Origin of the sequence: Exiguobacterium sp. s57, from assembly GCF_018617685.1 — a bacterium.
Classification (GTDB): domain Bacteria; phylum Bacillota; class Bacilli; order Exiguobacteriales; family Exiguobacteriaceae; genus Exiguobacterium; species Exiguobacterium marinum.
The window spans coordinates 57,672-114,831 of the sequence record NZ_JACSKR010000005.1; the positions used below are offsets into that span (position 1 = coordinate 57,672).

59 protein-coding genes, 3 tRNA genes and 1 other annotated feature (2 of these 63 only partly in view) are annotated in these 57,160 nt (G+C 45.1%); of the genes, 36 read left to right on the forward strand and 26 right to left on the reverse strand.

Features of this window, described 5'->3' with window-relative positions; genetic code table 11:
* Positions 1-74, forward strand: the end of a protein-coding gene (locus KNO98_RS12000; RefSeq protein WP_026826844.1) for a Na+/H+ antiporter NhaC family protein. It extends 1,519 nt beyond the left edge of the window; the window shows 74 of its 1,593 coding nt (coding positions 1,520-1,593); the start codon falls outside the window, past its left edge; it ends in the stop codon at positions 72-74.
* Between the two features lie 279 nt (positions 75-353).
* Here KNO98_RS12000 and KNO98_RS12005 read toward each other — a convergent pair whose 3' ends face one another.
* The gene (locus KNO98_RS12005; RefSeq protein ID WP_214701042.1) at positions 354-1,979 is read right to left on the reverse strand and encodes a peptide ABC transporter substrate-binding protein; all 1,626 of its coding nucleotides are present in this window, start codon (positions 1,977-1,979) and stop codon (positions 354-356) included.
* Positions 1,980-2,202: 223 nt separating this feature from the next.
* Here KNO98_RS12005 and KNO98_RS12010 point away from each other — a divergent pair, with 223 nt between their 5' ends.
* Positions 2,203-3,606, forward strand: coding sequence for a basic amino acid/polyamine antiporter (locus KNO98_RS12010; RefSeq protein ID WP_214701044.1), 1,404 nt, complete (start codon positions 2,203-2,205; stop codon positions 3,604-3,606).
* 17 nt (positions 3,607-3,623) lie between these two features.
* Here the strand turns inward: KNO98_RS12010 and KNO98_RS12015 are convergent, their stop codons facing one another.
* The gene (locus KNO98_RS12015; protein ID WP_214701045.1) at positions 3,624-5,678 is read right to left on the reverse strand and encodes a sensor domain-containing protein; all 2,055 of its coding nucleotides are present in this window, start codon (positions 5,676-5,678) and stop codon (positions 3,624-3,626) included.
* Between the two features lie 155 nt (positions 5,679-5,833).
* Between KNO98_RS12015 and KNO98_RS12020 the strand changes: the two genes are divergently transcribed.
* The 3 genes from KNO98_RS12020 to KNO98_RS12030 all read left to right on the forward strand — a co-directional run bounded on the left by KNO98_RS12020 (position 5,834) and on the right by KNO98_RS12030 (position 7,846).
* A complete protein-coding gene (locus KNO98_RS12020; protein ID WP_214701046.1) occupies positions 5,834-7,036 on the forward strand; it encodes an ornithine--oxo-acid transaminase in 1,203 nt (400 codons plus the stop codon).
* 79 nt (positions 7,037-7,115) lie between these two features.
* The gene (crcB, locus tag KNO98_RS12025) at positions 7,116-7,508 is read left to right on the forward strand and encodes a fluoride efflux transporter CrcB (RefSeq protein WP_214701047.1); all 393 of its coding nucleotides are present in this window, start codon (positions 7,116-7,118) and stop codon (positions 7,506-7,508) included.
* Positions 7,505-7,846, forward strand: a complete 342-nt coding sequence (locus KNO98_RS12030; protein ID WP_214701048.1) for a fluoride efflux transporter FluC — start codon at positions 7,505-7,507, stop codon at positions 7,844-7,846. The genes crcB and KNO98_RS12030 overlap by 4 nt, the downstream gene beginning before the upstream one ends.
* A gap of 37 nt (positions 7,847-7,883) precedes the next feature.
* On the opposite strand, the gene yhfH is transcribed toward KNO98_RS12030, so the two are convergent.
* Positions 7,884-8,042, reverse strand: a complete 159-nt coding sequence (gene yhfH, locus KNO98_RS12035; RefSeq protein WP_074032998.1) for a protein YhfH — start codon at positions 8,040-8,042, stop codon at positions 7,884-7,886.
* Positions 8,043-8,193: 151 nt separating this feature from the next.
* Here yhfH and KNO98_RS12040 point away from each other — a divergent pair, with 151 nt between their 5' ends.
* The gene (locus tag KNO98_RS12040) at positions 8,194-8,556 is read left to right on the forward strand and encodes an ArsR/SmtB family transcription factor (RefSeq protein WP_214701049.1); all 363 of its coding nucleotides are present in this window, start codon (positions 8,194-8,196) and stop codon (positions 8,554-8,556) included.
* 111 nt (positions 8,557-8,667) lie between these two features.
* The gene (locus KNO98_RS12045) at positions 8,668-10,710 is read left to right on the forward strand and encodes a heavy metal translocating P-type ATPase (RefSeq protein ID WP_214701051.1); all 2,043 of its coding nucleotides are present in this window, start codon (positions 8,668-8,670) and stop codon (positions 10,708-10,710) included.
* A 45-nt stretch (positions 10,711-10,755) separates the two neighbouring features.
* Here the strand turns inward: KNO98_RS12045 and KNO98_RS12050 are convergent, their stop codons facing one another.
* Positions 10,756-11,379, reverse strand: coding sequence for a hypothetical protein (locus tag KNO98_RS12050; protein ID WP_214701053.1), 624 nt, complete (start codon positions 11,377-11,379; stop codon positions 10,756-10,758).
* A gap of 159 nt (positions 11,380-11,538) precedes the next feature.
* On the opposite strand from KNO98_RS12050, the gene KNO98_RS12055 reads away from it, so the two are divergent.
* Positions 11,539-13,608 carry an alpha-amylase family protein gene (locus KNO98_RS12055; protein WP_214701055.1) on the forward strand — a complete coding sequence of 690 codons (2,070 nt, stop codon included), beginning with the start codon at positions 11,539-11,541 and terminating at the stop codon, positions 13,606-13,608.
* 25 nt (positions 13,609-13,633) lie between these two features.
* Here the strand turns inward: KNO98_RS12055 and KNO98_RS12060 are convergent, their stop codons facing one another.
* From KNO98_RS12060 to KNO98_RS12070, 3 genes are all read right to left on the reverse strand, one after another.
* Entirely contained in the window at positions 13,634-16,240 is a 2,607-nt protein-coding gene (locus tag KNO98_RS12060; RefSeq protein WP_214701056.1) for a putative bifunctional diguanylate cyclase/phosphodiesterase, read from the reverse strand.
* Positions 16,241-16,354: 114 nt separating this feature from the next.
* Complete coding sequence (locus KNO98_RS12065) at positions 16,355-17,221, reverse strand: YitT family protein (RefSeq protein WP_214701057.1); 867 nt, start codon at positions 17,219-17,221, stop codon at positions 16,355-16,357.
* 75 nt (positions 17,222-17,296) lie between these two features.
* On the reverse strand, positions 17,297-17,704 hold the full coding sequence (locus tag KNO98_RS12070; protein WP_214701058.1) for a YkvA family protein: 408 nt from the start codon (positions 17,702-17,704) through the stop codon (positions 17,297-17,299).
* 113 nt (positions 17,705-17,817) lie between these two features.
* Here KNO98_RS12070 and KNO98_RS12075 point away from each other — a divergent pair, with 113 nt between their 5' ends.
* Positions 17,818-19,056: an aminopeptidase gene (locus KNO98_RS12075; RefSeq protein WP_214701059.1), complete on the forward strand. Its 1,239-nt coding sequence runs from the start codon at positions 17,818-17,820 to the stop codon at positions 19,054-19,056.
* Between the two features lie 38 nt (positions 19,057-19,094).
* Here the strand turns inward: KNO98_RS12075 and KNO98_RS12080 are convergent, their stop codons facing one another.
* Entirely contained in the window at positions 19,095-19,877 is a 783-nt protein-coding gene (locus KNO98_RS12080; RefSeq protein WP_214701060.1) for an alpha/beta hydrolase, read from the reverse strand.
* Positions 19,878-19,992: 115 nt separating this feature from the next.
* On the opposite strand from KNO98_RS12080, the gene KNO98_RS12085 reads away from it, so the two are divergent.
* From KNO98_RS12085 to KNO98_RS12110, 6 genes are all read left to right on the forward strand, one after another.
* Positions 19,993-20,574 (forward strand): TetR/AcrR family transcriptional regulator, encoded by a 582-nt coding sequence (locus KNO98_RS12085; protein WP_214701061.1) that lies wholly within the window; start codon positions 19,993-19,995, stop codon positions 20,572-20,574.
* Entirely contained in the window at positions 20,567-20,911 is a 345-nt protein-coding gene (locus KNO98_RS12090) for a DMT family transporter (RefSeq protein WP_214701063.1), read from the forward strand. The genes KNO98_RS12085 and KNO98_RS12090 overlap by 8 nt, the downstream gene beginning before the upstream one ends.
* Positions 20,908-21,222 carry a DMT family transporter gene (locus tag KNO98_RS12095; RefSeq protein WP_026826826.1) on the forward strand — a complete coding sequence of 105 codons (315 nt, stop codon included), beginning with the start codon at positions 20,908-20,910 and terminating at the stop codon, positions 21,220-21,222. The genes KNO98_RS12090 and KNO98_RS12095 overlap by 4 nt, the downstream gene beginning before the upstream one ends.
* A gap of 71 nt (positions 21,223-21,293) precedes the next feature.
* A complete protein-coding gene (locus tag KNO98_RS12100; RefSeq protein WP_084483617.1) occupies positions 21,294-21,851 on the forward strand; it encodes a GNAT family N-acetyltransferase in 558 nt (185 codons plus the stop codon).
* Between the two features lie 84 nt (positions 21,852-21,935).
* Positions 21,936-22,008 (forward strand) — tRNA-Val (locus KNO98_RS12105).
* 148 nt (positions 22,009-22,156) lie between these two features.
* Positions 22,157-22,852, forward strand: coding sequence for a DUF554 domain-containing protein (locus KNO98_RS12110; RefSeq protein WP_026826824.1), 696 nt, complete (start codon positions 22,157-22,159; stop codon positions 22,850-22,852).
* Between the two features lie 23 nt (positions 22,853-22,875).
* Here KNO98_RS12110 and KNO98_RS12115 read toward each other — a convergent pair whose 3' ends face one another.
* The 4 genes from KNO98_RS12115 to KNO98_RS12130 form a co-directional block, all read right to left on the reverse strand.
* Positions 22,876-23,094, reverse strand: coding sequence for a FeoB-associated Cys-rich membrane protein (locus tag KNO98_RS12115; protein ID WP_026826823.1), 219 nt, complete (start codon positions 23,092-23,094; stop codon positions 22,876-22,878).
* Between the two features lie 11 nt (positions 23,095-23,105).
* Positions 23,106-25,082, reverse strand: coding sequence for a ferrous iron transport protein B (gene feoB, locus KNO98_RS12120; RefSeq protein WP_214701065.1), 1,977 nt, complete (start codon positions 25,080-25,082; stop codon positions 23,106-23,108).
* On the reverse strand, positions 25,079-25,315 hold the full coding sequence (locus KNO98_RS12125; RefSeq protein WP_214701067.1) for a FeoA family protein: 237 nt from the start codon (positions 25,313-25,315) through the stop codon (positions 25,079-25,081). The genes feoB and KNO98_RS12125 overlap by 4 nt, the downstream gene beginning before the upstream one ends.
* 145 nt (positions 25,316-25,460) lie before the next feature.
* A complete protein-coding gene (locus tag KNO98_RS12130) occupies positions 25,461-26,249 on the reverse strand; it encodes a pyrroline-5-carboxylate reductase family protein (RefSeq protein WP_214701069.1) in 789 nt (262 codons plus the stop codon).
* A 192-nt stretch (positions 26,250-26,441) separates the two neighbouring features.
* Here KNO98_RS12130 and yidD point away from each other — a divergent pair, with 192 nt between their 5' ends.
* Together yidD and KNO98_RS12140 are read left to right on the forward strand one after the other, a co-directional pair.
* Positions 26,442-26,711 carry a membrane protein insertion efficiency factor YidD gene (gene yidD / locus KNO98_RS12135; protein WP_015880777.1) on the forward strand — a complete coding sequence of 90 codons (270 nt, stop codon included), beginning with the start codon at positions 26,442-26,444 and terminating at the stop codon, positions 26,709-26,711.
* 130 nt (positions 26,712-26,841) lie between these two features.
* Positions 26,842-28,194, forward strand: coding sequence for an alanine/glycine:cation symporter family protein (locus KNO98_RS12140; protein ID WP_214701070.1), 1,353 nt, complete (start codon positions 26,842-26,844; stop codon positions 28,192-28,194).
* Between the two features lie 17 nt (positions 28,195-28,211).
* Here KNO98_RS12140 and KNO98_RS12145 read toward each other — a convergent pair whose 3' ends face one another.
* Complete coding sequence (locus KNO98_RS12145; RefSeq protein WP_214701071.1) at positions 28,212-28,577, reverse strand: potassium channel family protein; 366 nt, start codon at positions 28,575-28,577, stop codon at positions 28,212-28,214.
* 87 nt (positions 28,578-28,664) lie between these two features.
* On the opposite strand from KNO98_RS12145, the gene KNO98_RS12150 reads away from it, so the two are divergent.
* On the forward strand, positions 28,665-29,903 hold the full coding sequence (locus KNO98_RS12150) for a cytochrome P450 (RefSeq protein ID WP_214701072.1): 1,239 nt from the start codon (positions 28,665-28,667) through the stop codon (positions 29,901-29,903).
* 54 nt (positions 29,904-29,957) lie between these two features.
* Here the strand turns inward: KNO98_RS12150 and KNO98_RS12155 are convergent, their stop codons facing one another.
* Complete coding sequence (locus KNO98_RS12155; RefSeq protein WP_026826817.1) at positions 29,958-30,707, reverse strand: sugar nucleotide-binding protein; 750 nt, start codon at positions 30,705-30,707, stop codon at positions 29,958-29,960.
* Between the two features lie 100 nt (positions 30,708-30,807).
* Here KNO98_RS12155 and KNO98_RS12160 point away from each other — a divergent pair, with 100 nt between their 5' ends.
* Positions 30,808-31,383 carry a GNAT family N-acetyltransferase gene (locus KNO98_RS12160; protein ID WP_214701073.1) on the forward strand — a complete coding sequence of 192 codons (576 nt, stop codon included), beginning with the start codon at positions 30,808-30,810 and terminating at the stop codon, positions 31,381-31,383.
* A 73-nt stretch (positions 31,384-31,456) separates the two neighbouring features.
* Positions 31,457-32,266, forward strand: coding sequence for a DUF368 domain-containing protein (locus KNO98_RS12165; RefSeq protein WP_214701074.1), 810 nt, complete (start codon positions 31,457-31,459; stop codon positions 32,264-32,266).
* Positions 32,267-32,304: 38 nt separating this feature from the next.
* Here the strand turns inward: KNO98_RS12165 and KNO98_RS12170 are convergent, their stop codons facing one another.
* Positions 32,305-32,859, reverse strand: a complete 555-nt coding sequence (locus KNO98_RS12170) for a methyltransferase family protein (protein ID WP_214701075.1) — start codon at positions 32,857-32,859, stop codon at positions 32,305-32,307.
* 169 nt (positions 32,860-33,028) lie between these two features.
* On the opposite strand from KNO98_RS12170, the gene KNO98_RS12175 reads away from it, so the two are divergent.
* Positions 33,029-34,075 carry an NAD(P)/FAD-dependent oxidoreductase gene (locus KNO98_RS12175; RefSeq protein ID WP_214701077.1) on the forward strand — a complete coding sequence of 349 codons (1,047 nt, stop codon included), beginning with the start codon at positions 33,029-33,031 and terminating at the stop codon, positions 34,073-34,075.
* Positions 34,076-34,086: 11 nt separating this feature from the next.
* Here the strand turns inward: KNO98_RS12175 and KNO98_RS12180 are convergent, their stop codons facing one another.
* Positions 34,087-34,500 carry a VOC family protein gene (locus tag KNO98_RS12180; RefSeq protein ID WP_371742806.1) on the reverse strand — a complete coding sequence of 138 codons (414 nt, stop codon included), beginning with the start codon at positions 34,498-34,500 and terminating at the stop codon, positions 34,087-34,089.
* A 102-nt stretch (positions 34,501-34,602) separates the two neighbouring features.
* Here KNO98_RS12180 and KNO98_RS12185 point away from each other — a divergent pair, with 102 nt between their 5' ends.
* Positions 34,603-34,974, forward strand: a complete 372-nt coding sequence (locus KNO98_RS12185; RefSeq protein WP_026826811.1) for a hypothetical protein — start codon at positions 34,603-34,605, stop codon at positions 34,972-34,974.
* Positions 34,975-35,039: 65 nt separating this feature from the next.
* Here KNO98_RS12185 and KNO98_RS12190 read toward each other — a convergent pair whose 3' ends face one another.
* Positions 35,040-35,912 (reverse strand): hypothetical protein, encoded by an 873-nt coding sequence (locus KNO98_RS12190; RefSeq protein WP_214701080.1) that lies wholly within the window; start codon positions 35,910-35,912, stop codon positions 35,040-35,042.
* A gap of 272 nt (positions 35,913-36,184) precedes the next feature.
* Here KNO98_RS12190 and KNO98_RS12195 point away from each other — a divergent pair, with 272 nt between their 5' ends.
* Positions 36,185-36,412: a hypothetical protein gene (locus KNO98_RS12195; RefSeq protein ID WP_026826809.1), complete on the forward strand. Its 228-nt coding sequence runs from the start codon at positions 36,185-36,187 to the stop codon at positions 36,410-36,412.
* Between the two features lie 177 nt (positions 36,413-36,589).
* On the opposite strand, the gene KNO98_RS12200 is transcribed toward KNO98_RS12195, so the two are convergent.
* Entirely contained in the window at positions 36,590-37,504 is a 915-nt protein-coding gene (locus tag KNO98_RS12200) for a hypothetical protein (protein ID WP_214701082.1), read from the reverse strand.
* A gap of 197 nt (positions 37,505-37,701) precedes the next feature.
* Between KNO98_RS12200 and KNO98_RS12205 the strand changes: the two genes are divergently transcribed.
* From KNO98_RS12205 to KNO98_RS12215, 3 genes are all read left to right on the forward strand, one after another.
* Positions 37,702-38,889: an LCP family protein gene (locus KNO98_RS12205; RefSeq protein ID WP_251125179.1), complete on the forward strand. Its 1,188-nt coding sequence runs from the start codon at positions 37,702-37,704 to the stop codon at positions 38,887-38,889.
* Positions 38,890-38,968: 79 nt separating this feature from the next.
* Positions 38,969-39,676, forward strand: coding sequence for an SDR family oxidoreductase (locus tag KNO98_RS12210; protein WP_026826806.1), 708 nt, complete (start codon positions 38,969-38,971; stop codon positions 39,674-39,676).
* 20 nt (positions 39,677-39,696) lie between these two features.
* Positions 39,697-39,915 (forward strand): PspC domain-containing protein, encoded by a 219-nt coding sequence (locus KNO98_RS12215; RefSeq protein ID WP_214701085.1) that lies wholly within the window; start codon positions 39,697-39,699, stop codon positions 39,913-39,915.
* 36 nt (positions 39,916-39,951) lie between these two features.
* Here the strand turns inward: KNO98_RS12215 and KNO98_RS12220 are convergent, their stop codons facing one another.
* Entirely contained in the window at positions 39,952-40,806 is an 855-nt protein-coding gene (locus KNO98_RS12220) for an aldose 1-epimerase family protein (RefSeq protein ID WP_214701086.1), read from the reverse strand.
* A gap of 74 nt (positions 40,807-40,880) precedes the next feature.
* Here KNO98_RS12220 and KNO98_RS12225 point away from each other — a divergent pair, with 74 nt between their 5' ends.
* Positions 40,881-41,447: a TlpA family protein disulfide reductase gene (locus tag KNO98_RS12225; protein ID WP_251125180.1), complete on the forward strand. Its 567-nt coding sequence runs from the start codon at positions 40,881-40,883 to the stop codon at positions 41,445-41,447.
* 50 nt (positions 41,448-41,497) lie between these two features.
* Here the strand turns inward: KNO98_RS12225 and KNO98_RS12230 are convergent, their stop codons facing one another.
* The 4 genes from KNO98_RS12230 to KNO98_RS12245 all read right to left on the reverse strand — a co-directional run bounded on the left by KNO98_RS12230 (position 41,498) and on the right by KNO98_RS12245 (position 43,229).
* Positions 41,498-41,704, reverse strand: a complete 207-nt coding sequence (locus tag KNO98_RS12230; RefSeq protein ID WP_015880796.1) for a DUF3006 domain-containing protein — start codon at positions 41,702-41,704, stop codon at positions 41,498-41,500.
* A gap of 406 nt (positions 41,705-42,110) precedes the next feature.
* Entirely contained in the window at positions 42,111-42,911 is an 801-nt protein-coding gene (locus KNO98_RS12235) for an MBL fold metallo-hydrolase (RefSeq protein ID WP_214701088.1), read from the reverse strand.
* Between the two features lie 155 nt (positions 42,912-43,066).
* Positions 43,067-43,140: transfer RNA gene (locus tag KNO98_RS12240), tRNA-Gly, on the reverse strand.
* A gap of 15 nt (positions 43,141-43,155) precedes the next feature.
* Positions 43,156-43,229 (reverse strand) — tRNA-Gly (locus KNO98_RS12245).
* A gap of 130 nt (positions 43,230-43,359) precedes the next feature.
* On the opposite strand from KNO98_RS12245, the gene KNO98_RS12250 reads away from it, so the two are divergent.
* The 3 genes from KNO98_RS12250 to KNO98_RS12260 are packed head-to-tail and all read left to right on the forward strand — an operon-like array spanning position 43,360 to position 44,686.
* The gene (locus KNO98_RS12250; protein WP_214701089.1) at positions 43,360-43,719 is read left to right on the forward strand and encodes a hypothetical protein; all 360 of its coding nucleotides are present in this window, start codon (positions 43,360-43,362) and stop codon (positions 43,717-43,719) included.
* Positions 43,720-43,721: 2 nt separating this feature from the next.
* A complete protein-coding gene (locus tag KNO98_RS12255) occupies positions 43,722-44,276 on the forward strand; it encodes a hypothetical protein (protein WP_353047763.1) in 555 nt (184 codons plus the stop codon).
* A complete protein-coding gene (locus KNO98_RS12260) occupies positions 44,273-44,686 on the forward strand; it encodes a DUF3805 domain-containing protein (RefSeq protein WP_214701091.1) in 414 nt (137 codons plus the stop codon). Before KNO98_RS12255 ends, KNO98_RS12260 begins: the two co-directional genes overlap by 4 nt.
* Before the next feature lie 41 nt (positions 44,687-44,727).
* On the opposite strand, the gene KNO98_RS12265 is transcribed toward KNO98_RS12260, so the two are convergent.
* The 3 genes from KNO98_RS12265 to KNO98_RS12275 all read right to left on the reverse strand — a co-directional run bounded on the left by KNO98_RS12265 (position 44,728) and on the right by KNO98_RS12275 (position 50,476).
* Positions 44,728-47,697, reverse strand: coding sequence for an SH3 domain-containing protein (locus KNO98_RS12265; RefSeq protein ID WP_214701093.1), 2,970 nt, complete (start codon positions 47,695-47,697; stop codon positions 44,728-44,730).
* A 170-nt stretch (positions 47,698-47,867) separates the two neighbouring features.
* Positions 47,868-48,776 carry an alpha/beta fold hydrolase gene (locus KNO98_RS12270; RefSeq protein ID WP_214701094.1) on the reverse strand — a complete coding sequence of 303 codons (909 nt, stop codon included), beginning with the start codon at positions 48,774-48,776 and terminating at the stop codon, positions 47,868-47,870.
* 14 nt (positions 48,777-48,790) lie between these two features.
* Positions 48,791-50,476: a formate--tetrahydrofolate ligase gene (locus KNO98_RS12275; RefSeq protein WP_026826796.1), complete on the reverse strand. Its 1,686-nt coding sequence runs from the start codon at positions 50,474-50,476 to the stop codon at positions 48,791-48,793.
* A gap of 243 nt (positions 50,477-50,719) precedes the next feature.
* Between KNO98_RS12275 and KNO98_RS12280 the strand changes: the two genes are divergently transcribed.
* The 6 genes from KNO98_RS12280 to KNO98_RS12305 form a co-directional block, all read left to right on the forward strand.
* Positions 50,720-51,625: a carbohydrate ABC transporter permease gene (locus KNO98_RS12280; protein ID WP_026826795.1), complete on the forward strand. Its 906-nt coding sequence runs from the start codon at positions 50,720-50,722 to the stop codon at positions 51,623-51,625.
* Positions 51,622-52,524 (forward strand): carbohydrate ABC transporter permease, encoded by a 903-nt coding sequence (locus KNO98_RS12285; RefSeq protein WP_251129548.1) that lies wholly within the window; start codon positions 51,622-51,624, stop codon positions 52,522-52,524. The genes KNO98_RS12280 and KNO98_RS12285 overlap by 4 nt, the downstream gene beginning before the upstream one ends.
* A gap of 104 nt (positions 52,525-52,628) precedes the next feature.
* Positions 52,629-52,869 (forward strand) — a binding site (T-box leader).
* Between the two features lie 69 nt (positions 52,870-52,938).
* Complete coding sequence (gene asnA / locus KNO98_RS12290; protein ID WP_214701095.1) at positions 52,939-53,919, forward strand: aspartate--ammonia ligase; 981 nt, start codon at positions 52,939-52,941, stop codon at positions 53,917-53,919.
* 164 nt (positions 53,920-54,083) lie between these two features.
* A complete protein-coding gene (locus tag KNO98_RS12295; RefSeq protein WP_026826792.1) occupies positions 54,084-55,376 on the forward strand; it encodes an ABC transporter substrate-binding protein in 1,293 nt (430 codons plus the stop codon).
* 146 nt (positions 55,377-55,522) lie between these two features.
* Entirely contained in the window at positions 55,523-56,707 is a 1,185-nt protein-coding gene (locus KNO98_RS12300; RefSeq protein WP_214701096.1) for a NosD domain-containing protein, read from the forward strand.
* Positions 56,694-57,160 carry the 5' portion of a nitrous oxide reductase accessory protein NosL gene (locus KNO98_RS12305; RefSeq protein ID WP_214701097.1) on the forward strand. It continues 91 nt past the right edge of the window, so 467 of the gene's 558 nt are visible here — the first part of the coding sequence; the start codon lies at positions 56,694-56,696; its stop codon lies off the right edge, out of view. Before KNO98_RS12300 ends, KNO98_RS12305 begins: the two co-directional genes overlap by 14 nt.

The window sequence follows — 57,160 nt, forward strand, 5'->3', positions numbered from 1 at the left end:
TGGTTGGAATCGCACAAGTGATTTCAAAACGCGGGAAAGTACCTGCTGAACTTCGCGCAAAGCGTGAAGCATAATAGCTTGAAAATGACTTCCATCTCACCGATGGAAGTCATTTTTTGTGTTACCTTCAACATGCGAATAAGACTGTCGAGCAGTGTACGAACCAAAAAACAACTGTGATGATGTAAAGAGATGGGTGTCGAAGTGAGGTCAGATGGAAAGAGAACCATGGTATTTCGAGTAACCGGAATGGGGATGTCAAAAAAATACGATGTTCTTATCATCGACTCCAAAAAATATTTAATACAGAAAAACCTCCCTAATCCACGTAGGAATCAGAGAGGTTACACTCATTATTTGACGTCAAGCCATTTGAAACTTGCATCGGCACCGAACGGGTGGCGGTACATGTTTTCGATGTTTGAGCGTTCTAAGTATGCCTCACCTTTTTGATAAATCGGAGCGATGGCATAGTCTTCTTCGAGAAGGATGCGTTCAGCTTCTTGCATTGATTCCCAACGCTTCATCTGATCAGCTTCTTTTTTCGCTGATTGAACTAACTGATCATACTCGTCGTTTGAGTACTCCATACGGTTAAATGGACCATCTGTGACCCACATGTCGAGGTATGTCATCGGATCCTGATAATCAGGGCCCCAACCAGCGGCAGAGACATCATATTCGCCTTTTCCTTCGAGATCAAGGAAGTTTTTAAACGGTTGTTGTTTAATATTGAGTGTCAAACCAGGCAAGTTTTTCTCGAGCTCACCTTTGATGAATTCGTTGACTTTCTTGAACGCTTCCTCATCACGTGAGAGGAATTCGAGTTCAATCGTTTCGACTCCAAGTTCCTGTAATCCTTTCTCCCAAGCCGTTTTTGCTTCATCCACGTTATAGCTGAGGAGATCTGGATGTTTCTCCCGGAAGTCAGCACCGTCTTCTGTGAACGTGAAGTCTTTCGCCACGATAAAGTTCGCTGGTTCTGAACCGTCCGTTAAGATAACATCCGTCACACTCTGCTTGTCGAACCCTTTCGCAAGTGCTTCACGAATGTTGACGTTTTGGAGATACTCATTTTTTTGATTGAAGCGAAGGAAGTTGATTCGAGCATCAGCACGTGTCTTGAATTCGTCGCTATCCTCAAATTGTGGAACGAACTCAGATGAAAGGAGCGTGTAGTCCGCTTCGCCTGACTCGAACAAGTTGACACCTGTTGACACGTCTTTTACGACCTTGACGTTGATGGTATCCATCTTCACATTTTCTGCATCCCAATACTCTGGGTTTTTCTTATAGACCCAACCGGCATTGTCTTGCCACTCACTCAAGACGTAAGGACCGTTATAAAGCGTTTGGTCGACTGCCATCGCGAATTTTTCGCCCTGCTCTTCGACGAACTCTTGTTTTTGCGGCATATACGTAGGGAATCCGGTCAACCCTAAGAAATACGGAGCTGGCGCTTCTAATTGCACCTCAAGCGTCTTCTCGTCGACTGCTTTCGCACCGAGGTCGTCAAGTGATGCTTCGCCTGCAAGAATTTTGTTCGCATTTTTTAAGTCTTGAAGAATATACGCATACTCGGCACCTGTTTCAGGGTTGAGTGCACGCTTCCAAGAGTAGACAAAATCCTCAGCTGTAATGGGAGAACCGTCTGACCAGTTAGCGTCACGTAGTTTGAACGTGTATGTAAGACCATCCTCTGATACTTCCACATCTTCAGCAATCCCTGGTGTCGGTTGGTTGTTCTCATCTAGACGATACAATCCTTCGAACACGTTGTTTGTCACGATGATCGATGTCGAGTCTGTTGTGAGTGTCGGATCGAGCTGCGGCAAGTCCGTCGCCGATACCATTGTGATTTCTTTTTTCGAATCGCTCGAAGATGAACCTTCTGAACTTGATGAGTCATCTCCTGTGCTACAAGCAGCCGTCGCCAATAATGCGACCCCCGATAACGCTAACCATTTTTTGTTACGCATTATACAACCTCCCGAAAATTCTGATAATTTAGAATATGTTGTAATTAAACTACATATGAGATAAATATGCAATGGAATTTTGCAAATTATTCGAAAATATAAACTTATTTAGAATGTCTATCCTTCAATCCTTTCAGGAAGTACAATAAACAAAACTCCGAATGATTATACAGTATATATGTATAGTTATTCGAAGGTTTAGAGTGATAGTGGAGGCGTTAACTTGAAACAAAATTCAGCCGGAATCGGCTTTTTCGGTCTCGCGGCAATGGTCGTCGGGACAATGATTGGAGGGGGTGCCTTCAATCTCCCTGGTGCTATGGCACAAGGGGCAGGGGTCGGACCAGTTTTAATTGGATGGGGGATTACGGGTGTCGGCATGATTATGCTCGCCTTTGTCTTTCAATTTTTAGCAAACACGCGGCCGGAGCTAGAAGGTGGAATTTACGCCTATGCCCGTGAAGGTTTCGGGAAGTTTGTCGGATTCAACAGCGGATGGGGGTACTGGATGTCGGCTTGGATTGGGACGGTAGCCAATATCACATTGATTTTCAGTACATTGGCTTATTTTTTTCCTATATTCTCAGCAGAACACCGACTGTTTCGCTTGTTCGTGAGTGTCGTTCTGATTTGGGGCTTATTTTGGCTTATTTCACGTGGGATGCGTGAAGCGGCACTTCTCAATATCGTGACAACGATTGCGAAACTCGTCCCGATTATCTTGTTCATCGTGTTGATCCTATTCGCGTTTAAAATAGATACGTTCCAAGTCGATTTTTGGGGAGAAACAGGGTTTGTTTGGGCGGAGGTGTTTCCACAAGTGAAGTCGACGATGCTCGTCACACTCTGGGCATTTGTCGGTATCGAAGGAGCGGTCGTGTTGTCATCGCGCGCACGTCACAAAAAAGATGTCGGTCGTGCCACGGTCATTGGCCTGATTGGGACGTTATTGATTTACATGATGATTTCCATCTTCTCGTTTGGTGTCATGACACAGGAGCAACTCGCTGCGTTGCCTGAACCGTCGATGGCATATGTGTTAGAAGCGGTCGTCGGCCCGTTCGGCGCAACATTGATTAACATCGGACTGCTCGTGTCTTTGACAGGCGCATTGCTTGGCTGGACGATTTTAGCGACGGAGATTTCGTACGTGGCGAGCCGAGATGGGGTGTTTCCGAAAGTGTTTCACCGTTTGAATGCGAACGAGACACCGGTAAACGCGCTATTCATCACCCAAGCGTTCACTCAAGTGGTTACGGCCATCGCCTTGTTCTCGGAACAGACGTATCTCGTGCTTTCAAGCATCGCTGGAATCGCAGCACTCGTTCCTTATCTATTCTCGGCACTCTATGGATGGATGGAGGCGAAGCGGACGACGTCGCTACGGTTGATGGTCGTTTCCGGGATTGCATCGCTATACGCCGCCTGGTTACTCTATGCTTCAGGATTCGAGTATGTCTTGATTGCGATGATTCTATATGCACCTGGCATCTTCGTCTTTCTTTTGGCAGAACGGGAACAAGGACGACCGTTCTTGACCCGTACCCAGTCGATGATTGCCTTGATTATTCTATTATGTGCGACCTATGGCATTTATGGGCTTTGGACAGCCACAATCGCTCTATAAGAAAACTCACCGGCGCCTCAAGCGTCCGGTGAGTTTTTTGATGATCGGAGTAATTGTTCGATTGCATTTGGAGAAGCAGGTCTGGCGTATAGGTAGCCCTGGAAAGAATCACAATCCGTCGACTTTAAGTGCGCCAACATCTCTTTATCTTCGACCCCTTCCGCGACGACATGGAGATTTAAGCTTTTCCCGAGATGAACAATGACGTCGAGGAGATGAGATTTGGACGTCATCCAATCATCAAGAAAGACTTTATCGATTTTGAGTTCATCTACCGGGAAAGATTTCAAGTATTGTAAAGAAGAGAAACCGGTGCCGAAATCATCAATCGACAGTCGATAGTTCAAACGCTTGATTTGCTCCATACGTTCGATGATTTCATCAGTTTGTTGCATGACTAGACTTTCTGTAATTTCTAAGATGACATCTGCCGGGTCGAGTTGGAATTGATGCTTGATATTTCGAAGCGTATTCAAGAAACTTTCGCTTCGGAACTGGTTTGGCGAAATATTAATCGCCATCGAGAGTGATTGATTGAACTCATCTTTCCACGCCTTCAATTGTTTCGTCGCTTCTAAGATGACCCAGTTGTTGATTGGGACGATGAGTGCCATCTCTTCAGCAAGTGGGATGAACTCAGAAGGTGGGATTTGTCCTAGTTCATCATGATGCCAACGAAGGAGTGCTTCGAACCCAATGAGTCGATCTGTGGCTAATTCGTATTTTGGCTGATATTCGAGATAAAAATGCTTTTCGTCAAGTGCCCGATACATCGCCTTTTCAATATGGATTTGTCGCGAGAAGGCGGCATCCATATCCTTTGTCACAAATTGAATCGTACCGACCCCGATTTGTTTTCCTTTGAAAAGGGCACTCTCAGCACGTGTATACAGTTCCTCGAGCGAACTTGTCGGAGATGGATAAAATACACATCCGACTGAAATCGATACCATGATGGAGTGATGGTAAATACGAAACGGTCGTTGCAGTTCGTGTTGCAGATGCCGTAATACTTGGAACACTTCTTCTTTCGACTCCTCGAAAAACATGACACCGAACAGTCCACCTGTTGGATGGAACAATAAAGCAGACTCTGGAATGAGGTGCAGTGCGCGCTCTTTGATTTGGATGAGGAGTTCATTTCCGACACGAGACCCGAATGACTCGTTAATGATTTTGAAACGGTCGATATCGAACAAAGCGATGTGAAGCAGGCCTTCACGCTCATCGGTTTGTTGAAGAATCGAGTCATATCGACGTAAGAAGCCTTTTTTATTATAGAGTCCGGTCAATTCATTTTGATAGGCGAGAAACTCGACTTCTTTTTCAAGACGTTTTTTCTCAGAGACATCAAAACCAAAAGCTGTGTACTGAATCACATCTTTCTTCTCACTGATGATCGGTACGACGGTCAAATTGAGCCAACACGGTTCTTGTTCATGTTCCTTACAGGAAATAGCAAGTTCTCCGTTCCATATTTGATTTGTGGCCAAAGATGTTAAGACATCACGTGAAATCCCATTTCGGTCACTTGAATCATGAATGAGCTCGAACCAGCTATGGCCGATGAGTTGTTGTTCCGTCACATCGAGCAGACGACATAACAAAGGGTTCGCGTCGACGATTTCACCTTTCGCGTTCGTCGCCAAGTAATGGGTGGACTGCTTAATCATTTCTTGAAAGTGATGAAGTAAATTGAATTGTTCGGTGCTGATGAGTGGTCCGAATCCTTTCGGAAGAAAGGCCAAGAAATAGCCGTAAATCTCTTCGAGTGAAAAGGACTGTAAGTATGCGGTCGCATAGATGACCGATCCATCTTTATGTTGAAATGGTGTCATCGCCGTCGTCGAGAACGGATATTGAAGGAGGAGCGGTGTCCATGTTTCCAGCGCATGGTCAAGTTGCTGGACGACCGGCAGTGGCTGATGGAGGACTTCTTCACGTTCCCACCCGAATAACACTTCGGCATGCTCGTTCCATAATAGAACCGTACCATCTTGAGAAATATAACAAAAAGGCACAGAAAAAGCATCGATGAATTGATCAACCGATAAATCACGCAATGAAGCCACATCATTTCCCCCAATCTGTCATGCTAAATGCATATTCTAATGTCAGTGTACCTGATTTTGCCAATTCAAGGAATGCTTAAGTTCGTCATTGTCAAAAGAAAGAGGGGCATCATATACTGAAGGAGTAAGATAGTTTTGAATAAGGGGGAAGCAATATGACAAAGACACATGATGTGATTGAGATGACAGAAAAGTTCGGGGCACACAACTATCATCCACTACCGATTGTTATTTCGGAGGCGAAAGGGATTTGGGTAACCGATCCTGAGGGGAATCGCTACATGGATATGTTAAGTGCATACTCTGCCGTTAACCAAGGTCACTGCCATCCGAAGATCATTCAAGCGCTCAAGGATCAAGCAGATAAGATCACGTTGACGTCACGTGCCTTTTATAACGATCAACTGGGACGTTTTTATGACAAAGTGGTAACGCTTACAAATAAGCAAATGGTGTTACCGATGAATACGGGAGCAGAAGCGGTCGAAACAGCCGTGAAGACGGCTCGGCGCTGGGCGTACGATGTGAAGGGAATCCCGGGACAAGCTGAAATCATCGTCTGTACAGGAAACTTCCACGGACGGACGATGGCTGCTGTGTCGATGTCGACAGAAGCAGAGTATCAGCGTGGGTTCGGACCGTTACTACCGGGATTCAAAGTCGTACCATACGGTGATATCGAGGCGTTCGAGGCAGCAATCACAGAGAATACGGCGGCGTTTATCGTAGAACCGATTCAAGGTGAAGCCGGAATCATCATTCCGCCGAAAGGGTATTTGAAGCGTGCATCAGAGCTGTGTAAACAACATAACGTTCTCTTCGTCGCAGATGAGATTCAGTCGGGGCTCGGACGTTCCGGGAAATGGTTTGCCATCGAGTGGGAAGGTGTAACACCGGATATGTATATTCTCGGAAAAGCTCTTGGAGGAGGCGTCTTTCCAATCTCGTGTGTGGCGGCTGACAAAGAAGTCCTTTCAGTATTCAATCCAGGCTCACACGGCTCCACATTTGGTGGAAACCCCCTCGCGTCAGCTGTCTCTGTCGCAGCTCTTGAAGTATTGGAAGAAGAAAAACTCCCAGAGCGTTCGTTGGAGTTGGGAACGTATTTCATGGATCGTTTAAAGTCAATCGACAATCCGATGATTCGCGACGTTCGCGGACGCGGGCTATTCATCGGTATTGAATTGACAGAGTCGGCTCGTCCTTACTGCGAGGCACTGAAAGAACGTGGTCTTCTCTGTAAAGAAACGCATGAAACAGTGATTCGGTTGGCACCACCTCTCGTCATCACAAAAGAAGAATTGAATCAAGCATTTGAAGCAATCGAAGCCGTACTTGCTCCAGCAGCTATTTCGTAAAAAGCGACAGCTTGGTATAATAGTTTGAGATGAATCGACACCTGCGTTGCGGGTGTCTTTTTCGTGGAGGAGGAATCAGATGCTGTACATATACGTTGGGTTAGCAGGTGCGGTTGGAGCTTTGGCACGGTACGGACTTGGATTATTAGTCGATTCATTCGAAACGAGCCCGTTTCCCGTCGCGACACTGTTCATCAATTTAATTGGAAGCTTTCTATTGGGATGGCTGACGCATCAATTTCTTCAAGCGGGAAAACCTTCTCCTCAAATCGTCACGATTGTCGGAACCGGAATGATCGGGTCATTTACAACATTTTCCACGTTTAGTGTAGAGACGATTCAATTAGTTGAAAATGATCATGCACTTCTCGCTGTTGCATACGTGTTCCTCAGCATCACACTCGGTTTATGGAGTTCTTGGTTTGGCTATCGCATCGGAATAAAAACGTCGACAAGAGGTGAAGTCTTATGACTATTCTCTGGATTGCAAGTGGCGCTTTCATCGGTGCGATTCTCCGCTTCACAATCGGTCAGGTCATGAAAAAGTCGACTGATTCAACTTTTCCGTGGGCGACGTTGTTCGTCAATGTAACAGGTTCGTTTGGTCTCGGATACTTGTACGCGCATACCGCTCAACAATCGCTCATCCTTTTTTTAGGTATCGGATTTTTTGGTTCGTTTACGACTTTCTCGACTTTAAAACTGGAATTGATGCGGTTTGCGACAAAAGATTGGATACGATTCGGTCTTTATTTGCTTCTGACCTATCTGTTCGGACTAATTGCGGCTTACATCGGTTGGTCGATTTAAATAAACACAACACCCCTTCATCGAAGGGGTGTTGTGTTTATTCTGCGAGTTGAAGCTTCTCTGTACATGAAGCACAAGTCGTTTCGTATGACTCGCACTGTTCGTCCATATGGTTCCCGCATTCCTGGCATGTCTTATCCGGTAATTTTTGATAAAACTCGACAGATGATTCGAGTCGGCTCGCCCATTCATTCATATGAAAATGCCTCCTTCGGTAAATTGTCTGACAGTTTTGGTTGTTGTTACGATTGTATTATAACAGAAGTGTATAAGTCAACTATAATATATAACAGATATGTTGCCGAATTTTTGCTACACTATATACATCAAAAGACGAGGTGAAAAAAATGAAAGTGCCACAGTGTGAAACGATTGGAATTCAATCAGAGGACGTTCCTACGCTACAATCCGCCTTGACGCAATTAGACGCGCCACGAGTCAGTCGATTGTTTAAAGCGTTCGCCGATCCGACCCGTCTAAAAGTGCTATATGTGTTGACGCTCGAACACGAACTTTGTGTATGCGATGTGGCGGCCGTTATCGGTCATTCAAACGCGACCGCATCTCACCATTTACGGACGTTACTGGAACAAGGATTGGTGAAGTATCGTAAAGAAGGGAAAGTCGTATATTATTCATTAGATGATGAGCACGTGCGACAGCTTGTTGAAATTGCATTGGCACACAGTGAAGAACAAAAAAACGTTTAAATTCGATGACCGATCCCATATGTACAGGGTCGGTCATTTTGCCTATTGTCATTGAATTCGATTCACGATACGATATATTCAAATGAATGTTTGAATGTTAGGGGGAGAATGATGGGAAAACGAGACGTGTTACCCGTGTCTGGAATCACCTGCACAAATTGTGCAGCCAAAATCGAGCGAGATGTCACGAAGCATGAAGAAGTGGCATCTTGCCAAATTGACTTCGCGACAAGTCGAATGGTGATTGAATGGATGGATCCTTCAGAGCGTGACGTGATGCTCCAGTCGATCGAGCAGACGATGGAGCGGATTGAACCGGGGGCTAAATTTGTAAGAGCAGAGGACGATCAAACTGAAAAACGTGATGTTACGCTCTGGCGCTTCCTCGCAGCTACTTTTATCTTCTCACTTGCTCTTTGGACCGATTCGATTCCGGGGTATATTGTGGCCTATGGATTGGCCGGATATGATGTGGTATACGGTGCATTTCGAAATATATGGCATCGAGAGTGGTTTGACGAAAAATTCCTCATGACGATTGCGACGATTGGGGCATTTGCGATTGCTGAATACCCAGAAGCTGTTGCCGTCATGTTGTTTTATCAACTTGGAGAATATGTGCAAGGACGGGCGGTGCGGGCATCTCGAAAATCGATTCAGTCTTTATTGAACATGAGACCGACTCTTGCCCGTGTGTTAGAAAACGAGGAAGAAGTTGAACGATTGCCAGAGGACGTTTCAGTTGGATCGTATCTTGTCATCCGTGCGGGTGAATTGGTACCGATGGATGGCATTGTTGTAACAGGTGCGAGCTCGATGGATACAGCCTCTCTAACTGGAGAATCTGTACCACGCCAAGTGGATGCAGGAGAAGAAGTATTGGCCGGGATGGTCAATATAGAGGGGCGTCTCATTGTTCAAACGACCAAATTAGCAGCAGAATCAAGTCTTCAAAAGATGATTGCGCTTGTGGAAGAGGCCAATGGGAAGAAAGCGAAAACAGAACAGATGATCACGCGACTGGCGAAAGTATACACACCGTTCGTGGTTGTTATGGCCGCGCTCGTGGCCTTTGTTCCTCCGTTTTTTGTGGGGAACTTGGAAGAATGGGTTTATCGTGCACTCATCTTCCTCGTGATTAGTTGTCCATGCGCACTCGTGATTTCAATTCCACTCGGCTATTTTGGTGGAATCGGAGCGGGTTCCAAACGAGGCATTCTCGTGAAAGGTGGCGAGTATTTAGATACGTTAACAGAAGTGGATACGGTAGTCTTCGATAAAACAGGGACGTTGACGACTGGACGATTTGAAGTAACAGACGTGGTGACGGCAGTCGGTGTCAGTGCGGAAGAACTGTTATATCTTGCTGCCCGTGTCGAAGTAGCGTCCAATCATCCGCTTGCGCAAGCCATCGTTCAGCGTGTCGGAGAGGTTCAAGCTTTCGAATCGATTCAAGAAGAACCTGGATATGGTCTCCATGCCTGTGATGGAGAGGATCACATTTATGTCGGAAGTGCACGGTACATGAAGAGATTAGGACGAGCCATTGATGATTCGTCCGTCAGTACGAGTGTGCATGTTATGAAGAATGATCGGTGGCTTGGACGAGTTGAATTGATGGATACGGTGAAAGAAGATGCGTTCGAGGCAATCCAAGCACTAAAAGAAGCAGGATATCGAACGGTTATGTTGTCAGGAGATCGCCGTGAGGTCGCAAAAAAAATCGGGGATCAACTTGGACTTGATGAAGTGCAAGGTGAATTGCTTCCACATGAGAAAGTTGAAGCGGTAGAGCGGATGACAGCTACCCGTAAAGTTGCATTTGTTGGAGACGGAATGAATGACGCGGCTGCCTTAGCTCGTGCAGATGTCGGTCTTGTCATGGGTGGTGTCGGAAGTGATACGGCGGTAACGGCGGCAGATGTCGTCTTGATGCATGACGCTCCAACCGATGTCGTTCAGGCTATTCAATTAGGCAAACGGACAAAACGCATTGTCTGGCAGAACATCTTCTTTGCCTTCGGAACAAAAGCACTTGTATTGCTTTTAGGATTGTTCGGCATCGCGACGATGTGGGAAGCAGTGTTCGCTGACGTTGGGGTAGCGCTTCTTGCCATCGCAAATGCAACGCGGTTACTTCGTATGACGAAATAAATCAAAGAAGTGTCTCAGGTATGATCACCTGGGACACTTCTTTTTTCATTCTATTGTCTCGTGCTGAGGTTTGATACGGAACAATAAGAAGCTGAGGATGGCAATTATAGCGATAAGCAAAAAAGTGATGGTGAAAAGTATTTGGGTCAAGAAAGATATCTGATTCTCTGCAGAAAGAAGTTCTTGATGAATATCTTTGTATTGCATTTGCTTTAACGAACGCAAATCTTCCAAGATAGTCTGTCGTTGCTCGGTTATTGTTTCTGCGACTGCTGTAGCTTTTGTTAGGTCGCCATCTTCATAGATGTCGAGTACACGATCAGCTTCTGTTTCCCAAATAGCATCCCTTTCAAGTAAATCGAGGACGGAACTCGGTGTGTTGGGGTCAGCGACGACGGACTGTTTTAGCGTTTTGGCTTGACGGGACATGCTATAGTACATTTCTAAAAAGTATCGGTCGTCATATGCAAGTAAACCACGGATGGCATTTGCCCGCTCGATGTTATAATACATGATGTCTTCAATCACTTCATACGAGTCGAGTTGTTCACCTTGTATGATTTCTAAACGGTCATTTGTTCCTTTTAATTGAAAAATAAAAATACCAATAATCGAGATGGATAAAATGCATAAGCTAACCCATAATAAAATCCACTTTCGTTGTGACATCGTGACACTCCTTTCTACTCAATCGTACATGATTTTATAAATGTCGACAGAAATTATTCTTTGAAAAAAGGAAAAAACGGGGGAATGTATAATCAATTTAGTGTAGTGTCTTTTAATGAAAAATGAAAGAGGACAATCAGATGTATAAGGAGAGTCAATATGCCAGAGAACTCATCGTTACAAAAGCTGTACCAGGTGTTACAAGACAAGCGTCAGGATCTTACTTATGAGGTTCCAAGTTTATGGAATCGCATGCGTTTCCCTTCTGAACCAGTTCGCGACGGTGTCGAGCGTGTCAATCCGTATGATTTTTTGGTTGAAACGATTGAAAAAACGATTTTTCCGTATGCGATTGAAAGCCGGGATTACCAAACGTCCATTGCGCTTGCGGACGGACATTTGCAAACAGGAGGTGATTGGATCAAGCGAGCCTCTGTCTATTCGATGCAAGTTCGTACATCGACCTCCTGGGATCATGATGGATCGGGCTATGTGGAGATGGAGAATTCGTTCGGAATGAAGGACACTGGCACTTTCGTCAAAACGCTTGCGTTGATTCCGCACCTCCTTTACATAGGAATCGATACATTGTTTCTCTTACCGATTTCTCAACATAGTCATAAGAATAAAAAAGGAGAATTTGGTTCTCCTTATGCCGTTCAAAATTTCTTTGCCATCGATGAAGAGTTGAAAGAAACGCTGACTGGAGATGCGATGACAGTCGAAGAAGAATTTGCGGCATTTGTGGAGGCTTGTCACATGGTAGGGATTCGCGTCGTCATCGATGTCATCCCTCGTACATGTGCCCGAGATAACCGTCTCATTCTTGAAAACCCAGAATGGTTTTATTGGATTCCATTGACGGAAGTCGATTATTATCATCCTCCTTATGTGCCCGGGATTGGGGAGAACGTAAAACCGGAATTTGCCTTTTTGCCGATGGTGTATAACTCGGAGGATGTATGGCAACACTTAAGACGATTCTCGATGGCACCGAATTTGATTGATGCTGAGAAATGGGGACGTGTACGTGGCTTTTTGCTTGAGCACCCGGAAGAAAATGTGTTAGCAACGATTGAGCGAGAGTTCGGTTTGACAACAGCGCCTGCTTTCTCTGACTGTATTAATGATCCACAACCACCATGGTCGGACGTGACATATTTCCGTCTCTTCTTAGATCATCCACTTGCAGCAGCACCTTATGTCAATGAGGCGAATGTTGCTCCTTATATTTCGTTTGATTCAATCAAGTCGAATCAATTCCGAGGAAATGAGATTAACGAGCCCCTCTGGGAGATGCTCGCTGATATTATCCCGCATTATCAGCGTGAATTTGGCATTGATGGGGCGCGTATTGATATGGGGCACGCTCTTCCTGTCGACTTAGCGCAGGCGATTTTGTCAACACCACGTTCAATCGATTCAAACTTTAGTTTTATCGCCGAAGAGTTGATTGAGTCGGGTGCTTGGACTGCCAAGGATGCCGGTTATAACATGATTATCGGATATGGATTTTATAAAGAACCTAGGTTCCAAACGCACGAAACACATCAATTTCTATACGATTCACGCTTTTTACCGCTTCCAGTATTTGCGGCAGGTGAAACGGCGGATACTCGTCGTCTTGCTACGCGGGAAGGCGGACGACAAGCGAGTAGATTATTGTCGGTATTAAATGGGTTTATGCCGAATGGGGTACCGATGACAAACTCAGGGTTAGAATTATATGAAACACAGCCGATGAACACCGGACTAGATTGTCGTCCTGAAGAAGCGTACCAACTGTTCCCGACGGACCCTTATTTCGGCAAACTCTCCTTTTTTGATGCATATCAGTTCCATTGGGATCACCCAGAACGGGATGAGATGATTGAAGTCATGCACCAAGTTGCTGAAATTCGTCGACGGTGGTTAGACGTACTCGTGGATCCAAACCATTTTGAGCCACTCAATTTGGATGAGCCCTTCGCACCGTTTGTCGGGTTTGCCTGGCTACGTCCGGAGACGAATGATACATTGTTGGTTATAGCGAATACGAACATGAATAACTCATTGCAAGGAACTGTCGCTCTTGATGGAGTACGGCGCCGAAATTGGAACGCGAGTCGTTTTGCGGAGATGATTTATTCACCATACTCATGGCCGTATGCTGAGTATGCGTTTGATGAACAATGGAACCTTTGGATTGACCTGAAGCCAGGTGAGGTCAAAATGTATGAAATGAAATAAAAAAGCGCCTTGAACCGAATAGGGTTCAAGGCGTTGTGTGTTTCATATAGTAAATGACAAACTCATCAAGTGGCATCGGTTTTGCATAGCGGTAACCTTGCATGGAATCACATCCGATTTTACGAAGAAAGGTTTCCTGATACTCGGTTTCGACGCCTTCGGCAACAAGCGCCATACCGAGTTGTCGTGCCATTGCGACGATTGTCGTCGTGACCATTTGATATTCGCGGTTCTCTTCGAGTTGCATCGTGAACTCACGAGGGATTTTCAGTTCATCGATTGGATATCGTACGAGATAAGCGAGTGAACTGTAACCTGTTCCGAAATCATCAATGGATAGTTTGATACCGAGCGCTTTTAACTCTAAAATCCGATTTAACACACGATCCGAGTGGTGGGCGGCGACGGTTTCTGTCAATTCGAAATTGAGGCGTGACGGTTCAATCGGGAAACGTTCGAATAGCGTATTCAAATAATCGATCAAATGTTCATCGAATAACTGTCGAACTGACAAGTTGACCGAGAGCTTCGGTAAATGGATATCGCCTTGTTCAAACACATGAATTAACTGGAACGTCTCATGAATCATCCACCGACCTAAATCGTGAATATGTCCTGTTTCTTCGGCAATCGGAATGAATTGACTTGGCGGAATGAATGTTCCGTTATGTTGCCAGCGCATGAGTGCTTCCGCTCCGATGACCGCTTTCGTCGAGGCATCGACTTGAGGTTGAAGGAAGAGAGAAATTTCTCCTTTTTCAAGTGCGGTATCGAGACCTTCCATTAACACTTTCCGTTCTTCTTTGTCTTCTCGTAACTCAGGTTCAAACATGACGGTTTCGTCACGTCCTTTATCCTTCGCACGATACATCGCGAGATCCGCGTTTGAGAGTAAGTGCTTCAATTTTTCCCCATGTTCAGGGAAACGTACGATTCCAATCGAAGCATGTACTTCAACGAGTGTTCCGGCCATGTAATAAGGGGGGCGGTAGACGAGTCGCCGTAAACGTTCCGTCAACATTTCGTGGTCACCGTGTTCTGCGACGACAATGAACTCATCACCTCCGAGGCGTCCGGCGTACTCATTTGGAAGAAGTGCGGTTCGTAACCGCTTCCCGATGTGTTGCAGAAGTTCGTCTCCCATGTGATGACCGAATTGGTCGTTGATTTCTTTAAAGCCATCTAAGTCAGAGAACATGAGCGTGAACGTGCGACCTTCCTCGATTAAACGCTCGATTTGTTCTTGTAGCGCGTAACGATTATGAAGACCCGTCAAACTATCATATTTTGCTTGGTACATGATTTGTTCTTGTTGCTCGATCATCTGGGTGATGTCTTTTGCAATCGCATAAATGCCCTCGACTTCCCCATCGATAATCATCGGGACGTTGACGAGTTGCCAGACACGTGTCTCGCCTTCGTCGGTCATCACCCGCACATCAATCGTTCGTGGTCGACCATTCGTCAACTCTTGAAGAATGGCTACATATGGGGGCCGATCTGTCGATTCGATGATATCGAGGATGTTCGACCCGAGTAATTTATCTGTCGACAATCCTAAAATCGAGCTACCGGCCTCATTGACAGACAATACTTCTCCGTGTAAATCGAATAAAAAAATTGGTTCAGAGTGGTAGGCAAAGAGCGAACGGTATTGTTGCTCGCGAATCTCGAGTTCATGCGCTTTTGTAGACACGGCGACTTCTAAATCTGTATTGACCGTATGTAGACGATAACTGATCAGTGCGTTTTGTTTTGAGACGACAAATTGGCGAATCAGTAGTAAAAGCACGGCATTTGCAATCATCGAGTCTAGTACAGACGTTCCAAGAAGGCGATCGGATGAGAGTAAAAACATCATCACGACTACGCTGTATAATACATAATCTAAAATTGAATCATACGCGAGTGCATCTTCCGACAGATCATCGACCCAGTAACTGATGGAGATCATGAGTATGCTGCTTATTTGAACTAGGTGAACTAGCTCGTGTGTAATCCCTGAAAACAAAAATAGTGCGTTTGTAATTGAGGCGGTTGTGAAACCTAGAATTCCGACGAGTAAAAGAATTCGGAATTGTTGACCGGTTGAAACGACTCGATTCAAGTAAAGGAATCCGAGCATCATGTAAAGGCTGATGAGTAACATCTGTTCTTCAAAGCCACTCAGATGAGAAACGAGCGAGACTTCTCGTGTGGAATAGAACCAAATATGTAGTCCACCAATCATGAGAAAGCTAAACAAGGCAAATAAATCGAACGTTCGTAGTTTCAATGTCCGAATCTCAATCGATTGAGTGATGACGATCAAAGACATAATCAAATAAAAGAAATTCTGTAAAAACAATAACGATTGTGTATTTGCGCTAGGTGAATAGTGGTGCATCAGTAAGTAAAGCACAAAACAAACATTTCCGGCACTAATCAGAACATGAATAAAGCGGCGCATCCCTCTATGCTTAAAAATAGCCACTCCACTAAATAGAATCGCTGCTCCTAGGATGACGAGATAATAGATAAGTAACGTGATGTGTAGCAGGTCATGCGGGGTTAAAAATAATAATAAAAGTCCGGTAGAAAAAGTTCCGATGAGAACCGCCGGAACGTATTGGCGCAATGAATAAAATGACAACTCATGCACCTCCTTCTGTTTTGAAATAGGGCTCTTATCTATTATCGGAATAGATGATTGAAAATTACACAAAAAATCGACAACAAAAATAGATTGTTGTCGACTTTTATGAAATTAGAGCGTATATGAATGTTCCTTGAAGTTTCCAACGATCGAATCGATTTCAGATACGGTTACAAACGCCTCAGAATCAATTTCAGAAACGATTTGACGTAGTCGTGGAATTTCATTGTTTTGGACGACGACATATAGCATTTTTTTAGAGTCGTTTGAATATCCGCCTGTTGCATCCATAATTGTGACCCCGCGTTTTAAGTTCTGCTTGATGACCAAATTGATTTCTTCTGCTTTTTGGCAAATGATAAAACATTGTTTCTGTGCGGAGAAGAACTTGTGAATCGTGAGCAACGTTCGTGATCTTACAAAACTTAGTACAAGAGCATACATAACGGCTTTTATATCAAAGACAATAAACACGAGAATGTAAACAATCAGGTCTTGTGTCAAAAAGATTTTAGGTAAAGATAAATTTCGATTATTCAGATAGATGACTTTCCCTAAAATATCAAGGCCACCCGTGGAAGCTCCTGCAAAGAGGAGAAGTGCGAGTCCGAGACCTGAGACGATTCCGCTGAACACCGAAGCGACGAGTGGGTCGTCAAGTGGGGTTGGCGGAATAAGGATTGGCAAGCTATCAATCAGAATCGAGGAGAGCACGACGACAATTCCTGTCATTAAAATGAAGCGACGTCCTAAATATTTTAGTCCCAACAGGAAGAGAGGGATATTGAGCACGAGTTGGGTCATTCCAATTGGTGTTCCGAGCAGTTCGTTGAAAATCAATGTGACCCCGACGATTCCTCCCGAACCAATCTCGTTCGGTTTGAGCAGTAAACTGACAAAGATAGACTGAAGGATTGTCCCGGTGATGATGAACAGTACCGTTTCGAGAGCAACCCGTTTTCGAGATTTTGCATACATAAATAATGGCTAGGCCTTACGCCTCCTTTAGCTAAGTCTCATGCTAGCGTACTGCTACTCCCACATCATTTCAAGTCACAATTCGTTATGGAATCGGTCAATATCACTTGCTAATTGTTCATGCACGTAATCAATCACCTGGGCATCATCAAAAAGTCCGAGCGGAACATCGTCTGGAATCGCATCGAACGGAGAGACAAAGTAAAGAATGGCCGCAATCAGTTCTTCCTGTTTGTCTGATTGCATCTCGAATTGATTGTTGTACAGCGCGCGCAACATATTGAGCATTTGTTTCATTTGGAAGTAGAGGGTGAGCTCTTCTTCACGCTCGATATTGCTGATTTCATTTGAGGCCACGTCAATCGTCACTTTCGCGAGTGCGCGTTCACCTTGAACGAGCAAGTCACCGAGTGATTCACGATCGTGGTTGTCTTCCTTTGCTTGTTTTAAAAAGTGTGTGTATGTTGTTTTCCAATCTGCCATAGTGTCTTCCTCCTTCATTCTTCATCTATTAATATGCCCGTTTTTGCGCATTGGTTGCAACTTTTCCTGAAATTTAAGAAAATAAAGATAATCGAAAAGGAGGAACGATACATATGTCTATGATTTCAATGCCGACAGAGGCAGATTTTTCTCGCTATGCAGAGCTAGCGGTAAAAAAAGGTGTGAACATTCAACCGGGGCAACAATTAGAAGTACGTGCTGATATTAGCCAAGCACCACTTGTACGCCATGTGGTGAAAGCTGCTTATGCGGCAGGAGCGAAACAAGTATTCGTCAACTGGAGCGATGAGGAGACTTCAAAGATTCGTTATTTTGATGCACCGGATGATTCGTTTAAAGAGTTTCCGGATTGGTTAAAGGCTCGTTTTGAGCAATTGGCTGAAGAAAAAACAGCCTTCTTGTCAATTGTAAGTGATGACCCGGATGCCTTGAACGGTGTCGAGTCGTCAAGAATCTCCGACGCGAACCGTGCAGCAGGTCAAGCACTTGCGAAATGGCGTCAATATGTGATGAGTGACAATGTTAGTTGGTCAATCGTCGCAGGTGCGTCAGAAGCGTGGGCACAAAAAGTATTTCCAGAACGTGAGGATGCAGTCGCTGCGCTATGGCAGGCCATCTTCGCAGCAACTCGAATGGACCAAGAAGATGTCGTCGCAGCATGGGACACACACGACCAATCTCTTCGAAGTCGCGCGAAGTTGTTGACAGAGAAAAAATATGCGAAACTACATTACACCGCACCGGGGACGGAACTCACAATCGGTCTTCCGAAAAAGCACGTCTTCCTTGGCGGTGGCGGTCCAAACACCGATGGCATCGACTTTATCGCGAACATGCCGACAGAAGAAGTGTTCACACTCGCAGATAAAGATTCTGTGGAAGGGCATGTGTCGAGTACGAAGCCACTCAGCTACAGCGGAAACTTGATTGACGAATTTACTCTTTGGTTTGAGGGTGGTAAAGTCATCAAGGCGGAAGCGAAAAAAGGGCAAGCGGCCCTTGATGAATTGTTAAATATGGATGAGGGAGCACGTCGCATCGGTGAAGTGGCACTTGTTCCTGATGATTCTCCAATCTCGAACTCGGGTCTCCTATTCTACAACACGTTGTTCGATGAAAATGCATCGTGTCACTTGGCATTAGGTCGTGCATACTCGACATGCCTAGAAGGCGGTCCTTCGATGTCTCAAGATGAACTCGCAGAGAACGGCGCGAATGATTCGATGACACACGTTGACTTTATGATTGGGTCGGCAGAAATGAATATTGATGGTGAGCAAGAAGACGGCACGCGAGAAGCAATCATGCGTGACGGGAACTGGGTCATTTAAATGAACGAGCGAATTCCAATTTCGGAATTCGCTCTTTTTCATGTGATGTCATATAAATAACGAAGAACGTTAGGCAAGCGACGGCGCCAAGCGGATTCGTGGTGAATTGCGTCCGGCTCGACCTCGTATCGGAAGGCGATGCCTTTTTGCGCGATGGCTTCAATCAGTTTCGCATTCGTGAACAGGTAGTCGCTTGGAGTGATTGGCCCGCTCTCTTCGTTCGTACCGATATCCATATACAGTTTACAAGCGAACTTAGCTTGTTTCATTTCGCGAATCAAAGGATCAAGATTTGCCCATGCCGCAGTGGAGAGCGAGCCGACTCTGCGAATGGAAGGATAGGTCGCCATCATATAAAGAGAGATGACACCCCCCATTGAACTCCCCATGACACCGATATCTTCCGGGTTTGTCGCGTACTCTTTATCGATTCGTGGTTTTAACTCGTGCATGAGCCAGTCTGTATAAAGACGTCCTCGACCACCAAGTGTTGGACGTGTTTTCGCGAGTTCTGGACCGATACGACGATATAACATCTCATCCTCAGCGTATGAATACTCATCATAGCGATCTAACCAATTCGGGGCACTCGCGATGGCAACGACCATGAGGGGGAGACGTAGCGTGTCGATACATCGGTCGATTTCCCAACCTTCCCCGTATGTAGCCGCGTTTCCGGAAAATACATTTTGTCCGTCATGCATATACAGGACAGGAAGCGGGGTGCTAGCTTCGACCCAGTCCGGTCGAAACACACGGACAATCCGTTTTTGTCCGGTCGCTCTCTCCGTCGGAATCGATACAGTCAAGTGTTCAATCATTATTCGTCACCTCTTTCTATTTCGTATTTTGGGGAAAAACGAGTCAAAAAACAATCACCTTGTTTGACTACCTACCGTTCGTTAGGTAAAATGTTGTGGAAGGAGAGTGAAAGTCATGAATACAAAAGACAAGATTATGCAATCCGCTCGGAGACGGTTTGCCCGTGAGGGATATGAAGGACTATCGCTCGCAGCGGTTGCAGAAGATGTAGGAATCCGAAAGGCCTCGTTGTATGCCCACATCGATGGGAAAGAGCAACTGTTTAAGCAAGTCGTGACGGATATGGCGAATCGGTACGAAGAGGCGTGGCAAAAAACATGCGATAACACCGTTGAACGACCACCTTTAGAACGGATTGACTCGATTGTTAGTACACTCACGTCATTCTTCAGCGATCACGAGACATGGATGTTGACGAAACGGATGTTGCTCGTACCACCTCCGGAATTTCGGGATTATATCGAGAAAGTCATTGGAAAGGTTGAAACGGAATTAAAACGTTTTGAAAAAGAACAATTCCGTCTAGCGATGGAGCGTGGGGATTTACCGGTCCAACCGCTTGAAGAGCTATATGCTGCCTACTATTGTTTTTTAGATGGCGCCTTGCTGTCTTTATTTATGTTTGAAGATGATCGGGAGATGAGGCAACAAGCCGCGTTCCGGATTTTCAAGAAAGGAGTGGGTTGGAATGAATAAGGAAAGCGTTGCTTGGATGTCACTCTTGTTTGCCGGATTGCTTGAAATCATTTGGGCTACGACGATGAAGTTATCAGAAGGATTCACAGTTCTCACTCCGACGCTATGGACGATTGCCCTCTTGATTGTCAGTTTCGGCTTATTGGCGAAAGCATTTCGAGTTCTTCCTGCAGGTACGGGCTATGCCGTCTTTACTGGAATTGGAGCAGTCGGAACGGTTATTGTCGGTGCCATTTTATTTGACGAGGCGCTTAGTGGATGGAAACTCTTACTTGTGACGACGTTGATTATCGGAATCATCGGCTTGAAACAAGTGACAGGAGGAGAAGAAGTATGAGTTGGATATTTTTGATTAGTGCAGGGATTGCTGAGATGACGGCCGTTTTCTTTATGGGGAAATCAAAAGGCTATCAAATTTTAAAATGGTCAATCTTGTCGATTTTATCGTTTGCGCTCAGTTTTTATTTGTTGTCGAAGTCACTTGAAGTCATTCCCCTTAGTTTGGCCTATTCAATCTGGGTCGGTATCGGGGCAGCGGGTGGTGTCATTTTAGGAATGCTCTATTTAGATGAATCGACAAGTCGTTGGCGAATCTTTTATTTGACGATGATTATCGGCAGTGTGGTCGGCTTAAAAGTTGTAGCGTAATGGATTAAAACAAGCTGAAAACGGGAATTGAATAGTTCAGATTATGAGATGAAAGAAAGGGGCGGAAAACGATGCATCTTGTTGAGTTGCAATCCGAACGTTTGCGGTTTGAACCGTATACGATCTCCGATTTTTATTTTGTCAAATCGCTTCTCCAAGATCCTCGGGTGATGCGCTTCATCAGTCCGGATGGAAGACCGTATACAGATGAACAGACGATTGAATGGTTCGAACGTCAACTGGCCCGTTATGAAACTGGTCGACAAACAGGTCTATTGAAGCTCATGACGTTTGAAAACGATGAACCGATTGGTCATGCCGGTACGTTATTACATGAATTAGATGGAAAAATCGAATTAGAAGTCGGCTATTGGCTGTCACCTAAGCATTGGCATATGGGGTACGGACGAGAAGCGGCTGCGCGTTTGATGCAGTATGCCTTCACCGAAGGGGAAAAGGAAATCATTTCGCTCATTCATCCAGAAAACGTTCCATCTCAGCGAGTCGCCAAAGCGAATGGTCTTCACTGGGATCGAGACACGTTGTACAAGGACATGCTCGTATCTGTCTATGCTGGTGACTTGGAACGTCTTTGCCGACACATCAACCGTCAGCACATGTCGCGATAAAAAATATAAAAAAGATAAAAAAGTAGTTGCCAACTCAATAGTTTCTTGATATATTAATAGTGTCCTTAAGAGAGGACACGACCTGATTCTGTAGCTCAGCTGGGAGAGCGCTACCTTGACAGGGTAGAGGTCGCTGGTTCGAGCCCAGTCAGAATCACTTGGGTGCCAAACCCGATGCGAAACCCATAGGAACGTGGGTTTCCGCGATGCCACTTCTTGCGAGAAGTGGCTTTTTTTTGTGAATTGACAATGAACGAAAGCAATTGGTATATTCCTTTCAATACATAAGAGAGGGGGAATGTAAAATGGTGCTAACGGGAACCCTCGTCAATGCCGGATTAATCATCATCGGTGCATTGTTAGGTCTCTTATTTCACCGCATTCCAGAGCGTATGAAAGAAACAGTGACGACCGCGATTGGACTTGCAGTTATCTTACTTGGCATTCAAATGGGGATGAAAAGTGAAAACTTCTTGATTGTCATCGGGAGTCTTGTCGTCGGGTCTGCGCTCGGGGAATGGTGGAAATTAGATGAATTATTGAACGAAGTCGGTTATCGCCTTGAGCGGCGCCTTGGGAGTCAATCTAGTGTGGCAGAAGGATTCGTAACTGCAACGCTCATCTTTGTTATCGGAGCAATGGCCATCATTGGCGCGCTCGATAGTGGGTTACGCGGTGATCATGACGTCTTATATACAAAAGGATTGATTGATGGATTTACGGCCCTCGTGTTAAGTTCGACGCTCGGGATTGGCGTCATGTTCTCAGCTGTTCCTGTCTTGTTGTACCAAGGCGGAATTGCCCTTCTCGCTATTCAAATCATGAAGTTTATTCCAGAGTCACTCATGGATAGCTTCATTTTAGAAATGACAGCGACCGGTGGCGTGATGATTGTGGCAATCGGCTTGAACTTGGTAGGTATCACTAAAATTCGCGTGGCCAACTTATTGCCAGGAATTTTGGTGGTCGCGATGATTGTCTCCGTCATACATATACTGTAATCAAAAAAAGACTGAATCGGAATTCAGTCTTTTTTTGTATTTGAATTGAAAGCGGAAGGGTCTTTCTGAAGAGCCTCCGCAATGATTTTATCCCAATCTGCAGCATCACATGCCGTTGTACATGTAGGCTCAATCTCACATGTTGCACATTTTCCACCCTTTGCTTTCTGCGTGTAGCGGTAAAGGGAGAAGGCGGCATATCCAAAGACAACAGATCCGATAAGTAAGTCAAAGAATGGCATGGTGTTCCTCCTTACGCAAATCCGAACAGACGACCGACTTGATAAATGACAAGCGATACCACATAGGCAACCCCTAAGCCATATAAACTGGTGAACCATGTGAGTTTGGCACTCCCGACTTCACGACGTATGACAGCGACCGTCGCTAAACAAGGTACGTATAGCAAGACGAAGGCCATGAAACTATACGCGCTGAGTGGCGTGAAGACTGGCAATAACGACTCAGATAAATCAGATTCGCTAACGGCATAGATAATCGCCATAGTGGAAACGACTACTTCCTTTGCTAAGAAGCCGGTAATGAGCGACGCGCCGGCTTGCCAAGTACCGAATCCGAGAGGAATGAGCAAAGTGGCGATTGCCCCACCAATCATAGCTAGAAAACTATCGTTCATGGGCACATCAAAACCGCCCGGGCCTGAATACGCAAGGAGCCAGATAAATACAGAGCCTCCAAAAATAAAAGTACCGGCTTTGCGAACGAATCCTTTGGCTTTTTGCCAAGTGCTGCGCCATAGAGTGAGTCCTTGGGGGACGCGGTATGGGGGTTGCTCTACGATGAATAAGCTCGTCTGATCTTCGGCAGCTAATGCTTTCGTAAATAGTTTTGCAGCAATCAAGGCGAGGAAAATGCCTAGCATATAAAGCGATAACACAACGAGAGCTTGATGAGCTGAGAAGAAACTAGCTGCAAACACAGCGTAAATCGGAAGCCGGGCCGAACATGACATGAATGGTGAGATGAAGATTGTGACGAGGCGTTCTCTCTCCTCTTCGACCGTTCGAGCTGCCATGATTCCAGGAACGTTGCAGCCAAATCCGATAATCATCGGGATAAAACTTTTTCCGTTCAGTCCGACGAGTTGCATGAAACGGTCCATCACGATGGCGACCCGCGCCATATATCCCGAGTCCTCTAAAAATGAGATGAAGAAAAAGAGGACAAAGATTTGTGGGACAAAGACTAATACCCCTCCGACACCTGCGATGACACCGTCTACGAGAAGTGCTTGAATGAATGACGAGGCACCTAAAGCATCCAATATCCAAAAGGTTCCTGATGTGATGGGACCAGACAACAATCCGTCTAATAAATCGGAAAGGGGTGCGCCAATCCAATTAAACGTCACATGGAATAGCGCATAGAGTACCCCGAAAAAGATGGGCAGACCTAAGATAGGATGTGTCACAACCGCATCGATACGATCCGTCATCGTCACTTCTTGCATACGTTGATTTTCAATGACTTGATGTCGGATTTGTTTCGCCCAATCGCGACGACGTTCGGTGATATGGGCATGTGCAAAACGTCCGAGTGTCGCTTCGAGATCTTTACGGATGGCGACAATGTCTGGAGATGATGCTTCCAAATGGTCAACGACAATCCGGTTACCTGCTAAATATTGAATTGCAATCCATCGATTCGTTCTCGATAGACCTACCTCTCGAAGGATGCGTGCAATCGCTTCTTCGGTCTCTGGCCCATAGTTTAATTCGAACGGTTGACGTTTTTCCATTTGAATCGATGAGAGTAAGACGTCACAACCATCACCTGTTCGTGCCGTAATCGGAAACACATCTACTTGAAGAAGTGTTTTTAATTTATCGAGATGGACATGCATCCCACGGCTTTCTGCGACGTCGACCATGTTTAAACCGATTTGAAGCGGACGTCCCATCTCTAGAAGTTGCAAAGTAAGTTGTAAGTTGCGTTCTAATTGTGAGGCATCGACAATATTGATCATCCCGTCAAACGGTTCATGCAATAAAAAACGGGAAACAATCGCTTCATCTGCCGAGAGCGGATCTAAATCATAAACTCCAGGCAAATCGATTAATTGTCCGATCTTCCCATGTAACTGACCGATTTTTTGTTCGATTGTAACCCCGGCCCAGTTGCCGACATGTGCGAATGAACCTGTTAATCGATTAAACAATGAAGTTTTACCTGTATTTGGATTGCCAATCAATGCGATACGTTGACTCATGGTACAATCACCCCGATTTTTTCTGCATCTGATCTTCGGATGGCGATAATTTGTTGATGATCGACTTGTTCAATGGTTAGCGGTCCTGAAAAAATAGCTCTGCGCTTCACACGTACCGAGCATCCCTCATAAAAACCAAGAGAAATCATTCGCCGGCGCAAGAGATCATCAATTTTAGTCAAATCAGATAGAATGACGGTTTGATTCAACGCGACATGTCGTAATAGACTCATAAGTAACCTTCCCTATCTTTTGATAACGATTCTCATTCGTTATCTTATCATGTTCAAGGTGAAAGTGAAATATTGTTCATATAAAAAGTTATCTTTTATAAATAATAAGATCGAATGAACATAAAAAAGCGTAAACGAGTATCGTTTACGCTTCTTCAATCGTTTCATGATCTTCTTTGGCGCTCTCACGCAAAGCTGACGACATGACGTCGGCAAGGTCACGTTTGCGAAGTACACCGACACCTCGATCGGTCGGTCCGCCTGGGGCAGCCACGTCGGCAATCAATTCATTTGTCTCACGTGTTTCGTGTGACAGTAACTCTGCAGAACCTTTCATCGCCTGAGCGACAATTTGTCGCGCCGTCTGTTCATCGTATCCGACATCCGTCAAGACAGGGGTCATCGCACCGACGATTTCATAGAAGAAGGCTGGACTACAACCTGCAGCGGCCATAAAGGCGGACATCGTCTTCGCATCGGTGACGGCCGTTCGACCGACACGTTCAAAGAGAGAAGTCGCTTTATCGCGGTCGGTATCATCCGTTTCTGGACCAAACCATAGTCCCGTCATCCCGCTACGATACGCGACAGGTGTGTTTGGCATCGCGCATACGGCAGGAAGCCCTGAAGCTTCTTCTAATTGGCTCGGTTCGATGTGTGCCGCGACCGAGACGAGTAGTGGGGTCTTCCATTCTTTCGATTCTACGTACGGAATGACGCCATCTGGTTGCATCGCTAATACAACGATGTCATAGTCGTTGACGTTTTCGTCCTCGACGATTTGAACACCGAGTTCATCTTGTAGGAAGCGCAAACGTTCCCGGTCACTTCGGTTTGTCATTGTGATGTGTGTCGGTTCGACTCCCGATTCGATCCACCCGCGAACGAGCGCCTCACTCATCGATCCTGCACCGACCATTAATAATTGATTCATGATTCGTCACCTCTTCTTTTCGATTCGGTCAATAGTTATGTTGACTATCATAACAAACTTGCTCTCGAATATCGCCTATCTCGCTCATTTGTAAGGAGATGGAAAACAATCTGACACATGAAGCGATGAGCATGACAAACGATTCAAATCGCGCTATGATGGCACTAATTCAAAAGAGTGAGGCGAAATCACGTGAAACGTGTACTAGTTAAAGGAATTCAAGGATACCAGCGTTTTATCTCACCGTTGAAGCCACCGACATGTCGATTTTATCCGAGCTGTTCGCATTACGGAATTGAAGCGATTGAAAAACATGGGGCTGTCAAAGGGAGCTACTTAACAGCACGCCGACTCATCCGATGTCAACCGTTTCATCCGGGTGGGCTTGATTATGTACCGGATACATTTGATTGGAAAGCACCTTTGCAACGAGAGAAACCAGAATCACAGCGAGACGATTAAGTTCGTCTCGCTGTTATATATACAGGGATGTTGTTTATCCGTTGTTTTATCACAATACTTTTGCATTGTTCTAAGTATTCTGAAAAAATAGAAGCGTACACTATTTTTTCGGGGAAGGGGATACAGTATGATGGAGCAATCATTTAGTGATTGGGTGAGTACAGCATCCAATTTCGTATGGGGACCACCGCTCTTGATCTTGCTTGTGGGGACAGGCATATACTTGACGGTGCGTTTAGGTGGGATTCAAATCACTAAGTTACCGTATGCATTGAAACTGGCGTTTTCGAAAAATCAAGATCAATCTTCTAAAGGGGATATCAGTCACTTCCAAGCACTCATGACCGCTCTTGCGGCGACCGTCGGTACGGGGAATATCGTTGGTGTCTCGACAGCAGTCGTGTTAGGAGGACCGGGCGCCATTGTTTGGATGTGGGTATCTGGATTCTTTGGAATGGCGACAAAGTACGCGGAAGCAGTACTTGCCGTCAAATACAGGGTGACCGATGAACGCGGTCAGATGGCCGGTGGGCCGATGTATTATCTTGAACGAGGATTGAATCAACGTTGGTTAGCGGTGGCGTTTGCAGCATTCGCTTCGATTGCGGCGTTCGGGATTGGAAACGGGGTCCAGACGAACTCGGTTGCGTTGGCACTAAAAACAACATTCGATGTACCACTCTACATATCAGGAATTCTCATTATGATTTTTACAGGTGCGGTCATTCTCGGGGGCGTACGTTCAATCGGGAAAGTTGTGAGTTATTTTGTTCCTGTCATGATTGTATTTTACTTAGGCAGCGGCTTATTGATCATGTTCATGAACTACTCGCTTATTCCGGATGCGCTCGCACTCATTTTTAGCAGTACGTTCAGTGCGGAAGCAATCGGTGGGGGAGCTATCGGGGCGGCCATTCGATATGGTGTCGCGCGTGGTGTCTTCTCGAACGAAGCGGGTCTCGGTTCTGCTCCGATCGCAGCGGCTGCGGCGAAGACGGATATGCCGGGTCGTCAGGCGCTCGTCTCAATGACGCAAGTCTTCTTAGACACGCTTGTCGTCTGTTCGGTGACCGGTTTGACGCTCGTCATGGGTGGGCAAATCGGGACAGGACTTGAAGGGGTCGAATTGACTTCCGCTACATTTGAATTGTTCCTCGGTCCGGCGGGTGGCTACATTGTCACGATCGGACTCGTCTTATTCGCCTATTCGACCGTGCTCGGTTGGTCGTATTACGGAGAACGTTCCATTCACTACTTGCTTGGGCAAAAGTCGATTCTTCCATATCGGATTGCTTTCGTCCTCGTCGCCGGACTCGGTGCGATGACGACCAACTTGAACTTGGTATGGGCGTTATCCGACGTCTTTAACGGCTTGATGGCCATCCCGAACTTAATTGGCCTCTTGTTCTTGTCGGGCGTCGTCATCGCCGAGACGAAGCGATTTAATCAACAGCTTGAGATTGAAAATCGAAAAGTGTCCTAGACATATAGACGCCATCCTCACGGATCAGAGGGTGGCGTCTTTTGTTTTGCTTCTATTTCATCGATTCTCGCTTTTTGTAGGTGATCGAATACTCTTGTGATGAATCCGACCATAATACCGACCCCGGTTAATACATATCCGATTGTGAATATTTTTCCGATGTCGGTCTGAGGTGCGAAATCACCGTATCCGATGGTTGTCAGGGTGATGACACTGAAGTAAAGTGCATCCAACCAACGCATCGCTTCAAATTGTGCATAAAAGAGTGTCCCAGATAAGACGGTGAGAAAGGCAAGGCTGAATAAGACTTGGAACTCAGGATCGCGAAGACCGCGCCAAATTCCGCGAACAACCCGGCGTAATGTCAGTAAGAATGGTAACATGTCACTCGCTCCTTTCGATATTAGGTTTGTTCGCTAACAACACGGGAACATCCTTTATAGTTCGAAAAAAGAGAAAGGGTGAGTTGGATGGGGAAAGTCATACCGAAACAAGAAGGAATCGACCACAGTGTCGATTTTTTACGAGAGGGGTATTTGTTCGTCGCCAATCGACGCAAAAGTTTTCAATCAGACATCTTTGAGACTCGTTTACTCGGGGAACGTGTGATTTGTGTTGGGGGTGAGGAGGCTGCAGAGGTGTTTTATGATGCCGACAAATTTATGCGTCAAGACGCGGCGCCGAAACGTCTCCTTAAAACGTTATTTGGGGAAGATGGTGTCCAAACATTAGATGGAGCGGCGCATACGCATCGAAAACACATGTTCATGTCATTGATGACAAAAGAGAATATTGATCGATTGCTCCGATTGACGCATCGCGAGTGGAAACAAATCGAACAAAGCGAAGAGGAAGTCGTCTTATATGATGTGTCTCAACAGGTGTTGATGAAGGCAGTATGTGAGTGGGCTGGGGTTCCGCTTGCGCCAGAAGAAGTAGTAAGACGAACAGACGAGATGAGATTATTATTCGAATCCGGCACGTCCCTTGGGCCAACGTATTTGCAAGGGCGAAAAGCGAGGACTTCGGCTGAATCTTGGATTCGTCAAATGGTAAAAGAAGTACGGACGAACCGATTACTGCCGAACGAACAGACGGCACTTTATGAGTTTTCGTGGCATCGAGACGAGTCAGGCGAATTGTTGCCTGAAGAAGTCGTGGCTGTTGAAGTGTTAAATATTCTACGCCCGACTGTCGCAATCTCTGTCTATATTCTCTTTACTGTCCTGGCATTACATCAGTTCCCGAACGAGACGGAACAAGTGAGGCAAGGTATGCTTACAAAAACCGAGTTCGTCCAAGAAGTGAGACGGTTCTATCCATTCTTCCCTGTAGCGGCAGCTCGTGTCAAATCGGATTTTGAATGGAACGGATATACGTTTTCCGAAGGCACGCTCACGCTATTAGACTTGTATGGAACGAACCATGACTCATCCATTTGGACAGAGCCTGATCGGTTTGATCCCTATCGCTTTAAGGACTGGAAAGAGAGTCCGTTCAACTTTATCCCACAAGGTGGGGGAGATGTGGACTTTGGACATCGTTGTGCTGGAGAACATGTAACGATTGCAGTACTAGAACAAGTCATCGAACTGTTTACAGAGGAGTTTTCCTACACGGTTCCTCCTCAAGACTTGAGTTATAGCTTTGTGGATATGCCGAGTCTTCCGAAAAGTAAACTGCGATTGGCCGATGTGAAACGAATCTAATTAAGAACCCGTCTACTCTTGATCATCGAGCAGACGGGTTTTGTCGTATAGGATTCATTTGGTTTGCAGATTCAAGCGTTTTGAAATCGGACGAATGGATACAGATGAATCAATCATCCGATTGTCTCGTTTCGGTTCATCTGTACTTTCGATTTGCCAATCCGCATCGTGAAGTTCTTTTAACCCTACCGCAATGTCGTACAAGGAATAGTTTGCGTTGCCGTTTAATTGATAGATTCCAGGACCACGTTTTGTCAAAATTTCGAATAAAGCGTCTGCTGTATCCGGTAAAAATGAGCAAGACGGATACCAATGCTCACTCGCTTGAATGACACCTCGTTGTTTCATCTCGTTTGTAAAGTAGTCCATCATATTATTCGATCCGGCCTCTTCTCCGATTTGCCATCCAAGACGGACGATTTGTGCACCTGGATTGACGCGAACAATCGCACGTTCACAATCACGCTTATACCGCCCATAGTCATCTTCCGCATCTGGTGAGGTGTCCGGTGTAATTGGTCCGGTTACATCGTCTGAAAAAATGGAAACGGTACTCGTGAACAGAAACGGAATATTTTTCTCTGCACATAATCGAGCGAGTGTCTCGGCCCATTCCACTGCACCCATACCGATATGTAAAAAATAATCAGGACGGATACTATCGATAAATCGTCGCATCTCCTCTTCATTCGTCGTTGACACACGTTCACGGTCCCACGCAACTCCTTCAATTCCATGGCGCTGTAACGTATCGGCGACGACTGGTGCTACAGTACCGTTCATTCCAGTAATGATTGCTTTCATTTTGATTCGCTCCTTTCACTCTATATGATGCCACAAAACGAGTGTGGACTAACAATCGATGTGTGCGGCTATGCTAGACTAGAGGGTGGAGGGATCAATCATGAATATTCGACAAGCAACGAAACAAGACAGTAAACAGATTGCGCCACTCATGTATCAAGCAATTCATGAGATTGCGTACACGTTAACAGCGTCAAAAAATACAAGTGAAGTCTTGGAAGGTCTTGCGGGTTGGGTGGAGCATCCGAAAAATCGCTTGAGTCACAAAAATATTTGGGTGGCCGATGTGGAAGGTGAAGTGGCCGGGATAATCATTTCGTACCGTGGAGACGAAGCAGAGGAGCTAGATCGTCCGATTCGAGAATGGTTGACGGAACGTGGAAGTGAGGAAGAGTTGGACGTTGAAACGGAAGGGCACGTTCAGTACATCGACTCACTCGCTGTCGCAGAGGCGTTTGGAGGACAAGGAATTGGGACGAAGTTAATCGAACATATTTGTACAGTCGCGGAAGAGCATCGTGTTCCAGCGGTCACATTGAATGTGGACCAAGAAAATGTTGCAGCGCATCGCTTATATACACGTCTCGGATTCCAAAAAGAAAAAGAAATCAATATTTCCGGGGCGAAATTTGACTATATGAAAAAAGAAATCAACTCGCCTCCTTTCTCAGTCTAAAAGCGGATGCGTAAACCGTTCTTCTCGACTATACTAAGTGCTTGAGGAAAGATATACGCAAAGGAGATACGTTATGGAGTGGAAAAATATTTGGCGAGGGATGGCCATGGGAACAAGTGATTTGATTCCAGGTGTCAGTGGCGGCACCATCGCAGTCATTTTAGGTATCTACGATCAACTCATCGAAGCAATCAGCGGCGTGTTTAGCCGATATTGGAAGAAATATATCGGATTCTTAATTCCGTTGGCAATTGGAATGGGGACAGCCATTATCGTCCTAAGTCGAATCATCGAATACTTATTACTTGAGTATTATGCACCGACACAGTTTTTCTTTATCGGACTGATTTTAGGGATTATTCCATTGTTATTCATGGAATTTAAATCGCGCGCATCGATTCGCCCGATTCATGTCATCGCAATGACGTTGGCAATGTTACTCGTGGCTAGTATGGCATTTCTTAATCCGGTTGATTCATCAATCATTACCGACATGACGTTCGGGACAGTGCTTCTATTATTCTTATCTGGATGGTTAGGCAGTATGGCTATGCTACTTCCTGGTATTAGTGGGTCATTCGTCTTGTTGCTGATTGGGGTGTATCCAACGGTTATCAGCGCCATTTCAAACTTTAACCTGTTGATTATCGGGATTGTTGGTGCAGGAGTGGCAGTCGGCTTTATTGTGAGTAGTAAAGTCATCCGCTACTTGCTAGCGAATTTCCCTGGAATGACGTTTTCAGTCATTATCGGATTAGTGATTGGTTCGCTCGCCGTCGTGTTTCCAGGAGTTCCGGCTTCCGGTCTTATATGGGTACTCAGTATCGTCGCGTTTATCGCAGGTGTTATTGTCGTCCGATTACTCAGTAGATATTCTGCTTAAATAGTCAAGGAGTCCGGTTCATTTTCCGGACTCCTTTTTTAATAGATAAAGGGGAATAAACGTTTGCGTGACTTCGACCAAGTTCGATAGGCTTGCCCAAAGTGACGAATCAGCATTCCTTCTTCGATGTGAATCCGGTATAGTAACGCAAGTGATGTTATACCCGCACCGATTAATGCGATGACCCAATGGAGAAAATATAGAGAAAATCCGAACGTGATCAGTAACAAGCCTGTATACAACGGATGACGCAAATAGCGATACGGTCCCGAGCTGACGAGCTCGTCTTCAGGTCGAACGACGACGTGTCGAGTAAATTGGTGACGGAGGTGTAAAATTCCCCAATATCGTAAGGACACACCGGCTATGTAAAGTGTAAGTCCAATCATTTGTTGAGTGATTGATGGAGGCGTTTCAAAAACAACAGAGGATATGACGGATAACGAAAAGACAGCAATCATCGTTGCTGCTACGAAATAAAAGCTTTTCCGCTCGACCGATCCATCTGTTGCCTCTTTCCGATTACGAAATCGCCATACTTCCACAATCCAAAAACAGGACACGATGATCAATATGATATCCATCCATTCCATAGTACACACCCTTCCCTCTGATTCATCTTTCATTACCCGACCTTCGCATAAGAAAAACCAAATGAGCGTCACCGACTCACGAAAATGATTTGTCAAAGTGAGGAAAACGAGTTATCATCTAATGAGAATGATTATCATTTTTATGTATAGAGAGAGGAAGGGTGCGACGATGAACGAGGAAGTATTCGACGTGACGATTATCGGTGGGGGACCTGCCGGATTATATGCCGCTTTTTACAGCGGTTTACGAGGCATGAAGACGAAAATCATCGAATTTCAACCTTTTTTAGGCGGAAAAGTGCACGTGTATCCGGAAAAGATGGTCTGGGATGTAGGTGGACTCCTTCCGACAACAGGTGCGAATCTGATTGATCAGCTAGTCGAGCAAGGCCTCACATTTTCTCCAACGGTTCATCTTGGCGAGAAAGTAGAGTCGATTTCGAAACACCAAGACGGATTGTTTAGAATCGATACGACGAATGGGCATCATGTGTCGAAAACCGTCATCGTTGCGACCGGAAGTGGGATTCTCAAGCCTCATAAAATCGAAGTGAGCGGAGCGGAACGATTTGAATTGTCAAATCTTCATTATACGGTCAAATCGCTTGAACGCTTCAAAGGGAAGCGCGTCTTAATTTCCGGTGGCGGCAATAGTGCTGTTGATTGGGCCAATGCCCTTGAGCCGATTGCAGAACAGGTCGTACTGACGTATCGAAAAGAAGAACTCGGTGGACATGAGGCACAAGTCGAGAAGATTAAACAGAGTCGGGTTGATTGTTGCCCACAATCTAAAGTGACGGATTTGATTTCTCACGATGGGAGATCGATTCAGCAAGTATGTTTGACACATGTAGAAACAGGTAAGTTGCGTGTGGTCGATGTGGATGAAGTAGTGATTAATCACGGGTACGAGCAAGATACGGAGTTGCTTCGTCACAGTGAATTACAGGTAGAAATGAAGGATGGATTTTATGTGAAAGGCAATTCAGGTAGCGAGTCATCCGTATCGGGATTATACGCCGCCGGTGACATCCTCACACATGAAGGGAAAGTACATCTTATCGCGGGAGCGTTTCAAGATGCTGCGAATGCGGTAAACCGGGCCAAAACATACATTGACCCGAATGCGACCGCAACGGCAATGGTGTCCTCTCATAACGAACGATTAAAAGAAAAGAACCGTCAACTGATAGAAGAAACCATGATGAAGCGGTAAGAGGGACACTCTTACTGCTTTTCTGTAGGATAATCACAAAGTTCGGTGATCACGCCACCTGAATGACGCGGATCCATATAGATTAATCGTCGACCTTTAGCGGTCGTACGAAGCGTATCCTCTAAAAACGTGATTCCGTTTTGCATGTGTTTGGCAATGGCTTGATCTAAATCGTCCACGCGGTAAGCGATATGATGGACCCCTTTCCCTCGAGCTTTCATAAACCGGGCAATCGGACTCGTATTACTTGTCGGACGTAGTAATTCGATAACATCTTCCCCGATATGGATAACGGCTAACTCGGTTTCGACCCCGGTAGCCGTATTTGTATAGCGATCCATGAGTTCTCCACCTAACACGGTCGTATAAAAGGTGATCGCCTCGTCTAAATCTCGAACGGCGATTCCTGTATGGTCGATTTGCATAAACATTCCTCCTCACTCTTCAGTTTGCCTAAAGTTGAACAAAATGTCACTTCACAACGTTTCAAGCATATCCGATATAATAGGAGAGGGAGGGACAGCGAAATGAACGGAAAAATCACTACGGGTTTGGTGGGCACTTTCGCCTTGGTATCATTTGTGTTTGGACTCTCACTTGCGACATTTGTCGACTATCGCATCAATGAAGAACAGGTTGTCCTTGAACGGTTAACTACCCATAAACAGATTGGTCCGACGGAGTTGCTGTCTACCGAAGTCGACTTTCATTTGAATGGATCGAATTATGCGATTCGTTTCAAAGATGAGCCAAACATCACGTACTGGTTCAATGTTGTCGACCGCAAAATCAAATTCGATCGGATTGAATCGCTCGATTTGAGAGACACGGGACTTCGGACAGAACTGTTTGAAGAGATGCCACCTTTAGCGATGGAGTCGACAACCGCTGCAGAATGAAAGACGTTGAACGAACAACTTTTTCCTGTGAGAAAGAGTTGATTTGCTCGACGTCTTTTAGCATTTTATGAATAGAGCGGGGTCGGCGGCACCTGTTGCGTGTAAGTTAATCCGCTGACAGAAGATGCTTGAGCACCGTGTTTTTGGAGCGCAAAGGTCAAGTCGGTTTGCAAATTGGTCGTGGAAATGTGAGCCTCTTCGATATATCGAAGCTTATAGAAAAACTTTTGTTGCAGAAACGAAATGGCTTCCCGTACAAACGGTTCGTCACATTCTAAGTGGATTTCTTGTACGAACACATGGTACATTCGTAATCTTACTTTCATAATCCCAATTGGGCGGTGACACCAACGTAACATATAGAACAATGTATGCTGGCGCATTTCATTCGTAAACTGTTGGTCTGTCATAGGGACCGCTTCCGGAAGGACATAATAAGATGTATTTCGAAATTCGATCCATTCGTTTCTTCTGGAATAATCAATCAAATCTAGCGTCCAATATGTATGTGATCCTTTCTCGCATGGGAGTAATGGCAAATGATACGTAGTCGTTTGATGATACTTTTGAAATCCGGATGCCTCATATATTCGAAGTTTATCTTGATTGTGATAGTCGTTTTCGTATAAATAGTAAGTTATCATGTGCTTTGTTTCCCGACTTCTCTCATATAAAATTCGATCGAGTAATCCGCGGAAAACATGACGATCATCGTATGCCGATTTTGAAAGTTGAATGATTTGAAACTCTTCAAGATGTTCGTCGTTTGCGACGACGGAGGCTAGTGGGGTATGTTCGTTTAATGCGACATAGACGTGGTGGTGAGAAGGCGGGGAGAGAAGTAAAGGTGCCTGGCTAAATGGATATAATGACTGAATGGAAGTGCGTTCATGCAACGGTAATTGTCTACATTCCACAAAACGTAGCGCTCGTTTCACAAAGAATCCTTCTTTCTATATTGGATGGTACGTACACTTAAATTGTAAGCGCTTCCTTATATTATCGTGTGTGGCATTGTGATGACATCTAACTTAAGAAAAAATCAAACCTTCTAGAAAAAGGTTTGAGTAAAATAGAAGATATACGTTTAATACAGTAAAATATGATTCACCTGAGCGCTGATGTGTGAGTTTCATCAAAAGTCATCCGTAACGAACCGATGAAACATGCTATACTTAATCACAATGAAACCATATATTAGGAGTATAAAATGAAATACGTTTATTACATGATACTGGCTTTTGTACTTTTGATGACAGGCACACCATCTCCAGCGCTAGCTGAAACAGAACCAGTGGTCATTCATGAAAATATCATTATCGAAGAAGACGTAGAAATTCATGAGGGATTTCAATCACCAAATGAAATGATTTATTTGTTCGTACTCATCGTATTATTATCAGTCATCGGACTTGGGATAATGAATACGATTGAATAACGTGAAAACGTTCACAAAAATGCAATAAGTAGTTTGGTAACGTTTACAATCATTCGCTTATACTTGTACGTGTAGGAAGGAAGTTCTGCACCAACTTTCTGTCCTCCTTTCAAATGAACACCCCTCGTTCATATCATGTATTGGAGTCAATCGATCTCATCGATTGACTCCCTTTTTCTATAAACGAATTCGCTTTTCTTTTGCTAACCGCTTTAACCGTTTTGTCTCGTCTGTATGTCCGTGACTTTCTAGAAAGTCGACATATACTTGAAATGGTTCGGAGCGATGAGAAAAGAACGGAATATATTCTGAAAACAGTTTTTGTTCCGCTTCTTTTAATTTCCCTTCAGAGACAAGAAGGCGAAGCTCTAACATTTTGAGTGCCTGGTAGTTTTCCAGTTCGGTATCTTCTATCTGAGACTTCTCTAAAGTACGGTCACAAAGTTTTAGGAGACGGGAGTGGAGGATTTTTCTTGAGTTGGCGTGACTATGCTCGATGGACAACGTTGAAAGTAAATCAATTCTTGTGGAATCGACATCTTTTGGGACATGAAGAGCGGTGTATAAGGCGCGGTCAATCCAGACGGTATCAATCGGAGCATCTAGTTGATAGTAATGAATGAGTTTTTGAAGCATGGTGACTTGTGAAATTTTTAAAAGGCGGAATGGGTCGCTCGTTGAAAAGAGCGGTTCTTCTCCGGCCGACGTAGACAGAAGGTAAAACATTTCTTCATACATCATACGCGCTTCTGTATACTCTTCTGCGTAGTGGGATAAATCACGAATGATTTTTTTGGCGTGGATGTACCAATTTTTTTGGTCACGCTCTGACATCACCTGATTCGGGCGAATATATAAATATTCATATGCGGAGTCAACAAAGCGCTCAGCCAGCGTAATCGTTTGCGAGAGCGAATGCCGTTCTTCCGAATGCTTTTTTTCTTTATAGCGTGTGAACTGGCTAACCATGAAATCAAAATCTTGATCATCAATCACATCTTTAGGAGTATGACGATACATTTCGACGAGTAAATCGCGTAACGTCGTCTCACCGTATTGCTCCAATAACATGCGTAATTTTCCGACACGCATCAGCTCTCCTCCTTTCGGTCATTTCTTATTACACCGTTTCTTGATTTGGGCAAACACCAATTATTATTCCTTTCCCGGTTTTCATCTGAAACAATCATTTGGTCTCATGCTTAAGACGGATTTTCATAAGAAACGTTGTCAGATGAAGGCAGGTTCGGGATAATAGAGAAAAATTGATAAAGTTGAGGATTATAATGATGAAAGATGAACAACATTTATCGCGTGTCGAACGTAGAAAACGCGAATTAGAACAACAAGAAATCGAATCGTCTCATGTGGACCGTGGTCAACCGGACGAACTATCTATACATGAACAACGGCGTGAACAGGCGACACGTCAATCCGAACATCCATTTTTAAATGAACATATGAAAGATTCTTCAAAACCGAAAAATGGAACGGTGAAGCCACGTCGGAAACGATCGCCCCGTATCTCATTATTTTCGAAACGGAAATCATCTCGTTCGAAATCACAGCATGCGACGAGACAATCAGAATCATCTACTCCCACAAAACGAGAAATGTCTCATTCTTCTAAACAGCCAACGAAACGGAAGCGTAAATGGAAGGGGAAAGTTGCCCTTTTCCTACTTGTGATTCTACTAGTCGTTGGATATATGGCGACATCTCCCTTCACATTCCTCATCATGGGAAGCGACGCACGGGTTGGTGAGTCACTCTCGGGATCTCGTACGGACTCCTTGCAGTTGATGGAATTCGTACCACGCTCTGGTACTGTTCAGAATGTATCGATTCCACGGGATACGTATACGGCCATCCCATGTGAACCTGAACGGGAAGGTGACAAAATTACGCATGCGTTCGCATTCGGTGGTGCAGAGTGTACGGTTGGTGCCGTGGAAGGACTGACTGATGCCTCGGTCGATGGACAAGTCGTCATCACGTTCGAATCGTTTATGGAATTGATTGATTTGATCGGTGGGGTGAACGTCACGGCAACGCATTCGTTTAGTGAGAAAGGGTTCAACCAAACGTATGAATATACGGAAGGCGTTTCCTATGCGATGGATGGAGACATGGCATTGGCGTATGCGAGACACCGTAAATCTGATACAGATGGGGCTCGTTCGAATCGTCAAACGGAGGTCATGACGGCTGTCGCAGAAAAACTGGCAAGTCCTTCAGGATGGACGAAAATTCCGGCGACATACCGCTTTATGAAAGAAGAGATGGGGCTTGAGATGAACGTCTTGCAAATGGCTTCTGTCGGATTGACGATGATTTCGAATCCGGAGGTAAATAAAATGCAAGTCGAAGGTCAGGATGCCTATATCAACAACGTCTATTACTATGAACCGTTAGAAGAGAGTGTCCAGACGATTCGAGATGCTCTTGATTTATCTATTTGGGGTACTGTCAGATAATTTTAAGAAAAGGGTTTGATTCTGACTTGAAAGAGGAATTTTAAACAAATGAACTACTCTTTTGAGGAGGGAAATTTGAATGAAAGTTTTAGTCATTGGAGCAACAGGAAAGATCGGGAAACGTGTATTGAAAAGCCTGGCGAAAACCCATCAAGTGACCGCTTTAATTCGTTATCCTGAACTACAAGCAGAGTATGAAAAAATGGGTGCGCATGTATTGACGGTTGACGTTGAGAAAGAACTCGAGAAAAAAGTGCATGAGGCAACGAGCGGACAAGATGCCGTTATTATTGCGGCAACTGCTGGTGCAGATGGTTCGAGCACTGAAATTGAACTGCTTGACCGAAACGTCGCAATGAACGCAATTGATGCCGCAAAAAAAGAACGAGTACGTCATGTCGTCTTGCTCAGTGCTTATGGCGCCGATCAACCGAATGCTGCACCGAAAGAACTCTTTAACTTTCTGTCAGCTAATAATGCCGCCGACGAGTATATCGAACATAGCGGTTTGAACTATACGATTATTTGCCCAGTGACCATTGTCGATGAACCGAGTAAAGGTTCCATCGAAGCATCTGAAGATCTGAATGACGCGGATGGTGCGACGATTTCTGAAACTGATGTCGCGACTATCATCGCAGCATCCCTCGATAACCGTGGTTTGTACGGTCGCCGGATTGAAATTAAGTCTGGCAGTACACCAATCAACGAAGCACTTGATTTTGAAGGACGTGGAGAAGTGGCGAATGGAGGAAGAACGACGTTGCGTCGACCACAACGCTCATAATGAGTTGAGGAGAAGATAACATGGAACGGAAGTTATACAAAGACCCAAGTAATCAAATGATTGCCGGAGTATGTTCAGGACTAGGAAACTATTTAGGTGTGGATGTCACGATCATGCGCGTTCTTTTCGTGGCGATGGCTCTTCTCGGAGGACCAGGACTTCTTATTTACATCGTCCTGGCAATTATTATGAAGAAGCCGCCATCAGAGTATGAAGTAGAACAAGAAGATCGCTTTTAATAAAAAATCAATCCGACGTCTCGTCGGATTGATTTTTTATTTCTCTACATATAAAGTGTAACTCGCTTCGAATGTCTCATTTGGTGAAAGGAGTTGAATCCCTTCTTTGTTCAGGAAGTCTCTTCGATGCCTTTTATAATCCGCATGTCCAAACCAAGGTTCCAAACAGACGAACGGAGCTTCTTTGTGCGGTGGAGACCAAATACCGAAATGCGTGAAGGACGGACTTTCCATCACGATGGCGGTGTCTGTCGGTTGATGCCGGAGTGCTGCGTAGTCAACGTTCTCAAAGATCAGCGCATCGTCATCGAATAGCGATCTAGTGAGCGGGATATACTGTCGTTCACCGAGTGGTTGATACGCACCTGTCAAATAAGGACCGTCTAAGAGATAGCGATCGCGTGTGCGAACTTCACCAAAGTCAATCGTATAGTCCTCAAACGTCCCCCCCATGAATGGAACATTGAATGCGGGGTGGCCTCCGATACTGAATGGTAACACGGTTTCACCGGAGTTATAGACACGATACGACACGATGACTTCTTCGCCAACAAGTTGATATGAAACGTTTAGCGTAAACGGGAAAGGATAGTGTTGGCGCGATTCAGGTGTATCGCTCAGTGTGAAACAGACGGACGTGGCAGACGATGAATCGATATCAAAAATAGCATCACGGGCAAAGCCGTGTTGGCTCATCGTATACGTGTTTCCTTCATACAAATATTGATCATCGAGCAACCGACCGACAATCGGAAAAAGAATCGGTGCCTGTCTCCCCCAATACGTGGGGTCCCCTTGCCAAAGAAATTCTTGTCCTTCTACTTTCCAACTAGTCATCTCCGCCCCTTGCGCTTTTAAGCTAATCTGTATTTTTTCATTTTGAAGTTGCACAATACACACGCTCCTTTACAGTTTATGATAAGTTAAGTGTAGAAATCTTAAGGAAAACAAACAAGGGGTAAATGATGCGCTTACAAAAAATCGTAATCGGAACGCTAATCCTTCTATTGATTGTTGGGCTTGCTTATAAAGGTTATGAAGAATATATGTCGACGTTAGAGGGAGATAAAGCGGTTCCGATTGTACAAGATGAATCGGTTTTGGGAGGGTTAGAAGTCGGACAGCAAGCTCCAGACTTCACTTTGAGCACGCTAGAAGGGGAACGTCTTTCCCTTACTCAATATCAAGGAAAGCCGGTCGTGATTAACTTTTGGGCTTCGTGGTGTCCACCATGCCGGGATGAGTTCCCTGAACTCGTGTCTTTTGAAAAAGCGACGAATATTCCGGTTGTTGGAGTAAATGTCACGAAGAATGAACGACGTGGAAAAGAAGACGTGGAAGCATTCTTAGATGAGTATCCCGTCGATTTTCCGATTCTGTTAGATGAAGAGGCAGCTGTCGAGCAACGATATCGTGTTGTCGCATTACCGACAACGTACGTTCTAGATGCAAAAGGAATCATCGTGGCGAAACAGACGGGTCCAGTTGACGAAGCGTGGCTTCAAGGACAGGTTAGTCAATTATCAGAATGACACGTCATTCAAAAGCTGAACGATCTGCCCGGTTTGATTGGGCAGATCGTTCAGCTTTTGTAGTGTTGCTTAATCAACGCATCAAAGTTAGGGGTCATATCTTCTTCAAGATAATAGTGATGATTGTCTCGAATGATTGTATCACCAACACGTGCTTCGGATGGTAGGAATCGTCTAGGGATGAAACTTGAGCCATTATTCCATCTCAATACGGCATATTTTCCCTCGATCCGTACCAATGTACCGTACTTAATCATACCTCTTCCTCCTCGACGAGCAGCTTCTGTCTCTTTTTATCCTTACATCATGTATTCCCAAATTACATAAAAGCTACACCTCTTTACACGTGTCCGTCCATAGAAAGGGTGGGCGTTATGTTCGAGACCCGTGGATGTTATTAACAAGAAATGTGAAAAAAGTTTGAAGAAAACGCTTTCTTTTTTGGAGGCGGTCTTCTATAATAAAACCACGGGGTGATTATGACGAAACTGTGAACAATGGGGGGATGGTCATGTTTTCTTCTGCTATGATTGGATTGCTCGCTCTGACGGGAGTAACAATCTATGGGGTTGACCGTATGTTCACGGTCCGCTCAGAACGCATCACAAAGAAATAGGTCTACATAGGGGGATCGCAACGTCTTGGGGAGACGTTGCGATTTTTTTAATAGTCTTGTCGACGAGACCGACGATCGGTCTCTTTTTGTTCCACCATCTTCTGATTTCGTTCATGAACCCGATCGAAAAATGCGTGATCTGGCCAAGATGGAGACCAATGACGTTGTTCAGGAAGAGCTAGAATGTATTCTTCCGCAGCGCTCAACCGCTTAATCATTTGACTTCGATTATCACATAAATCACCATGCCCCGGTACGAACCATTGGATTTCATGTTCATAAATGATTGATTGCAACGTTTGTAACGTATCGAGATAGGCAGTCGGGTCGTGTTCGATAAATGGGGGCTCGATATTTGATCCGTAATCCCCGCAAACGAGTAGATTCATCGATTCGATTAAAATCGACATGTGTGTCGCGTCATGGCCAGGTGTGGAGATGAATGTGACCGGTACTGAACCGAGCAAAAGCGTTTGATCGGGCTTGATTACGAGATCGATGTCGGGTTTTTGGATAGGACGATTGATGTAATGTTGCTCATAAAACTTACGAATCTCATTTAGCTGCTCAGATGAATCTGTCTCTACAAACGCTTGTGAGGCAATGGTTGTAGCATCGGTAAAGCCATAGGCTCCAATGATATGGTCAAAATGATGATGCGTGAAGATGACGTAAAGTGGACGGTCGTTGCGACGCAGCTCGATATCTCGGCGAATCGTGGCGATTTCTTCAGGGAGCCACGTCGGATCAATCAAAATAATAGCATCGGGTGTATCAATGAGAGTCGATGTCGTTCGCATCAACGCACTTTCATATACAGTAAATGATTGCAGTTTCGCTTGAATCAATGGAGTTCCTCCTCATTCGACTAGACTCATTTACTCTTTCCCCAAATTGCTTGAGAGAACAACAAAAAAGCAGAAAGTCGTGTGACTTTCTGCTTTTGCAAGGTCTCAACCGTGCAGTGTATGTGTGCGAGATGTTCTCGCGTATATGTCGATATTGGAGCGGGTGAAGAGAATCGAACTCTCGTCATCAGCTTGGAAGGCTGAGGTTTTACCATTAAACTACACCCGCATGAGTGAAAAAATATGGAGCGGGTGAAGAGAATCGAACTCTCGTCATCAGCTTGGAAGGCTGAGGTTTTACCATTAAACTACACCCGCGAAACGTTTTAACGTTACTTTGATATAATAGCATATACGATTCTATTTGCAAACCCTTTTTTAAAAAACTTTTTAGGTTGCAGAACCCTATCGACAACGAAGATAATAGAAAAAAGGAGAGAAATCAAATATGAGTGAACGGAAATCATATTTACAACTGATGGGTGAAGGATTTCGAATGTTGAAGCAGTCAAAACAAACGGATACCACGGTGTCTCTCCGGAATTGGACGTTTACGATTCATCACGATCACGAATGGTACATTGTACTACGTACGAGTCGGATCAAGTGGATCGGGTTGCCGACCACAACGTTTCTTATATGTCCTGACACGATTCAAATAGGAGATTTAAAAATCACCCGTCACGAGGAATCGAATGAAGTACGTTTGACAATCGATGAAGAATGGGGATTGGAAAATAAGGTTGTTTGTGACAATCTAGAATGGGAAACATTCGTCGATGCGCTCAAACGAGTGAAGGGGGAGTAAGCGTGAGTGGAGAGAGGTTATATCGGATGGAAGCCGAGGCTCGGGGGAGTGCTTGGCGTGCCCGGGTGCTAACAGGGATTCAACGATTTCGATTTTACAAAGGAGAATTGCTCGCACCGACAAACCGCCCTTATGTCGTGCTGAGTATCTCGCAAGATGAAGGGGCCCTCCCTGACTTAATTGAAACCGATATGGGTGTCCTCTTGATACATGAACGGGTAGGTCCCGTTTTTATGAATGTATGTCCGTATGATGTTCAACTCGTTCGGGTCGAACTTCATACGAGTACGGGAAAAACCGACCGTTATTGCGCACTCAATGTCCTTCGCCGCTTTGAAATCGAATACCTTGAGCATTCGAACGAATATCGTCCATTAAGTGCGGAACGACTCTATTTCCTATCGAATCAAACGGTCCGAATGAATTTATTTGGACATATGATTGCCCAAGACGTAAACAGTCAACGTCTTTACGTGACAGAACGTTTGAAGTATGCGCTTCAAGCCAAGATGGTTACAGGGCTGGCATTTAAGCAAGTAAAGGAGAAAACAGCATGAAAGACTATGAAATTGATGGGTGGTTCCGCCTGACGTATCCGGAACATTATGAATACAGCGAAGAAGAAGACTACGTGAGTTTCTATTCGACAGAAGAGGATGCGCAAGGGACGCTTCAAATCTCGATTTATGAATCAGAAGATTCACAAGAACCGCAACAATCTGCTTTGGGCGAGTTGAACACGTTCTTAGGAGAGTTTCCAATCGACGTGAAAGTCGCACCGAGTGTGACCGATGAGACGAGTGACATGACGACGGCCTATGCGAGTGGGATTGAAGACGGCATGCATTTAGATGTATGGTCCTTGACCGACGGAACACGGCTCTTATTTTTAACATACGTAGCCGATCAGGTGACCGATGAAAAGATGGAGATTGAGTCCATCATCGATTCAATCGAATGGACATGAAATGAGACACGACGCCAGTTAGGGGCGCGTGTCTCATTTTTTTACTGATATTTTGGTACATCGAAGTTGAGCGTGTAAGCATCAAGAGATTGATAGATGTTATAGATACTAGTCGTCTGTTTCGCAGCCCATCCGATATCGGTTGCATATTGATGCGTTCCGGGTGAAGACGGATTGAATCGCATCTTATACAGCGTATTTTGTTTATATGTCGGGTGATTGATATAGCTAGCCCCAATCCAGTAAGCTCCCCCAATGATTGCTTCTTTCGGTGAGAACCATTTTTGTTGGAAGGCGTATTTGGCGCCGTTCCCAAGAGGGTTGCTATCGGTCGCTTGTATTCCGTACATATTATAGACGGTTGCGGCAACAGGACGTTCCGGATAAATCCGATTCCCACTCGAGTTGATCAATGCATTCCCATCTTTATCGACAGGAACCCCTTTTGCGAGAAGCGACGTACCGTGTCCCGTTTCAAGGAGGGCATGCGAGAGAAGATAGACTTCGTTTACGCCGTACATGCTAGCCGCATCTACGAATGCTTGACCTTGTCCACTAAGTGTCCCTTTAGATGTGAGAACTTTGTTGAGCGTGGTCGCTGTTGTCCCAGCGCTCTTTGATAAATCTAAGAATTGATAGAATGAACGAGAGTTCGAATCAATCTGACTTGGATCGACATACGAGATAAGGTCATCTACTGACGCGCGACGCCATGTGTTGTCGAATACTCGAATGTTGTGTCCAGCCGGGCGTTTATACGAAATTGTATAGTATGTCCCCGTCTGACCAGTTATGGTTACAGTCTCACCTGTGTTGATTTGTCCATAGGCGTGAGATGTCAAAATCGGTCGACTTAAAATGTTTGCTGTCCCAACGACTGAACTCGGTGTCACATATCCAGTCATTGTGCCGTATTTCACTTTGTACCAAACTGTTGAACCGGAAGTGTAGCGGTCAACATATTGTATCGACGCCCCGTATGGAATTGTAACGAGTGAAGAAGAACTTGAGGAAGCAGTCATCTTCAGAGCTGTTCCTAAGCCTGAGATGACTGTCATCTCAGGCTTAACAATCGTTCCAGTCGAACCATTAACGCTAACCCAAGCGCGAGGTAAATATGCTTCATCATATCGATGTGCGTCGGTTTGAGCGAATTGAGCCATTTGACGTTCTGCCATCTGGCGAACCGTCATTGGATAACTTGTATATGAAACTTTTTTTGTGATTCCTGTCGCAGGTGGAGTCGTTGTGACAGGTACGACGTAATCGGTATGAATATAGTTACCACTATACGTTCCGTTCGTGAGAAGAGCCCAGTCTGAGCCGACAATCGGTTTGATGTTGACAATCGTTCCTGTACTTAACGTTCCGACTTTATTTGCTGTCGTTACTTCAGGCGTAGACCGAACGTTGAGCGGTTCGTTCCCATCTACATAGATGCGAACTTGACGTTCTTCTTCGTATTGTTCGTCTGACGGTGCTGTTTTCGAGAAGTAATCCGCCGTCGCATAACCTGTGATTGGGCCGTATTCAATTTTAAAGAATCGTTCCGTGAGGCCAGGTTCAGATACTTGTTGAACTTTCGTACCGAACGGAATGACCGCAATTTTAACCTTTTCAGCATCAGAACGGTTATATAAGACGACATCGCGAGTTGTATAGTAATCTGTTTTCACAATAACCTCTGGATTTTTCAATGAGAAGTGACTAGAGCCTGCATATCCTGTTTTGCCATCATAGCGAATCTTGAACCATGAACTAGATAGACCACTTTGCGAGACTTGTTCCACTTTTGCACCGAATGGAATCGTCGCAATCTTTGTCGCTCCGGCTGCAGAAGAACTATACATCGCCACATTTCGAATCGCAAAGTATGGTGTGATCGTCACTTCTTCAGGTGCCTTCGTTGAAAAATGGCGAGCGGCAGCGAAGCCTGTGACTCCATCATATTCAATTTTGAACCAGGAGTCGGATAGGTTGGCGTCAGAAACCTGTACCACTTTCGTTCCTTCTTTGATCGTGCGAAGACGAGCCGCTCCGGAAGCGGAAGACTCATACAGTACTAGGTCTCGAACCGCATAATATGTTGTTTTGACGACTGATTCAGGTTTTGATGTCGAGAAGTTACGTGCAGCTGCATAACCGACAGTGTCCCCGTATTGAACTTTATACCAAGATGAACTCAATCCGTTCACGTACACACGCTTCACTTCTGCTCCGAGTGGAATCGTTGCGATTTTTGATGCACCCGTTCCTGAACCGTTGTAGAGCGCAACATTTTTCACTGCGTAATATGTCGTGACCGCTTCTGGAGCAAGGGGAGTCGCTGTGAAATTACGTGCCGGTGCATAACCGACGAGTGAACCGTATTCGATTTTGTACCAAGATCCCGTCGCACCCAATGAATCGAGGTAAGTGACGTGCGCGCCTTCTGGAATCGTTGCGATTTTTGACGCGCCAGTACCGGTCTTGTCATATAGAACGGCTGTCTTAGAAGCGTAAAACGAAGGATTCGTTTCGCTAAAGTATCGTGCGGCCACATATCCAGTATATGTACCGAATTGTACCTTATACCAAGACCCTGTCGCACCGTGAGTAGAAAGATGCGTCACGAGTGATCCTTTCGGGATGACCGTTTCGATTGAAGCAGATGTTGACATCGACGACCGAAGATTGACGTTCATTTCAGCCATATATAATGAAGTGGACGTTGTAGATGCTTTTGTAATGGATGAACCCATCGTCAAATACGTAGAAGAAACGTAACGTTTCTGTCCCTCGAAGCTGATTTGTGCCCATTCATCATTTAAGGCATACACATCTACCGACGTTCCTTCCGTTAACTTGCCGACGATTGAAGACGATGTCGATGAATCAGACCGTACATTTAAAATGGGTGTGTTGACTGTTCCTTCAGATGTTGCTGCGTATGATTGGAGAGGCGCAACGGTGCTCAGAATCGTTCCTGAGACGATGGCGGCTACTCCTAATCGTGAGAGTGTCGATTTCAATATGTTACCCCTTTCGGATGAAAAAACATGATAAAAATGATTGCGGTCTAAGTATAACGTACTTAAAAATTGGAAAGAAGAAGTAAAATTTTAAAAAAGGTAAATGGTTAAAATATCTTTTCCGAAATCAGGTAAATGAAAAACCCCCTTATAAAAGGAGGTTGAGTAAATTAATGGGTTTTGATTTGCTTCATCCAAGCAAGGATATCCAACCAAACTTGTTCACGGTGAGCTTCGCGAAGGATTTCATGTCGGGCACTGTCGTATGTGACGACAGTGAGTTCGATATCCGCTTTACGATATTTTTGAATGATTCCGTTCAACCCCTCGCCGTCATGAGTGACGGGATCGTCCACTCCAGCAACGAATAAAACTGGAAGTGACTTCGGATGTTCATGAATACGTGCGGATGTCGTGACATCTAATGAGGCGCGGGTCACCTCATGTAAGAAGCCAAGGGATGGTAGTCCACCGCAATTTGGATCTTCAATATAGGAGTCAACCTCATCGGGCACGCTCGAGAGCCAATCACTATCTGTTCGAGCTGGTAAAAATTTTAGGTTGTAGCGTCCGAACAAGAGACGTTCAAAAAATTTAGATTGGTGTGTCGCGCCTTTTCGATTCATCGCAGTAGCAATCAAGCGATGACCGATTTCCCCTGCGACTCCAGGGTGTGGAGGCGGGGCGACGACAATCACACCAGATAAAGCGTGTCCCATGACTTGTCCGAGTCGTCGTGCGAGAAGTGAGCCGAAGCTATGACCTAACAGATACGTCGGACGCTCATCCTCATGCTGGTTAATGAGATACTGGGCATCATCGACGAGTTGCTGAAATCCAGTCTCTGGCGCAAGATGGCCGTAAGTGTTTTGGTCATGGGCGCTAGTGCCCGCACCTCGCAAGTCACATACAAACACATCGTATCCATTATTTGCCATAAAATGCGCGAACTCAATATATCTTTCATGATGTTCGAGCATCCCGTGAAACATGAATATTTTCCCAATTGATTGATCTGCCCGCACGTGCATCACTTCCGTTTGATACCCGTCAGGATACGTCAACTCCGATACGATCATCTGTCATCCCCCTATTAGAAAAGTCCGATTGCTTTTCCGGATTCATCAATTCCCATATTGAGAGCTGCCGGATGTTTTGGCAAGCCTGGCATCGTCAGCACGTTTCCTGTCAAGGCGACGAGGAATCCTGCTCCCACTGATGGTTTCAATTCGCGAACGGTGATCGTGAATCCTTGTTGATAACCGAATTTCGAAGGGTCGTCAGAGAGGGAGAACGGTGTCTTCGCCATACATATTGGGAGGTCGGCCCACCCATTTGTTTCGATGGCTTGAATCTGTTTTTGTGCTTTTGGTGTGAACGTGACATCCGCGGCACCATATACTTCCCGGGCAATCGTCTTGATTTTGTGTTCAATCGAGTCAGTTAATTCATAAAGTGGAGATAGCTTGCTTTCTTTTGATTCCACCGCATCGATGACGGCTTCGGCCAACTGGTGACCACCAAGTCCACCATTCGCCCATACCTCACTCAGTGAAGCGCGGATATCATGTGCAGTACACCAGTCAAGAACGGCAGCGAGCTCATCTTCTGTATCTGAATTGAAACGATTTAAAGCGACAACAGTCGGGAGTCCGAGTTTTTTCATCGTGTCGATATGTTTGGCGAGTAGCTTCATTCCTTGACCGACTGCACCGACATTTTCGATATGAAGCTGATCCTTAGATACACCTCCATGCATTTTTAGAGCACGTACGGTCGCAACGAGAACGACCGCATCGGGATTTAATTCTCCAACTCGAGATTTGATGTGACAGAATTTTTCAGCTCCGAGGTCTGCACCGAAACCGGCTTCCGTCACGACATATTCACCAAGCTTCAAAGCTGTCTTTGTTGCGATTAATGAGTTACATCCGTGCGCAATGTTCGCAAACGGTCCACCGTGGACGAGAGCCGGGGTTTGTTCAAGTGTTTGGACAAGGTTTGGTTTAAATGCCTCTTTTAAAAGTAATGTTGCCGCGCCTGCCGCACCAATTTGTTCGGCGGTGATTGGTTCTTGTTGATGGTCATAAGCGACGACGATTCGCTTGATTCGTTCTTCAAGGTCATTCAAAGAATCGGCGAGACAAAGGATGGCCATAATTTCAGAAGCGACAGTAATATCAAATCCGTCCTCACGCGGTACTCCATGAGCGGTACCCCCAAGTCCGACGGTGACATGACGTAGCGCACGGTCGTTCAAGTCGAGAACGCGTTTCCATACGATTCGGCGAACGTCGATCCCGAGATCATTTCCCTGATGAAGATGATTGTCGATCATGGCACTAATTGTGTTGTGTGCCGACGTAATCGCATGCATGTCTCCTGTGAAATGGAGGTTGATGTCCTCCATCGGGAGAACTTGACTGAAGCCACCACCGGCTGCGCCGCCCTTTAAGCCCATTGTTGGTCCGAGTGAAGGTTCGCGAAGACAAACGATTGCTTGTTTGTCCAACTGATTCAAGGCTTGACCGAGACCGACCGTGACCGTTGATTTTCCTTCTCCGGCTGGCGTTGGATTGATTGCAGTAACGAGTACAAGTTTTCCGTCTTTTCGTGTCTTCACACGTTCGAGGACATCATAAGAAAGTTTGGCTTTATATTTTCCATAAAGATCAAGGTCGTCTTCTTGTAGTCCGATTTTTGCTGCAACTTCTTTGATCGGCAATGTTTTAGCTTGTTGGGCGATGGTTAAGTCGGATAATGGTTTCGTTGTTGTCATGTGAAAATACCTCCGTTTATCGAACGATGTGTTTTAATATATTGAATAATATTCGTGATTAACGTCATAAAAAACAGAACAGATAGTTTGGAGTACAATCCGTTCGTATTGTCATTGATTTTATCATAACTCATCATTCCTTGAATTTCATTCATTCCGTTCAATATTTTCCACCCTTTCTGTCAAATGTATCCGTTTTCATAAAGAGCTCTTCACGATACATTGATAGTGGAGGCGATACACATGACTGAGACTGCAAAACGGACGAAACGAAGACGAAATTGGAAGAAGCCTGCGAGTTTTATAGCATTTGTCGGACCCGCTTTTTTGGCTTTTGTCGCCATTGTACTGATCCCGTTCTTCAATGGAATCTACTATAGTTTCACGGATTGGAACGGTGTGACAGGCGAGTTGAATTTTATCGGATTCGATAACTATCAACGATTATTTTTGGAAGATGAGCAATTCCGAGCTTCTTTTTGGATAACAACAAAATATACGATTGTATCTGTCTTATTGACGAATATCGTCGGATTTTCTTTAGCACTATTGTTGACGATGAATATTAAAACACGAAATTTCTTACGTACAATTTTCTTCATGCCGAACTTGATTGGTGGATTGATTCTCGGATTCATTTGGCAGTTCATTTACGTGAAAGGATTTGCCTCGATTGGGGCGTTGACGGGATGGAGTCTATTTGAACTACCGTGGCTCGGAGATGCGCAAACGGCATTTTGGGGAATCGTGATCGTCGCAATCTGGCAAGGTGGCGGCTACGTCATGGTCATCTATATCGCAGCATTGCAGAATGTACCGACCGATTTGATGGAGGCTGCTCGAATTGATGGAGCGAACCGTTTCAAGATGCTTCGTCACATTACCTTGCCGATGATTATGCCATCCATCACGATTTGTTTATTCTTAACGATTTCATGGTCGTTCAAAGTGTTTGATACGAACTTGTCGCTGACAAATGGAGGACCGTTCAAATCGACCGAGATGTTGGCTTTAAACATTTACACAGAATCCTTCGTCAATAACAATTATGGTCTTGGCTCAGCTAAAGCGGTCATCTTCTTCTTGGTCGTGGCTGCGATTACGGTGACGCAAGTGTACGTGACGAAAAAACGGGAGGTGGAAGCATGACGACGGAAAAATTGGAACGAATCGAGAAAAAATTGGATGAAACACCAAAGCCCGTCCCGAAGCGGCCTCTCCGCCCGGGAGCGTATTCTTGGAATCTCGGAGTCATTGAACTCGTCGCTATTCTGCTCGGACTTCTTTATTTGGTGCCATTCTATTACGTTGTCGCCAACTCGTTCAAATCGATGGCCGAAATCTTTACGAATACTTCCGCCTTACCGAACGAATGGTTGACGTCGAACTATACGGAAGCATGGGAAGCGATGAATTATGGACGCGTGTTTCTAAACTCACTTCTCATCACGTTTGGTGCAAATGCAATCATCGTCATCTTTACGTCGATGGCAGCATGGAAACTCGTTCGTACGAAACATTGGGTCTCCACGATGATTTTTTTCTTATTCGTGGCAGCTATGGTCATTCCGTTTCAATCTATCATGATTCCGCTTGTAAAGGTCTCGAGCGTCCTTGGGTTGTTGAACAGTCATTGGGGACTGATGGTCATGTATCTTGGGTTCGGTTCTGGAATCTCCGTGTTTCTCTACCATGGGTTCATGAAGTCCATTCCTGAAGAAATTGAAGAAGCGGCCATCATTGACGGATGTTCGACATGGGGTGTATTTTGGCGAATAGTTTTTCCGCTACTAAAGCCAATCACGGTGACAATCGTCATCTTGAACAGTCTCTGGATTTGGAACGACTTCCTATTGCCGTCTCTCGTTCTTCGTGATGTGGAATTACGGACCATCCCGCTCGCGACGTTCTATTTCTTTGGACAATATACAAAACAGTGGGATCTTGCGTTAGCTGGTTTAGTGTTAGGAATCGTTCCCCTTTTGGTCTTCTTCTTCGGTATGCAAAAGCATATCATCAAAGGAATCACGAGTGGTTCGATTAAATAACCCTCCTAAGGGAATCCTCCGTTCGCTACACGGAGGATTATTTTTTTTTTGAAAAACCGTTGACATTATTCAGAATATTTATAATAATGAATTCAATTCAATTGTGAACGACGTCGAAAGGACGAGTACATGAAGGTAGTGAGTCAAGCGATCCGGGGGAGGTGAGAGCCCGGTCTTAACCCTTCGTCGAAAAACTTCCTGGAGTCGCTACCCGAACGCTTTGCCAGTAGACGTAGCCGGACCGCTCCCCGTTATCGGAGCTACGAGATGTTTGTCTCGAAAAAGTGAGTAGATTCGTCTACTAATTTGGGTGGCACCGCGGAACCGAAGTCTTCCGTCCCATGTTCGATGGGATTGGAGGGCTTTTTTTCATGGCTTCACTCCCAAATATTCCACAATTGGAGGAAACGGAAAATGACAACAGCAACAAGCACGATGAAGGAAAGACAGCAGACAATCGGAGCAGTCAAGGCACTCTTCGAGGAGAAAGTCTCGCGTGAACTCGGACTCACACAAGTACAGGCGCCGTTATTCGTCGAATCAGCAAGTGGTGTCAACGATCATCTGAACGGTGTGGAGCGCATCATTCAGTTTGATACGATGTATCCAGGCCATGAACTTGAAATCGTTCAATCGCTTGCGAAATGGAAACGAGAGGCACTCGGACGTTATGGATTTGGTGTCGGAGAAGGATTGTATACTCAAATGCGAGCAATTCGTCGTGATGAAGAGCTCGATGCGACGCATTCTCTCTTTGTCGATCAGTGGGACTGGGAGCGAGTCATCGCTCGAGAAGAGCGGACGATGGAGTATTTAAAAGCAACGGTCGAGTCGATTTATGTGGCACTCCGTGAAACAGAGTCGGAAGTGGAAAGAACGTATGGTATTGAAGCGATTCTTCCAGATGCCATTCATTTCATCACGAGCCAAGAGCTAGAGGATGCGTATCCGAAGATGACTCCGAAAGAGCGTGAGAGTGCAATTTGTAAAGAGTACGGCGCGGTCTTCATCTCGCAAATTGGAGACAAACTCGCTTCAGGTATGAAACATGATGGACGTGCGGCGGACTATGATGACTGGTCGCTCAACGGTGACATTCTCGTTTGGCACCCTGAACTTGAGTCGGCATTTGAATTATCGTCGATGGGGATTCGTGTAGACGAGGTGACTCTTGAAGCACAACTTCAAAAAGCCGGGGCCGAAGAAAAACGTGCTTATCCATTCCATCAAGGTGTGCTCGAAGGAACACTTCCGCTCACGATTGGTGGAGGCATCGGTCAATCCCGTGTAGCGATGTATCTCTTACGTGCACGTCATATCGGTGAAGTCCAAACATCGGTCTGGCCAAAAGAAGTGATTCAGTCGTGCAAAGATGCTGGTATCAGCTTGTTGTAATATAAAAATAATTAGAAACAGGGAACAGGACTCGTTAATACGGGTCTTGTTTTTCTGTGCAACATTTTCCACCCTATCCGTCAATTTTGACACCTACATATTGGAAGCGTTTTCATTTAAAGTTGGTTTTGTAAAGAATGGATGAGGTTAAGGGAGGAAATGAGATGAAGCGGAAGTGGAAATTATCGACAGCGGTTATGACAGCCGGAATGGTTTTATCACTCGCGGCATGTGGTGGAGGATCACTGACGGACGAAGGGTCTTCTGAAGGAAATGCGGACAGCGGAGATAAAAAAGACGTCACGTTGAACGTCTTCCAATTCAAAGCGGAGATCGCCAAAGATCTTGAAGCGATGGCAAAAGAGTATGAAGAAGAAACGGGTGTCAAAGTGACCGTTCAAACGGTCGGTGGCGGTGCGGACTATGGTGCGGCCTTAAAATCACAATTTGCTTCAGGAAACGAACCAGACATTTTCAACAACGGTGGATTCACGGAAGCACAAACATGGAAAGACAAACTCGAGGACTTATCGAGTGAGAAATGGGTGGGAGACTTGACCGAAGTCGCCAAAGAACCGATGACGATGGACGGTAAACTGTATGGTATGCCGATGAATCTTGAAGGGTACGGTTTTATTTATAATAAAGAACTGTTTGAAAAAGCAGGCATCGATGAGTTGCCAAAAACGCTTTCTGAATTGACTACTGCAGCTGAAAAATTAGATAAGGCGGGCGTTACACCATTCTCTGTCGGTTATGCAGAGTTTTGGATTTTAGGAATTCACTTATTAAATATCCCGATGGCTCAGCAAGATGATCCAGATGCGTTTATTCAAGCGCTTAACGAAAATAAAGCGAAGTTTGAAGACAACGAACAGTTCCAGGAATTCTTGAAGCTGTTTGATTTGACGATTAAATACGGGAATAAAAATCCACTGACGACAGACTATAACACTCAAGTCACACAGTTCGCTCAAGGAGAGACAGCGATGCTCCAACAAGGAAACTGGGCACAACAGATGATCTTTGATGTCAATCCGGATATAGAGATGGGCTTCGTTCCAATCCCGATCAACGACGATGCTGAGAAGATGGACCGACTCCCGGTCGGTGTCCCGAACAACTGGGTCGTCAACAAAAACTCGAAGTATAAAGAAGAAGCAAAAGATTTCTTAGAGTGGATGGCGACGTCTGATACAGGTAAAGACTACATGGTCAACAAGTTCAAATTTATCCCGGCCTTCAAGTCGGTTGAAGCGAATGATCTCGGACCACTTGCAGATGATATCTTAGCCTATTCAAATGAAGGGAAGACAATCTCTTGGAACTGGTTCAAGTATCCGGATGGTGCCGTGAATGAATATGGTGCACTCATGCAGGCGTATGTTGGTGAACAAAAAACAGGTGAAGAAATGCTTCAAGACTTCACTAAAGTTTGGCAAGACAAAGTGAAATAAAGAATACACAGACGGTGAAACGACCCCTTCACCGTTTGTGTTTTTTTTATGAAGAAACTGTCACAGGAACCCCATACAAACCACACACATACCTATGGGGGTTTCAGTAGAATGGATGTTGTAAGCGCTTATGAGAAGGAGGGGGCATGAAACGGTTACTGATATTCATCCTATTTATGTGTTGGATGCCGCATGCGAATGCGGAAGGAGCATCGATTCCGGTGACTGAACCGATTGTTATCGAATCGAATAACAGTTTTGATGGGGCTGGAAAAACGTATACGAGTTGTGGGCATCCCGCTTTTATTATAAAAGGAACGGGTGCAGTGCTTGAACGTGTGTCGATTCAACAGTGCGAGGGTGATGAGGCACCGGCGATTCACGTGTCTGGTCTTGGACATCAGCTACTCGATGTGTCGATTGAGTCTTCAGGTACCGGTCTGTTGATTGAAGATAGTTACGGTGTTCGTGTCATACGAACTGCTGTATATGGGAACGGCCAGGCGGATGGAGTCGTACTTCTAAATAGTGAAGCGGCAGAAATAAAAGGAGTCGTTGTTAAAGGTGTGCGAGATGGGATTTACATAGAAAACGGGTCCCAGCACACGATTGTTCGACCGGTTATTTCCCATTCTCGATATGGCATTCATTTGATGTTTCCGACCGACCTTGTGATTTCGGTACCGGAACTACATCATAACTTGACAGGTGCGATGATTATGGGAACGAATCGGGTCGTTTTCAAAAATGGGAATGTGCACGACCAATTCGGCGGAACGGCGACGGGATTGATGTTATATGAGGCCGTCGACACAACAATTGAGATGACGAATATTTACGGAAATCATATCGGTTTATATGCGGAGCAGTCAGAAGGAACGATTCTTGAACGGAATGCGATCAATGGAAACGATATTGGATTTCAATTGAAACAAGCAACAGGGATGATGATTCTTCAAAATAATCTACTAGGGAATCGTGAATCGGTGACAATGGTCGAGTCATATGAAAATATTGTGCAAGGTAATGTTTGGAATGGTACGACACTTGACCTAGACCGTGACGGTTATAGTGAGATTCCATTTCGTACCGATCCGTATTTATTTTTATTAACGGATTCATATGAGGCATTTGAATTATTGTACGGGTCACCGGGTCTTCTTCTACTAGAAAACATACTGAGAAGCCCGGAAGACTTATCTTTGACAGATATTACGCCACAAACCTATTCCGCGACGTGGCAATGGAACGGCTCGATTTGGAGCTTAGGGAGTATCATTTTATTCATCATGATTTGGATAATTGGGAGGAAAAGACATGAAATCGTATAAACAAGTAGCAGGACTATTATCAGTAGCAGGACTATCTTTAGCACTCGGTGCATGTTCAAGTGCATCGGCAGAACCGTTTGATATCAAATGGGGCGAAACCGAATGTGAAGTATGTAAAATGAAAATTATGGATGAGCAGTTTGCAGCGGAAGCAATCATGGAAAATGAAAAAGGATATGCATTTGATGACATCGGTTGTCTCATGCGAGATTGGTATCCTGAACAAAAAGAAGAAGACATCGCTGCAATGTATGTGAAGGACTTCAATACGAAAGATTGGGTCGAATTAGACGAAGCGATGTTTGTTTACGATAAAGAGTCAAAAACACCGATGGCTTATAATATTCTCTCGTTCGCAAAAGAGGCAGACGCTGAAGCCTATATGGAAGAGAATGGCGGCGAAATGATGGACTTTGATCAATTAAAAGATCATACGTGGGAACGCGGCGAGAT

Bases quoted from the DNA above. Each gene is read 5' to 3' on its own strand.
- KNO98_RS12270 (WP_214701094.1), bottom strand. From the start codon at position 48,776: ATGATCGTATCGGAGTTGACGTATCCTGACGGGTATCAAACGGAAGTG.
- KNO98_RS12230 (WP_015880796.1), bottom strand. From the start codon at position 41,704: ATGATTAAGTACGGTACATTGGTACGGATCGAGGGAAAATATGCCGTA.
- KNO98_RS12090 (WP_214701063.1), top strand. From the start codon at position 20,567: ATGAATAAGGAAAGCGTTGCTTGGATGTCACTCTTGTTTGCCGGATTG.
- KNO98_RS12215 (WP_214701085.1), top strand. From the start codon at position 39,697: ATGGAACGGAAGTTATACAAAGACCCAAGTAATCAAATGATTGCCGGA.
- KNO98_RS12095 (WP_026826826.1), top strand. From the start codon at position 20,908: ATGAGTTGGATATTTTTGATTAGTGCAGGGATTGCTGAGATGACGGCC.
- KNO98_RS12055 (WP_214701055.1), top strand. From the start codon at position 11,539: ATGCCAGAGAACTCATCGTTACAAAAGCTGTACCAGGTGTTACAAGAC.
- yhfH (WP_074032998.1), bottom strand. From the start codon at position 8,042: ATGAATGAATGGGCGAGCCGACTCGAATCATCTGTCGAGTTTTATCAA.
- KNO98_RS12160 (WP_214701073.1), top strand. From the start codon at position 30,808: ATGAATATTCGACAAGCAACGAAACAAGACAGTAAACAGATTGCGCCA.
- KNO98_RS12180 (WP_371742806.1), bottom strand. From the start codon at position 34,500: ATGCAAATCGACCATACAGGAATCGCCGTTCGAGATTTAGACGAGGCG.
- KNO98_RS12110 (WP_026826824.1), top strand. From the start codon at position 22,157: ATGGTGCTAACGGGAACCCTCGTCAATGCCGGATTAATCATCATCGGT.
- KNO98_RS12045 (WP_214701051.1), top strand. From the start codon at position 8,668: ATGGGAAAACGAGACGTGTTACCCGTGTCTGGAATCACCTGCACAAAT.
- KNO98_RS12210 (WP_026826806.1), top strand. From the start codon at position 38,969: ATGAAAGTTTTAGTCATTGGAGCAACAGGAAAGATCGGGAAACGTGTA.
- KNO98_RS12020 (WP_214701046.1), top strand. From the start codon at position 5,834: ATGACAAAGACACATGATGTGATTGAGATGACAGAAAAGTTCGGGGCA.
- KNO98_RS12065 (WP_214701057.1), bottom strand. From the start codon at position 17,221: ATGTATGCAAAATCTCGAAAACGGGTTGCTCTCGAAACGGTACTGTTC.
- asnA (WP_214701095.1), top strand. From the start codon at position 52,939: ATGACAACAGCAACAAGCACGATGAAGGAAAGACAGCAGACAATCGGA.
- KNO98_RS12275 (WP_026826796.1), bottom strand. From the start codon at position 50,476: ATGACAACAACGAAACCATTATCCGACTTAACCATCGCCCAACAAGCT.
- KNO98_RS12130 (WP_214701069.1), bottom strand. From the start codon at position 26,249: ATGAATCAATTATTAATGGTCGGTGCAGGATCGATGAGTGAGGCGCTC.
- KNO98_RS12040 (WP_214701049.1), top strand. From the start codon at position 8,194: ATGAAAGTGCCACAGTGTGAAACGATTGGAATTCAATCAGAGGACGTT.
- KNO98_RS12165 (WP_214701074.1), top strand. From the start codon at position 31,457: ATGGAGTGGAAAAATATTTGGCGAGGGATGGCCATGGGAACAAGTGAT.
- KNO98_RS12125 (WP_214701067.1), bottom strand. From the start codon at position 25,315: ATGAGTCTATTACGACATGTCGCGTTGAATCAAACCGTCATTCTATCT.
- KNO98_RS12085 (WP_214701061.1), top strand. From the start codon at position 19,993: ATGAATACAAAAGACAAGATTATGCAATCCGCTCGGAGACGGTTTGCC.
- KNO98_RS12200 (WP_214701082.1), bottom strand. From the start codon at position 37,504: ATGCGTGTCGGAAAATTACGCATGTTATTGGAGCAATACGGTGAGACG.
- crcB (WP_214701047.1), top strand. From the start codon at position 7,116: ATGCTGTACATATACGTTGGGTTAGCAGGTGCGGTTGGAGCTTTGGCA.
- KNO98_RS12285 (WP_251129548.1), top strand. From the start codon at position 51,622: ATGACGACGGAAAAATTGGAACGAATCGAGAAAAAATTGGATGAAACA.
- KNO98_RS12260 (WP_214701091.1), top strand. From the start codon at position 44,273: ATGAAAGACTATGAAATTGATGGGTGGTTCCGCCTGACGTATCCGGAA.
- KNO98_RS12225 (WP_251125180.1), top strand. From the start codon at position 40,881: ATGCGCTTACAAAAAATCGTAATCGGAACGCTAATCCTTCTATTGATT.
- KNO98_RS12140 (WP_214701070.1), top strand. From the start codon at position 26,842: ATGGAGCAATCATTTAGTGATTGGGTGAGTACAGCATCCAATTTCGTA.
- feoB (WP_214701065.1), bottom strand. From the start codon at position 25,082: ATGAGTCAACGTATCGCATTGATTGGCAATCCAAATACAGGTAAAACT.
- KNO98_RS12185 (WP_026826811.1), top strand. From the start codon at position 34,603: ATGAACGGAAAAATCACTACGGGTTTGGTGGGCACTTTCGCCTTGGTA.
- KNO98_RS12080 (WP_214701060.1), bottom strand. From the start codon at position 19,877: ATGATTGAACACTTGACTGTATCGATTCCGACGGAGAGAGCGACCGGA.
- KNO98_RS12295 (WP_026826792.1), top strand. From the start codon at position 54,084: ATGAAGCGGAAGTGGAAATTATCGACAGCGGTTATGACAGCCGGAATG.
- KNO98_RS12175 (WP_214701077.1), top strand. From the start codon at position 33,029: ATGAACGAGGAAGTATTCGACGTGACGATTATCGGTGGGGGACCTGCC.
- KNO98_RS12300 (WP_214701096.1), top strand. From the start codon at position 55,523: ATGAAACGGTTACTGATATTCATCCTATTTATGTGTTGGATGCCGCAT.
- KNO98_RS12050 (WP_214701053.1), bottom strand. From the start codon at position 11,379: ATGTCACAACGAAAGTGGATTTTATTATGGGTTAGCTTATGCATTTTA.
- KNO98_RS12195 (WP_026826809.1), top strand. From the start codon at position 36,185: ATGAAATACGTTTATTACATGATACTGGCTTTTGTACTTTTGATGACA.
- KNO98_RS12170 (WP_214701075.1), bottom strand. From the start codon at position 32,859: ATGGAATGGATGGATATCATATTGATCATCGTGTCCTGTTTTTGGATT.
- KNO98_RS12205 (WP_251125179.1), top strand. From the start codon at position 37,702: ATGAAAGATGAACAACATTTATCGCGTGTCGAACGTAGAAAACGCGAA.
- KNO98_RS12070 (WP_214701058.1), bottom strand. From the start codon at position 17,704: ATGGCAGATTGGAAAACAACATACACACACTTTTTAAAACAAGCAAAG.
- KNO98_RS12075 (WP_214701059.1), top strand. From the start codon at position 17,818: ATGTCTATGATTTCAATGCCGACAGAGGCAGATTTTTCTCGCTATGCA.
- KNO98_RS12005 (WP_214701042.1), bottom strand. From the start codon at position 1,979: ATGCGTAACAAAAAATGGTTAGCGTTATCGGGGGTCGCATTATTGGCG.
- KNO98_RS12145 (WP_214701071.1), bottom strand. From the start codon at position 28,577: ATGTTACCATTCTTACTGACATTACGCCGGGTTGTTCGCGGAATTTGG.
- KNO98_RS12030 (WP_214701048.1), top strand. From the start codon at position 7,505: ATGACTATTCTCTGGATTGCAAGTGGCGCTTTCATCGGTGCGATTCTC.
- KNO98_RS12150 (WP_214701072.1), top strand. From the start codon at position 28,665: ATGGGGAAAGTCATACCGAAACAAGAAGGAATCGACCACAGTGTCGAT.
- KNO98_RS12280 (WP_026826795.1), top strand. From the start codon at position 50,720: ATGACTGAGACTGCAAAACGGACGAAACGAAGACGAAATTGGAAGAAG.
- KNO98_RS12100 (WP_084483617.1), top strand. From the start codon at position 21,294: ATGCATCTTGTTGAGTTGCAATCCGAACGTTTGCGGTTTGAACCGTAT.
- KNO98_RS12115 (WP_026826823.1), bottom strand. From the start codon at position 23,094: ATGCCATTCTTTGACTTACTTATCGGATCTGTTGTCTTTGGATATGCC.
- KNO98_RS12250 (WP_214701089.1), top strand. From the start codon at position 43,360: ATGAGTGAACGGAAATCATATTTACAACTGATGGGTGAAGGATTTCGA.
- KNO98_RS12155 (WP_026826817.1), bottom strand. From the start codon at position 30,707: ATGAAAGCAATCATTACTGGAATGAACGGTACTGTAGCACCAGTCGTC.